This is a genomic window from Kitasatospora sp. NPDC051164 (assembly GCF_044455625.1).
Lineage (GTDB): Bacteria > Actinomycetota > Actinomycetes > Streptomycetales > Streptomycetaceae > Kitasatospora.
In genome coordinates, this window is record NZ_JBITFB010000043.1 from 1 (window position 1) to 57,671 (window position 57,671).

Consider the following 57,671-nt stretch of genomic DNA (forward strand, 5'->3'; position numbering starts at 1 on the left):
GCGTTGACTTTTGGCACGCTGTTGAGTTCTCAAGGAACGGACGCTTCCTTCGGACCGCCTTCCAGCGGACCCTCCGGGCTTCGTTCTTTCGTGTTTCAAGCTTATCAGATGTTTTCCGCTCCGTTTTTCGGAGTTTCTTTCATCCAATCGGCTTTTTGCCTTTCGGCGCTCCCGAACTCTACCAGAGTTTCTCGGGCCGTTTTCCCCGGTTGTTCTCGAATTCAGATTCGAGCCAGTTTCCGAGGGGCCGTCCCGTGGGGCAACCCGGAGAACACTACGCACCGGGCCGCCCCACGTCAAACCGACCTCGGCCGGGGACGAACGAGCGTCAGGGCTCGACGAGCGAGCGTCAGACCTCGACCACGACCGGCAGGATCATCGGCCGGCGGCGGTAGTTGTCCGCGACCCACTTGCCGATGGTCCGGCGGACCAGCTGCTGCACCTGGCGGGGCTCCAGCACCCCGTCGCTCGCCGAGCGGTCCAGGGCTTCCTGAAGCTTTGCGACGACCGGGACGAATGCGTTGTCGTCGATGCCGGAGCCGCGGGCCTGGATGGTCGGGCCGCCGACCATCTTGCCGTTGGTCGAGTCGACCGCGACGAAGACCGAGATGAAGCCCTCCTCGCCGAGGATCTTGCGGTCCTTGAGCGAGGCCTCGCTGATGTCGCCGACCGAGGCACCGTCCACGTAGACGTACCCGGCCTGCACCTTGCCGACGATCCGGGCGACGCCGCCCTCCAGGTCGACGCAGACGCCGTCCTCGGCGATGACCACGCGGTTGCGCGGCACCCCGGTGGCGACGCCCAGCTCGGCGGCCGCGCGCAGGTGGCGCCACTCGCCGTGGACCGGCATCAGGTTGCGCGGCTTGCAGATGTTGAAGAAGTAGAGCAGCTCGCCGGCCGAGGCGTGGCCGGAGACGTGCACCTTGGCGTTGCCCTTGTGCACGACCTTGGCGCCCCAGCGGGTCAGGCCGTTGATCACCCGGTAGACGGCGTTCTCGTTGCCCGGGATCAGGGAGGACGCCAGGACGACGGTGTCGCCCTCGACGATGCGGATCTGGTGGTCGCGGTTGGCCATCCGGGACAGCGCGGCCATCGGCTCGCCCTGCGAACCGGTACAGATCAGCACGACCTCCTTGTCCGGCAGGTCGTCCAGCTGCTTGACGTCCACGACCATGTTGCCGGGGACCTTCAGGTAGCCGAGGTCGCGGGCGATGCCCATGTTGCGGACCATCGAGCGGCCGACGAAGGCGACCTTGCGCTTGTACTCGTGCGCGGCGTCCAGGACCTGCTGGATGCGGTGCACGTGGCTGGCGAAGGAGGCGACGATGATCCGCTTGTCGGCGTTCGCGAAAACGTTTCGCAGCGCCGCCGAGATGTCGCGCTCGTGCGGGATGAAGCCGGGGACCTCGGCGTTGGTGGAGTCCACCAGCAGCAGGTCCATGCCCTCCTCCGCCAGCTTGGCGAAGGTCGGCAGGTCGGTGAGGCGGCCGTCGAGCGGCAGCTGGTCCATCTTGAAGTCACCGGTGGCCACGACCATGCCGGCGGGGGTGCGGACGGCCACGGCGAGGGCGTCCGGGATGGAGTGGTTGACCGCGATGAACTCGCAGTCGAAGGGGCCGATGCGCTCGCGCTCGCCCTCCTTGACCTCCAGCACGTACGGGCGGATCCGGTGCTCGGCGAGCTTGGCCTCGATCAGGGCCAGGGTCAGCTTGGAGCCGATCAGCGGGATGTCCGGGTTCTCCCGCAGGAGGAACGGGACGGCGCCGATGTGGTCCTCGTGGCCGTGGGTGAGGACGATGCCGTCGACCTTGTCGAGGCGGTCCCGGATGTAGCTGAAGTCCGGGAGGATCAGGTCCACGCCGGGCTGCTCGTCCTCGGGGAAGAGGACGCCGCAGTCGATGATCAGGATGCGGTCCCCGTACTCGAGGACCGTCATGTTGCGGCCGATCTCGCCGAGGCCGCCGAGCGGAGTGATACGGAGGGCGCCCTCCTTCAGGGCCGGGGGCGCGCCGAGCTCGGGATGCGGGTGGCTCAAAAGACTCTCCTCACGACGCACGCCATATGCCCGGGGTCCTCCCCTGGAGACATATGGCGTGCGTACTCAGTGTCGTTTCCTACTGGGTCCGGGTGTGTGCACTCGCGCCTTCGGTCCGGTCCAGCGACGGACCCGGGGAGGTCCGGCGAGCCGGGGCGCGCACGTCTGTGTCTGCTACAGGTGTACCCCGCCGGCGGCGAGATCCTGCTTCAATTTCGCGATCTCCTCGGGCGTCGCGCCGATCAGCGGCAGCCGCAGCGGGCCGGCCGGCAGGCCTTGGAGCTCCAGGGCGGCCTTGGTCAGGATCACGCCCTGGGTGCGGAACATACCGCTGAACACCGGCAGCAGGCGCTGGTGGACGCTGGTGGCCTTGACCACATCGCCCGCCAGGTAGGCGTCGACCATCGCGCGCAGCTCGCCGGCCACGACGTGCCCGACGACGCTGACCACGCCGGCGGCGCCGACGGACAGCAGCGGCAGGTTCAGGATGTCGTCGCCGGAGTACCAGGCCAGGTCGGAGCGGGCGATCGCCCAGGACGCGGCGCCGAGGTCGCCCTTGGCGTCCTTGTTGGCGACGATCCGGGGGTGCTCGCCGAGGCGGACCAGCGTCTCGTGGCTCAGCGCCACCGCGCTGCGGCCCGGGATGTCGTACAGCATGACCGGCAGCTCGGTGGCGTCGGCGAGGGCGACGGTGTGCCGGTACAGGCCCTCCTGTGGGGGCTTGCTGTAGTACGGCGTGACGGCCAGCAGGCCGTGCGCGCCGGCGGCCTGCGCCTGCCGGGCCAGCTCGATGCTGTGGTGGGTGTCGTTGGTGCCGACGCCGGCCACCACGTGGGCGCGATCCCCGACCGCCTCCACCACGGCGCGGACCAGCCGGGCCTTCTCGGCATCGCTGGTGGTCGGGGACTCACCGGTGGTGCCGTTGACGACGAGGCCGTCGTTCCCGGAGTCGACGAGGTGCGTGGCGAGGCGCTGGGCGCCGTCGAGGTCGAGTCCGCCGTCGGCGGTGAACGGGGTGACCATCGCGGTCAGGACCCGGCCGAACGGCGTCTGGGGGGTGGAGGTCGGAGCCATGTGTCCAAAACTACTCGTAGGCGGTGGGGCGGTATCCACACCGGTCCAGGGTTCGGACAGGGGGCAGCGGCGATGAGCGGTGGAAACAGGCGGTGAAGTGGGATTCCGGTGCTGCCCGCTCGGGGGTTCGGCCAGCACCGGAATCCGTGCTCACGAATGTAGGGAGCGGCTAGAAAAGCCGCAATCCAGACATGCCAGACACTCAGCCCATATGCCTGTCGTCCCAGGTCAGGGGGCGACTCGGCCGTGCTTCTCGAAGGCCGCATGGGTGAGCGGCATGAGCCGCGCCCACTGCTCCTCCATCTGCTCGGCGACCATCTCGATCTCGCGCTGCGGGAACGACGGCACCGCCGAGTTCTCCCGCCTGGTCCGCAGCGACAGGAAGTGCATCAGCGAACGCGAGTTGCAGGTCGCGTACATCGAGGAGAACAGGCCGACCGGCAGCACCGCGCGGGCCACCTCGCGGGCCACCCCGGCCGCCAGCATCTCCTGGTAGCGGGCGTAGGACTCGCGGTACGCGGCCTCCATCGCCTCGGTGGTGGTCTTGTGCTGCTCGGGCGTGCCCTCGGTGAACTCGTACTTGCCCGGGCGGCCTTCCTGGACCAGCTTGCGCTCCTCGGCCGGGACGTAGAAGACCGGCTGCAGCTCGCGGTAGCGGCCGGACTCCTCGTTGTACGACCAGCCGCTGCGGTGCCGGTGGAACTCCCGGAACACGAAGATGGGCGCGCTGATGAAGAAGGTCATCGAGTTGTGCTCGAAGGGCGTGCCGTGCCGGTCGCGCATCAGGAAGTTGATCAGACCCTTGGACTTCTCCGGGTCCTGCGAGAGCGCCTCCAGGGACTGCTCCCCCGCGGTCGAGACACGGGCCGCCCAGATGACGTCCGAGTCGGCGGCGGCGCTGCGGACCAGCTCCACCGTCACGTCGCTGCGGAAGCTGGGGGCCGTCGGTTCGTCGCTCACGCGTTGCTCCTTGCGGGTTCGGTGCTGTGCAGCTTGATGGCGTGCTGCATGGTCTTGCGGGCGCGTGGGGTGTCACCGGCGTCGGCGTAGGCCACCGCGAGGCGGAACCAGACCCGCCAGTCGCCCGGCGCGACCTCCGCCTCCTCCTGGCGGCGGGCGAAGACCGCGTCGGCCGAGGCCCGGTCGATCCGCCCGCCCGTGCTGCGCTTCAGCTCGTCCACCGGCAGGCCGCCCTCGGCCTCCAGCTCGCGGGCGAGCCGCTCGCTGTCCCGCCCGAAGCGGACGGTCTGGCGCAGGAACCAGACGCCGATCACCGGGATGACGAAGGCGCAGACGCCGATGCCGATGCCGAGCGGCTTGCCGGTGGCGATCAGCTGGACGCCCTCCCCCACGCAGAGCAGGGCGACCAGCAGCAGCACGCCGGACAGGGCGAAGAAGCCGGTACGGGAGGTCATGACATGCTCCTGGAAGTCACCACGGTCACAGATCCAGGAAGTGCTCGAGGCCGAAGGTCAGCCCCGGCGTCTCGACGACCTTGCGCACGCCCAACAGGATCCCCGGCATGAAGCTGCTGTGGTGCAGCGAGTCGTGCCGGATGGTGAGCGTCTCGCCGGTGTCGCCGAACATCACCTGCTGGTGGGCCAGCAGGCCGCGCAGCCGGACGGCGTGCACCGGCACCCCGTCCACGTCGGCGCCGCGCGCGCCGGGCAGGCTGTGGGTGGTCGGGTCCTGCTGCGGCGGGCGGCCGGCCTCGGCCCGGGCGGCCGCGATCAGCTGCGCCGTCCGGGTGGCGGTGCCGCTGGGGGCGTCGGCCTTGCGGTCGTGGTGCAGCTCGACCACCTCGACCGACTCGAAGTACCGGGCGGCGATTTGGGAGAACTTCATGCCGAGGATCGCGCCGATGGAGAAGTTCGGCGCGATCAGCAGGCCGAGCTCCGGGGCCTGGTCCAGCCGGCCGCGGACGGTGGCGAGCCGCTCGTCCGTCCAGCCGGTGGTGCCGGTGACCACGTGGATGCCGTGCCGCAGGCAGTAGTCGAGGTTGCCCATCACCGAGTCCGGGTGGGTCAGCTCGACGACGACCTGCGCCCCGGCCTCGGTCAGCTCCTCCAGCTTCGACCCGCGGCCGAGGGTGGCCACCAGGTCCAGGTCCGGAGCGGCCTCGACGGCCTTGACCGCCTCGGAGCCGATCCGGCCCTTGGCGCCGATCACGGCGACACGCAGCGTCATGGGGAAACGTCCTCTCACACCAGCAGATCGGCGAGCTTGGCGGCCCGCTTGTCGTTGACCGGGCCGATCAGCGCCAGCGACGGCCGGTACGCGCCCAGCACATCACGGGCGACCTCGTGGACGTCCTCCAGGGTCACCTCCGCGATCCGCTCCAGCATCTCGTCCACCGACAGGTGGTGCCCGTAACTGAGCTCGGCCTTGCCGATCCGGTTCATCAGCGAACCGGTGTCCTCCATGCCGAGCACGGTGGAGCCGGAGATCTGCCCGATCGCGCGCTGCAGCTCCTCCTCGGTGATGCCCTCGGCGACCACCTTGGCCAGCTCGGTGCGGCAGATCCGCAGCACCTCCTCGACCCGCTTGGGCTGGCAGCCGGCGTAGATGCCGAACAGGCCGCTGTCCGCGTACGACGAGGAGTACGAGTAGACCGAGTACGCCAGGCCGCGCTTCTCGCGGACCTCCTGGAACAGCCGGGAGCTCATCCCGCCGCCCAGGGCCGCGTTGAGCACGCCCATCGCCCAGCGGCGCTCGTCGTGCCGCGGCACGCCGGGCACGCCCAGCACCAGGTGGGCCTGCTCGGTGGAGCGGTTGAGCACCTCGACCTTGCCCGCCGTCCGCAGCGCCTTGACGCCGCGACGGGCCTCGGCGGGGGCCGCGGTGGAGCGGGCCAGCACCGGGGCGAAGGCCTGCTCGACCTGCTTGACCACCTTGCGGTGGTCGAGGTTGCCGGCCGCCGAGACGACCAGGTGCTCGGGGCGGTAGCGGCGGTGGTAGAACCCGGCGATCTGGTCCCGGGTGAGCGTCTTGATGGTCTCCTGGGTGCCGAGGATCGGGCGGCCGAGCGGGCCGCTGCCGAAGATCACCTTGGCGAACAGGTCGTGCACCACGTCGCCCGGGTCGTCCTCGGCCATCGCCATCTCCTCGAGGATGACGCCGCGCTCGGCCTCCACGTCCTCGGTGCGGATCAGCGAGCCGGTGAGCATGTCGCAGACCACGTCGATGGCCAGCGGCAGGTCGGTGTCCAGGACCCGGGCGTAGTAGCAGGTGTTCTCCTTCGCGGTGAAGGCGTTCATCTCGCCGCCGACCGCGTCCAGGGCCGCCGAGATGTCCAGCGCGCTGCGCCGCTCGGTGCCCTTGAAGAGCAGGTGCTCCAGGTAGTGGGTAGCGCCGTTGAGCTGCGGGGTCTCGTCCCGCGAGCCGACGCCGACCCAGATGCCGAAGGTCGCGGAGCGCACCGTCGGCAGGGTCTCGGTGACGACCCGCAGGCCGCCGGGGAGGACGGTGCGGCGCACCGTGCCGGCGCCGTCGACGCCCTTGAGCAGGGTCCGGGTGGTGCCGGGACGCTGCTTTACCGCCGGGGCCTGCGCCACGGGGGGTACCTCCAGAGGAAACGCACGTGGCGAAGGCACGTACGGACGAAAGCGTGGACAACGGGGTGCGGCCCGCACGCCGCGAGGCGTACGGGCCGCAGGGGTCAGCTAGCGGCGCTTCACTCGGAAGCGGCCTCGCCGCCCTCTTCGCCCTCGACGACCGGGATCAGCGAGAGCTTGCCGCGCGGGTCGATCTCGGCGATCTCGACCTGCACCTTGGCGCCGACGCCGAGAACGTCCTCGACGTTCTCCACGCGCTTGCCGCCGGCCAGCTTGCGGATCTGCGAGATGTGCAGCAGGCCGTCCTTGCCCGGCATCAGCGACACGAACGCGCCGAAGGTCGTGGTCTTGACCACGGTGCCCAGGTAGCGCTCGCCGACCTCCGGCATGGTCGGGTTGGCGATCTGGTTGATCGTGGTGCGGGCGGCCTCGGCGGCCGGGCCGTCGGCGGCACCGATGTAGATGGTGCCGTCGTCCTCGATCGTGATCTCGGCGCCGGTGTCCTCCTGGATCTGGTTGATCATCTTGCCCTTGGGGCCGATGACCTCACCGATCTTGTCCACCGGGATCTTGATGGTGATGATGCGCGGCGCGTTCGGGGACATCTCGTCCGGGGAGTCGATGGCCTCGTTCATCACGTCGAGGATGTGCAGGCGGGCATCCTTGGCCTGCTTCAGCGCGGCGGCGAGCACCGACGCCGGGATGCCGTTCAGCTTGGTGTCCAGCTGGAGGGCGGTGATGAAGTTGCGGGTACCGGCGACCTTGAAGTCCATGTCGCCGTACGCGTCCTCGGCACCGAGGATGTCGGTCAGCGTGACGTAGTGGGTCTCACCGTCGATCTCCTGGGAGATCAGGCCCATGGCGATGCCGGCGACGGCGGCCTTCAGCGGCACACCGGCGTTCAGCAGCGACATGGTCGAGGCGCAGACCGAGCCCATCGAGGTGGAGCCGTTGGAGCTGAGCGCCTCGGACACCTGACGGATGGCGTACGGGAAGTCCTCGCGGGAGGGCAGCACGGGCAGGATGGCCCGCTCGGCCAGCGCGCCGTGGCCGATCTCGCGGCGCTTGGGGGCGCCCACGCGGCCGGTCTCGCCGACGGAGTACGGCGGGAAGTTGTAGTTGTGCATGTAGCGGCGGCGCGTCTCCGGGGAGAGCGTGTCCAGCTGCTGCTCCATGCGCAGCATGTTCAGCGTGGTGACACCCAGGATCTGGGTCTCGCCGCGCTCGAACAGGGCCGAGCCGTGCACCCGCGGGATGGCCTCGACCTCGGCGGCCAGGGTGCGGATGTCGGTGACGCCACGGCCGTCGATGCGGACCTTGTCCGTGATGACGCGCTCGCGGACGATCTTCTTGGTCAGCGCGTTGTAGGCGGCGCTGATCTCCTTCTCGCGGCCCTCGAACTCGGGGAGCAGCTTCTCGGCGGCCAGCGCCTTGACGCGGTCCAGCTCGTTGTTGCGCTCCTGCTTGCCCGGGATGGTGAGGGCCTGGGCGAGCTCGTCCTTGACGGCGGCGGTCAGCGCGGCGAGGACGTCGTCCTGGTAGTCCAGGAAGACCGGGAACTCGCCGGTCGGCTTGGCGGCCTGGGCGGCCAGCTGGGCCTGCGCGGCGCAGAGGACCTTGATGAACGGCTTCGCGGCGTCCAGACCGGCCGCGACGACCTCCTCGGTCGGCGCCTCGGCGCCGCCCTCGACCAGCTTGATGGTCTTGTCGGTGGCCTCGGCCTCGACCATCATGATCGCGACGTCGCCGTCCGGCAGGGCGCGACCGGCGACGACCATGTCGAAGACGGCCGACTCAAGCTCGCTGTGGGTCGGGAAGGCCACCCACTGGCCGTTGATCAGCGCGACGCGCACGCCACCGATCGGGCCGGAGAACGGCAGGCCCGCCAGCTGGGTGGAGGCGGAGGCGGCGTTGATCGCGACCACGTCGTACAGGTGGTCGGGGTTGAGCGCCATCACGGTGCAGACGACCTGGACCTCGTTGCGCAGGCCCTTGACGAAGGACGGGCGCAGCGGGCGGTCGATCAGGCGGCAGGTGAGGATCGCGTCCTCGGAGGGCCGGCCCTCGCGACGGAAGAACGAGCCGGGGATGCGGCCCGCGGCGTACATCCGCTCCTCGACGTCCACGGTCAGCGGGAAGAAGTCGAAGTGCTCCTTCGGCTGCTTGGAAGCGCTGGTGGCCGACAGCACCATGGTGTCGTCGTCCAGGTAGGCCACGACGGAGCCGGCGGCCTGACGGGCCAGGCGGCCCGTCTCGAAGCGGATGGTACGGGTGCCGAAGGAACCGTTGTCGATCACGGCCTCGGCGTAGAACACGTTCTCTTCCACCTGGAAGATCTCCTCTTTCGTACGTTTCCGGGAGAGCGTCCCCGCGCACTGCCTCGGGGTCGGCCCGGGCCCTCGTCAGGGAGGGCGGCAGTCGGGCCGGTCTTCGATCGAAGCCTCCGGAGTGCCCCGCTCGGTCTGCGGGGGTTCCGACGGCCACTACCGAGGACCGGCGCCTCACGGCTGCCGGGCCGGGGCGGGCGGTTCGCGTCTGGACGCTCTCTCGGATGCGGGCGGCTTCCGTTTGAAGCCTTCGGCCCGCGGGGGGTTCGGGTTCGTCTGCCCGGGTGGCGCGCTGGTGCGCCATCACCCGGCATGCCCACAACCCTACGGTGCAATCCTCGGGCACCCGGGGAGGTGCGCGCGAGTTGTTATGGCCGGGCGCCGCGGCCGAAGAGCCGCGGCATACGCGCGAGGGGCGGCTCCCCGGTGTGGGGAGCCGCCCCGCGCGGCGGTCTTAGCGGGCGCCGCCGGCGGCACCGCGGCGGATGCCCAGGCGGTCGACGAGCGTACGGAAGCGCTCGATGTCCTTCTTGGCCAGGTACTGCAGCAGGCGGCGGCGCTGGCCGACCAGGATCAGCAGGCCACGACGCGAGTGGTGGTCGTGCTTGTGCGCCTTCAGGTGCTCGGTCAGGTCCGAGATGCGACGGGAGAGCATGGCCACCTGAACCTCGGGGGAACCGGTGTCCCCCTCCTTCTGGCCGAACTCGGCGATGATCTGCTTCTTGACGTCAGAGGCGAGAGCCACTGCAACTCCTTTGGGTGTACCGAGCGGTCCTGGTCGACAACACAGGAACTCTGCGAGAACTCGGTGCCGTGAGCGCGGCCGCCGCTCTACAGCCCACGACGGGGCGGCGGACACACGGCTGCGCTCGAAGGCCAAGCGTACCAGTGCCGCCCATCCGGTCGGTGCGCGGGTCCGGTGGGCGGCACGGGGCGGGCCGGGCGGGTCAGCCGGTGGCGCCGCGGACCAGCCGGTAGATGTCCAGGACGGCCAGCGCCAGCGGGACGAGCGAGATCAGGGTGAGACTGTCCACCAGGTCCAGGATGCGCCCCCAGAACGGGGAGACGCCGAGCCGGGGCACCACCAGCGAGATCGCGACGAGCAGCGCGGCCCCGAAGGCGATGGAAATCGCCAGCCAGATGGTGCGCAGGTCGAGCTGGGTGGTGGAGCCGGCCACCCGCAGGAAGAACTGCGGGGTGTGCAGGGACAGCCCGACGATCAGCAGACACAGACCGAGCAGACCGGCCACGGTGAGGCTGAGGACCTGCGCGGTGTAGCGGAACAGCCGGGCGCGCAGCATGGTGGCCAGGCCCAGGGCGAGCGCGAGCAGCTCGGGGAAGGTCTCGTCGGTGAAGCCGAGGACGGCGCAGGCGCCGACCACGACCGCGGCGCAGCCGCCGACCAGGCCGACCAGCACCTCGTGGCCGCGGCGGGCCTGGTGGGCGATCTTCTCGTACTGGACGGCCTCGGCGCGCTCGGCCTCCTCGTCGTAGTCGCGGCTGCGGGTGCGGGTCTGGCCGGGGGCGCTGAAGCCGACCGGCAGCCGGGCGAAGCGGGCGGAGAGGCCGGGCAGGAAGCCGACCACGGCGACGGCGGCGACACCGGTGACGGCGGCGAGGTGTCCGGCCGGGGTCCCGGGCATCAGGACGGCGGCGAAGGTCGCGAGCGCACCGGCGGCGGCGACCAGGGCGGCGGCGACGAACACCGCGTCCTTCTCCGGCAGCAGGCCGACCAGCAGCACGGCGACCACCAGGACGGCGACGCAGCCCGCCAGGAACTGGATCCGGCCGGGGCCGTCCCACGGGTGGGCGACGGCGATGAGGCCGCTGCCGCCGATCATGGCGTGCGGCAGCGCGCCGAGGCCGAGGGCGAGGGCGGCGTGGGCGTCCTGGTAGACCCGGGCTCGCACGCCGGCCAGCGCGGTGAGCACGACGGCGGTGACGCCGGCCAGGACGCCGGGCAGGCCGTGCATGTCGTGGCGCAGGTCGGAGAACCAGAGTGCGAAGCCGAGCAGGGTGAGCAGCACCCCGGCGCCGATCAGGCCGAAGCCGCGCATCAGCTCGGCGGTCCAGAACCGGCGGTCGGCCTCGACGGCGCTGGCGATGGCGTCGGCGACGTCGTCGTAGACGGCCGGCGGGAGGGACTCGGCGAAGGGGCGCAGCGCGAGCAGGTCGCCGTCGCGGACCTGCTGGGCGGCCAGCGGCAGTCCGCTGTCGAGGACGGTGCCGTCGCGGCGGACCAGGTGGAAGCCGGTGGGGGTGCCGTCGGGCTGGCTCTGGTTGGCCAGGCGCAGCACCTCGGGGTAGACGTCCGCGAGCGGGATGTCCTCGGGCAGGGCGACGTCGATCCGGCGGTCCGGGGCGACGACCGTCACCCGGCAGTAGCCGGTCGCGGCAGCGTTGCTCATGCTCCCGCCTCGATCCTTCGACGCACTTGGCGCTCCCCCTTGTTGACGGTGCCGAGGCACGGCGGCGCTCGGTGTGGCTGTGGAACCGGCCCGGCCGGGCCGCGAGTTGGCGCGGCGTTACCCTACCCGTTCGACAGGTGACCGGGGCCTGGCGGGCGGTGCGGGGGCGACCGTTAGGATCGGCGCCTGCGCGAAGGTACGGGGGCTGCGCTGTGTGGGGCGTCCTCAGCCGCCGGATTCCCGTACGGACCGTACGCAGTCGCGTGAGGGCTGATGCCGAAGTGATCGATCGACGCCGCGGGGTGGATGACACATGGGTGTGATCACGGTCAAGCGACCGGCAAGGGCGTATCCGCCCACCGTGCCGGACGAGCCGGTGGAGCTGGTGAGCCCACCCGAACTGCCCCGGCAGGGCGGCGAGGACTGGCTGATGAGCATCCTGCCGATGCTCGGCATGGGCGGGTCGGCGGTGTTCTTCTTCTCGCCCGGCGCGGCCGCCCCGATGAAGATCATGGGCGGTCTGATGATCGTCTCGACGGTCGGCATGGCGCTGGCCCAGATCGTGCGGGCCCGCAAGGGCGGCTCGACCGCGATGGCGGACGAGCGGCGCGACTACCTCAAGTACCTGCAGCAGACGCGCCGCCAGGTGCGTCGCACGGCGGAGCGCCAGCGCGGTGCGCTGCTGTTCCTGAACCCGGCGCCGGACCAGCTGTGGTCGATCGTCGAGGACGGGCGGCGGCTGTGGGAGCGGCGCACCGGGGACGGCGACTTCGCGCAGATCCGGGTCGGCCTCGGGCCGGTGCAGCTGTCCACGCCGCTGGTGGCGCCGCAGACCGCGCCGATGGACGAGCTGGAGCCGCTGTCGGCGGCCGCCATGCACTCCTTCCTGAAGGCGCACGGCACCCTGCAGGACCTGCCGCTGGCGGTGTCGCTGCGGGCGTTCTACCACATCACGGTGTGCGGAGACCCGGACTCGGTGTACGGCAACGTGCGCGCGATGCTCTCCCAGTTGACCACCCTGCACTCGCCGGACGACCTGATGGTGGCCGTCGCGGCGGCGCCCGGCGCGGCCGAGGAGTGGGAGTGGACCAAGTGGCTCCCGCACAACCAGCACCGCAAGGAGGCCGACGGCGCGGGCTCGCGCCGGCTGTTCGCCACCGACCTGGGTGACCTGGAGGTCCTGCTGCAGGACGAGCTGGCCGGGCGCCAGCGCTTCGTCCGGGACGCGGCGCCCGCGGCGGACCAGCCGCACCTGGTGGTCGTCATGGACGGCGCCGGGGTGCCGCACGACTCGCTGCTGGCGAGCCCGGAGGGCGTCCAGGGCGTAACGGTCATCGAGGTGGTCCCGGGCGAGGTCGACGAGCCCAGCGGGCACCTGATGGTGACGGTCAACTCCGAGGAGCTGGTGCTGCGTTCGGCCTCCGGCGCGACGTACACCGGCAAGCCGGACCTGCTCTCGGCGTGGCAGTCCGAGGCGCTGGCGCGGCAGTTGGCGCCGTACCGGATCTCGGCCGGCGGGGACGACGAGCCGCTGCTGTCCAACCTGGACTTCACCGACATGATGAGCTCGGGCGACCCGGGCTCCTTCGACGTGAACCGCAGCTGGCGCCAGCGCGCCCAGCACGAGCGGATGCGGGTGCCGATCGGCGTCGGCGCCAACGGCGAGCACGTCTACCTGGACATCAAGGAAGCCGCGCTGGAGGGCATGGGCCCGCACGGCCTGTGCGTGGGCGCGACCGGTTCCGGCAAGTCGGAGCTGCTGCGCACCCTGGTGCTCGCGCTCGCGATGACGCACTCTTCGGAGATCCTGAACTTCGTCCTCGCCGACTTCAAGGGCGGTGCGACCTTCTCCGGCATGGCGGACATGCCGCACACCTCCGCGGTGATCACCAACCTGGAGGGCGAGCTCACCCTGGTCGACCGCATGCGCGACGCGATCGAGGGCGAGCTGCACCGCCGCCAGGAACTGCTGCGCTCGGCCGGCAACTACGCCAACATCCACGAGTACGAGCGGGCCCGGGCGGCCGGTGCGGCGCTGGACCCGCTGCCCTCGCTGGTGCTGATCATCGACGAGTTCTCCGAGCTCCTCAGCGCCAAGCCGGACTTCATCGAGATGTTCATCCAGATCGGCCGGATCGGCCGGTCGCTTGGCGTGCACCTGCTGCTGGCCTCGCAGCGCCTCGAGGAGGGCAAGCTGCGCGGCCTGGACACCTACCTCTCGTACCGGATCGGTCTGCGCACCTTCTCGGCGGCCGAGTCGCGGGCGGCGATCGGCGTGCCGGACGCCTACCACCTGCCGCCGGTGCCGGGCGTCGGCTACCTCAAGTTCGGCGAGGACGTGATGGACCGGTTCAAGGCCGCCTACGTCTCGGGGCCGTACCGGGCGCCGGGGCAGCAGCGGTCGACCGGCGGGCGGCGGGTCGCCGCCCACCCGGTGGAGTTCACCGCGGCCTTCGTGGAGCTGCCGGACCCGGTGGAGGAGGAGGCGCCGCAGGTACCCGAGCAGGACGACGCGCTGGTGGACACCGTGCTGGACGTGTTCGTCCAGCGGATGGCCGGCCAGGGCCCGGCCGCGCACCAGGTGTGGCTGCCGCCGCTGGAGGAGGCGCCGAGCATGGACCACCTGCTGCCGCCGCTGCAGGTCGCGCCGGAGCGCGGGCTGACCGCCCCCGGCTACCCGGTGGGCCGGCTGCGGGCGCCGATCGGCATCGTGGACAAGCCGCGCGAGCAGAAGACGGACATCCTGGAGGTCGACTACGCCGGGGCGGCCGGCCACGGCCTGATCGTGGGCGGCCCGCGTTCGGGCAAGTCGACCGTGGTGCGCACGGCGGTGACCTCGTTCGCCCTCACCCACACCCCGCTCGAGGTGCAGTTCTACCTGCTGGACTTCGGCGCGGGCAGCTTCCAGTCACTGGCCGGGCTGCCGCACGTCGGCGGCGTGGCCGGGCGCCTGGACGTGGACAAGGTGCGCCGGATGGTCTCCGAGGTGCACGGGGTGATGAACCGCCGCGAGGAGCTGTTCCGGGTCGCCGGGATCGACACCATCGGCACGTACCGGGCCCGCCGGGCGGCCGGGCAGCTGCCGGACGAGGCCTTCGGCGACGTGTTCCTGGTGATCGACGGCTGGAACACCTTCAAGCAGGAGTTCGAGGGCCTGGAGCCGGTGATCGGCGACATCGCCCAGCGCGGCCTCGGCTACGGCGTCCACCTGATCATCACCGCGGCCCGGTACGCGGAGGTCCGCCCGGCGCTGAAGGACCTGCTGCAGAACCGCACCGAGCTGAAGCTCGGTGACGCGATGGAGTCCGAGGTGGACCGCCGGGTGGCGCAGAACGTCCCGCCGCAGGCCGGTCGCGGCGTGACCCCGGAGCGGCTGCACTTCCTGTCCGGCCTGCCGCGCCTGGACGGCTCCTCCAGCGTCGACGACCTGCAGGACGGCGTGGCCGGGCTGGTCGGCGCGATCGACGGGGCCTGGTCCGGGCCGCGCGCCCCGCAGGTGCGGATGCTGCCGGCCGTCCTGGACGGGAACTCACTGCCGAAGGGCTTCGAGCACCCGGAGCGCGGCGTGGCCTTCGCCGTGGACGAGGCGGAGCTGGCGCCGACCTTCGTCAACTTCGAGACCGACCCGCTGTTCATCGTGTTCGGCGACACCGAATCCGGGAAGTCGGCGGTGCTGCGGATGCTGATCAAGCAGATCACCGAGCGCTACTCGCCGGACCAGGCGGGCATCGTGGTCGGCGACTACCGGCGCGCGTTGCTGGGCACGGTGCCGCCGGAGTACCTGGTCGAGTACGCGGCCGCGCAGCCGGCCATGACGGCCATCGTGGACATGCTCCGCGGGGCCTGTTCCCGCCGGCTGCCCGGCCCGGACGTGACCGCCGAGCAGCTGCGCAACCGCAGCTGGTACAGCGGCAAGGACATGTTCGTGATCGTTGACGACTACGAGCTGGTCGCCACCAGCTCGGGCAACCCGCTGGCGCCGCTGGCCGAGTTCCTGCCGTTCGCCCGGGACATCGGCCTGCGGGTGATCGTGGCCCGCAGCGCGGGCGGCGCGGGGCGCTCGCTGTACGAGCCGGTGATGCAGCGGATGCGCGAGCTGGGCGGCCAGGGCGTGATCCTCTCCGGGAACCGGGACGAGGGCGCGCTGCTGGGGACGGTCAAGCCGCAGGCACTGCCGCCGGGCCGCGGGGTGTACGTGTCACGCCGCGCGACCGCCGGGCAGATGGTCCAGACGGGCTGGCTGCCGGTGGTGTAGCACGACGGCCGTCACGGACGGTGATCGAAGGGGTCGGACTCACAGGAGTCCGACCCCTTCGGCGTCCCAGGTGCTGAAACGTTACCTAGATCTTTCCGGGCAGGTGCTGCGGTTCCCGCACCCGGCCGGGGAGTTGCCGCGCCTTTGAGAGGCGCCTGAGCGTATTGCCGTTCACCCGGATCCAGGCCTTTGAATCTCAGCCCTCAATGCTTTGTTTACCTTCGATTCAATCGCGATGGGGCCAAGGTAACAAGTCGGACATAGCGCACAATGACTGAACGTGATCATCGGATCGCATGTTTATGCCCTCCGCCGCAACGGATTCCGAAGCAGTTCCGACGTTGACGCGATCAATACGCCCAAGGTTCCATTGCGGCCCGGGAGCGACTGGACCAGGACCCGAGCAACCAGCCAGCGGAGGCGATACCGCTCCCACCCCCAAGACCGCACAGAGCCGATCGGAAGCCACATGACCGACACGCTTCGCCCGCCACAGACCGTAGCCGCATCGGCGGCCGGGGCAGCCGCGCCCCAGCAGCTCAAGCGCTCGATCGGCGTCGTGGGCGGAACACTGCTCACGCTGTCGTGCGTCACCCCGGCGTCGACGCTCTTCGTGATCGTGCCGGAACTGTTCTCCAGCATCGGCAGCGCCACCGCCCTGGCCATCGCCATCGGCACCGTGCTCTGCGTCGCCGTCGCGTTCTGCTACTCCGAGCTCGGCACCCTGATCCCCAGCGCCGGCGGCGAGTACGCAATGGTCGGCACCCTGGCGGGACGGCTGGCGGGCTGGCTGGTCTTCGTGCTCTCCCTGATCGTGGTGATGATCGTCCCCTCGGTCATCGCACTCGGCACCGCCGACTACCTCGCCCCCGTCCTGCACGTGGACAAGGCCATAGCCGGCGCCGCCGTGATGCTGGCCGCCACCCTGGCCGGCCTGCTCGACCTGCGCGCCAACGCCTGGATCACCGGCATCTTCCTGGTCCTCGAGGTCATCGCGGCCGGCGTGGTCTCGGTGCTCGGCTTCGCCCACACCAACAGCCACGCCCCCAGCCTGCTTCACGGCGTGGTCGCCGGGGACAACGGCGCCACCACCACGGTGAGCGTGGGCGCCATCGTCGGCGCGCTCGGCATCGCCCTCTTCATCACCCAGGGCTTCTCCACCGCCGTCTACCTGTCCGAGGAGCTGGAGAACCCCCGCCGCAACGTCTCGCGCACCGTGCTGTGGACGCTCGGCATCTCCTCCGCCGTCATCCTGATCCCGGTCGTTGCCATCACCATGGGCGCCCCCGACCTGCAGACCCTGACCTCCGGCGACATCTCCGGCATGGTCACCGCCTGGAGCAACTCCGCGGTCGGCACCTTCATCAGCCTCTGCGTCGCGCTGGCCATCATCAACGCCGGCATCGTCATGGTCATCCAGAACTCCCGGGTGCTGTTCGCCTCCGCCCGCGACAAGGCCTGGCCGGAGCCGATCAACAAGGCCTTCGGCACCCTCGGCCGCTTCGGCTCCCCCTGGGTCGCCACCCTGGCCGTCGGCCTGCCCGGCGCCGCCCTCTGCTTCGTCAAGGGCGAGCTGCTGAGCAACATCACCGGCGTCGCCGTCACCGGGATGTACCTGCTGGTCGCGATCGCCGCGCTGCTCTCCCGCCGCGGCCACCACAAGCACGCCGCCGCCTGGCGGATGCCGCTGTGGCCGGCCGTCCCGGTCGTCCTGGTCGCCGTCCTGGTCTACGTGATGACCCAGCTGGACACCGAGCCCCTGCTGTGGACCGGCGGCATCACCGCCGCCGCCACCCTCTACTGGCTGTTCTACCTGCGCCCCCGGCAGGACACCCGCTGGGTGATCAGCCTCCCCGAGGACCAGCAGGACTGACCCCCACCCCTCCCCCACACAGCGGTGCCCCGGGCCTCCCCCAGCCCGGGGCACTGCCGCGTTCAGGCCGCCACCTCCCGGCCACCTACTTCTTGACCACCTACTTCTGAGCCACCGCTACGTCCGGGCCAGTGCTACTTCTTGGCCTTCCACACGGCGCCGGTGGCGATCGCCTTCAGCTGCTCCAGGGTGAGCAGCGGCTTCCCGGTCGGGCCCTGGGCGACCATGACCTCGGTGCCGTCCGGGTGCAGGACGTTCACCGTCAGCGGCATCTTCTCCTTGGTGTCCGGGCCGCCCCTGGTGAGCACCTTGTTGCCGTCGGGCAGGGTGAGCGCGTCCTTGAACGCCTGCTGCCCCGGGTTGTCCACGGACTTCGCCCAGTTCTCCACCCGCAGCACCACCGAGCCGGTGGCCTGGCCCTGCGCGAGCTGGAAGGTGGCCACCAGCGGGCTGCCGGTGCGGCCGGTCACGGTCACCCCGGCGGGCAGCAGCCCGGCCAGGGCGGCCTCCCGGTCCGCGAGCGACAGGCCCGGGTCGACCGCCGCCACGTCGATGCCGTCGAACTTGACCGCCGCCACGACCCGGTCCCAGGACTTGTCGACGACAATCGCCTTCAGCTGGTCGAGGGTGAGCGGCGGGGTCGGGCGGCTGTCCGGCGCGCCCTTCTCCTGAGGCGCGTTCCACTCGCTCACGTTGATCTCCCGGCCGTCCGGACCGACCAGCGAGGCGCTCCACTCCTTGGTGTCGGCCCGGTTGTCCGAGTACTCGTACCCCTGCTCGAGCATCAGCCGGGAGCCGTCCGCCAGGGTGGTGACGGCGCAGGAGTCGACCCGGGCGAGCTTGAAGTCCGTCGGGCAGCTGCGCGGCTGCCCCTGACCGGGCCGGTGCTTCTGGATGCCGATCTCGACCAGCGACTTGCCCTGGCCGTCGTCGAAGACCACGTCCGCCCCGACGAAGGTGCCGTTCGCCTTGTCGTCGTCGGTGCCGCGGCCCTTCGCGTCGGTGGTCTCGCCCTTGGGCAGCAGGGCCCGGAAGGTCGCCAGCACCTCGTCGCCGCTGATCACGGTCGGGGCCGAGGACCCCGCCGTCGTCGGCGTGGCCGCGGGACTTCCGCTGCCACCGCCGGCGGCGGCCGTCGGGGCGGAGGCCGCGGCCACGGTGCCCGCGCCCTTCGCCCCCGGAGCACCGGCCAGGTACACCGCGCCGGTGCCCACCAGGGCCAGCGCGGCCGCGCCGCCCACCACGGCGGCGGTCGAGCGGCGGCGCCAGCGGCGGCGCCCGCGCTGGTAGCCGCCCGCGACCAGCTCGGCCTGCTCGGTGCGGAAGCCTTCACCCGTACGGGTGAGGGCGTAGAGAAGATCGTCCTCGAACTTGTCCGGCTCGGGCATGGGTGTTCACCGTCTCCTTGCGTCACGGGCAGTATTTGAAAGGGAGGGCCACCGGCCGCCGCGTCGCCCCGGGAGGGCCACCGACCGCCGCGCCCTCAGCGGGTGGCGAGCTCGCCCAGTGAGTCGCCGAGCAGGGTGCGCAGCCGGGCGAGTGCCCGGGTGGTGCGGGTCCGGACGGCGCCGGAGGACACCCGCATCACGTCGGCGGTCTCCTCGACGCTGCGGTCCTCCCAGTAGCGCAGCACCAGGACGGCGCGGTCCTTGGGCGGCATCCGGCCGAGTGCGTCGAGGAGGGTCAGTCGCAGGCTGCTGTCGGTGTCCTGCCCCGCCGCCTCCGGAAGGGCGTCGGTGGGGCGCTCGCCGCTGGAGCGTCGGCGCTGCTGGGCGAGGAACGTGCGCACCATGACGGTGTGGGTGTAGGCCGCCGGGTTGGCGATCCGGTCCCGGCCGCCGGTGAAGGCGCTGCGCCGCCAGAGCACGTACATCCGCCCGAGGGCCTCCTGGACGAGGTCCTCGGCGTAGTGGGTGTCACCGCTGGTGAGCAGGCAGGCCGAGCGGTACAGGTGGCCGGTGCGGCCTGCGACGAGTTCCAGGAACTCGGCGTCCTTGGCCTCCCGGCCCGCCCCGATCCACCCCATGTGCGCTGCCCCCCGTGGTCCGCCCTCCCTGACACTTCATCGATGCGGTGGGCGGGCGGCGGTGTTACAGCCGTTCCGGAGGAACTTTCGAGACGTCCCGATCGCTGGGGCCCCGATCGGCCGCGGCACGATCGGCCGCGCCCGGGTCAGTCGCGGCCGGGTCAGCCGCGTCCGGGTCAGCCGCGTCCGGCTCGGTCGGCAGACTTGCGCCGGTGGTCGCGCAGCACCACGCCGCCGCCGATCAGCAGGGCGACCAGCAGCGCGCCGACGCCGAGGACGTACGTCGCGGTGCGGCCATCGCGGTCGGCCTGGGTCTCGCCGAGGCCGACCGGCCGCGGCACGATCGGCGCGGAGGCGAGCTGCACCGGGGCGTCCGGGGTGGGGGCGGACGGCGCATCGTCGGGGGCCGTGGTGACGGCCTTGACCGGGTCCACCACGCCCCAGCCGACGAACTGGTCCGGGTCGCGCTGGGTGCGCTGGGCGGTCTGCTCGATCCAGGCCCGCACCTGGGCCGGCGACCAGCCCGGGTGCGCGCCGAACAGCAGCGCGGCCAGCCCGGAGACGTACGGGGCGGCGAAGCTGGTGCCGTTGTCCACGCACTGCCCGCTCCCGGGCACGGTGGAGAGCATGTCGACGCCGGGCGCGGCGACCTTCACGAAGGAGCCGTACTGGGAGAACGGGGCGCGCTCGTTGTTGCGGTCGGAGGCACCGACGGCCAGCACGGTCGGGAAGGCGCCCGGGTAGGTGTCGCCTTCCTTGCCGTCGTTCCCGGTGGAGGCGACCACCACGGTGCCGGCTTGCTCGGCGGTCTGGATCGCGGCCTTCAGCTCCTGGAAGCCGCCGAAGTGGGCGTCGCCCGCGCCGCGCACGTCCTGGGAGATGTTGATGACCTTGGCCTTGGCCGCGACCGCCTCCTGGATGGCCTTCACGAGCGTGGAGACGTCGCCGTTGCCCTCGCTGTCGTTCTGCCGGATCGAGTAGATCTGCGCGTCGGGGGCCAGACCGACGAACCCGGTCTTGTCGTTGCGGCCGGCCGCGATGATGCCCGCCACCTTGGTGCCGTGGCCGACCGGATCGTCCTTGGCGGTGCCTCCGACCGGCTGCTTGGTCTCCTTGTCGACCAGCAGGTTGGAGCCCTGCACGACCTTTCCGGCCAGCTGCGGGTTCCGGTCGTCCACACCGGTGTCGATGACCGCGACCAGCACGCCCTTGCCGGTGGTCCGCCCGCCCTGCCACAGCTCGTCCAGCAGCAGGCGCTGCAGCGACCACGGCACGGTCTGCACGTCGGGCGCGTTCTTGGGGCAGTCGCCCGCGGCGGCCAGCCCGGTTCCGCTGTCGGCGTACGCCGGGGCGGCGAGCGGGCCGCCCAGCACCGCGAGCGCGGCCAGTGCCGCAGCCGTCTTCCGGTACCCGCGTCCGGACACCCTGCCACCCCTCATGTCGTCCACCCGTGCCGCGCCGCGCGCCGAAGGGCGGGTGCCCGAAGTCCGGGTACCCGCCCCCTGTCGTTCCCGCTGGGGGAACGCCTGGTCAGTGCCAGAGCTTGGCGTTGCTGTCCTCGGTGGTCCGGTAGCTCTGCGCGGCGTTCTCCAGCGAGGTCGCGATCTGCGTGCAGGCCGAGTGCAGGTCGTTGGCCGCCGAGTCCCACTTGGCCTGCTGGACGTTGTAGCCCTCCTGGGCCTTGCCCTGCCAGCTCTGGGCGATGCGGGTGACGTCCTTCTTCAGGTCGCTCAGCAGCTGCTCGATGCGGGCCGCCGAGGCCTTGACCTCTTCGGCGGCGTGGTGAACGGTCTCGAAGTTGACGAGAATGTGGTCGGACACGTTGTCTCCCTTGACGAGGGTGCGGAGCGTCCCGCGGTCAGTGGCGGACACCCCGCCGAGCGGTGGTTCGGAACAGACCGGTGATCAGCGCGCTTGCGGCGATCAGCCCTGGGAGTCGGCGAACATCGCCTTCTGCTCTTCCTCGGTGCTCGCGTAGTGCTTGGTGGTCTGCTCGATCGCGTGCTTGATCGCGGACAGCGACTCCTTGAGCTTCGCGATGTCCCCGTTGACCCGGTTCTGCAGGTTCGTGTAGGCGGTCGCCGCCTGACCCTGCCAGCCGCTGGTGATGCCCGTGACCGTGCTGTTCAGCTTGTTCTTCTCAGCCTCGATCTTGCCGATCGCCTGCTCGATCTGATTGGCGAAAGCCAGCATCTCCTGAGCAGTCATCGTGAACTGACCCTGAGCCATGCTCCACCGTCCCCCATGAGACAACATTGCGTACACGGAGAGCCCCGAAGGGCCCCACCGCCGCATCACCTGTGTGATGCCCAGCAGCACTGTAGTCGGCACACGCAGCTCGCCCAACACCGAGCACTGAGTAGTTACCAGACCATGACACTGCGGCCAATTCCTTTGCCGCGCTTGGCCGGTCAGGCGTTTTGCGGCTGGACGGCGCTCTTCGCGGTCAGCGGCGGGCCGGCCGGCACCAGGTCCGACCACTCGTGCGGCACCGGCAGCGGCTGGATCCCCTGGTAGCCCAACCGGGCCTGGTTGCCGCCGGTTTCGTCCTGCTGCTGCCCCGGCTGCTGGCCGGACTGCTGGTCCGGCGACGCCGGGGTCGGGGCGCCCGGCTGCGGGGCCGGCGGCTTCGGGGCGCCGCTCTGGCCGGGCTGCGCACCCGGCGCGGGGGTGGCGCCGCGGCCGCCGTCACCGTTGGCCGGAACGGCGTACCGCAGCCCCGTCTCGGTGATCAGGAAGTCGGTGCCGGAGCCGCCGGTGGTGTTGTTCAGCGCGCGGTAGAACAGGCCGTGACCGGGCGTCACGTACGCGGCGCCGGCACCGTTGTTGTACTGCGCGGGGTACGAGGTCCCGGCCCAGACGCTGCGCTTGGGCGTCTTGCCGTCCTCGGCGACGCCGTCGAAGGTGCTGCACACGACCAGCCGGGCGCCCTGGCGGTCCTGCCAGTTGTTCACCGGCGCACCGGACTTCATCGGCCAGTCGGCCACGGTGCCCGGCAGCGGCGTCTCGCTGCCGACCTGGGACTGGTCGGCCGGGGTCATCTCGTCGCTGCGCGGCTTCTTGTCCTGGTCGTACTTGTAGAGCATCTGGAACGCCGGGTTCTGCCGGATCAGCTCCGCCTGGAACGGGGTGACCAGGAAGAGCCGGTCCTTGCCGACCACGTACTGGCGGTCCTGGTAGTGCACCAGCCGGCCGATCCGGCGGTCGGCGGCGTTCCCCAGCTGCACGGTGGAGTTGGGGTTCGGGCTGTCGGCCATCTCCGCGATCTGCGGGAAGGTGATCGGGGTGCCGTTGACCAGGGTGTCCAGCCAGTCCCGCTTGACCCGCTGCGGCACCGCGTTGGGCCCGAAGACCGCGGTGATCAGCGACTTGCGCTCCTTGTCGTCCGACTGCGGGGAGCCGATCTCGTGCTTGCGGCCCTGCGCGTCGACCAGGTAGACCTTCGCCCCCGAGGCGGCCTGCTGACCCGGCGCCGGCGCGGCCGAGACCTGCTGCTCGTCCGCCTGCTGCACCAGCATCAGCTGGTCCGGGCCGAGCATCCGGTCCTTGGCCGCCAGCGTCGCCGCGTCCGGGCCGGCCGTCACGAACACCGCCTGGTTGACGGTCTCCTGCTTCTCGTCCGAGCCCGGGCGGTCACAGACCGCCCATTTCATCGACTGGCTCGCGTTGTCCTTGGTCGGCAACTTGTCCGGCGCATACGGGATACCGATGGTCGGACCGTGGTTGGGGTACCGGTCGAGCACCCCGTCGTCGACCACCACGACCTTGGCGTCGACGGGCAGCACCAGCCGCGCCGAGGACATGTTGAGCACCTGGTGCAGCCGCTTGGTCGTGCCGTCCGGGTCGGTCAGCACCACGTACCGGGTGGTCGACTGCTTGCCCTGGATGATGTTCTTGCCGTCGTCCCACTTCAGCGGGGCACTGGGCTTGAACACCCCCCAGACCCCGAACCCGGCCACGACCACGGCGCCGGCCAGGATGCTCGGGAGCACCGCCTTCACCGGACGCGGCGCGTCCTCGTCACTCCCGCCGCCGGCGGGCAGCAGAAAGGCGCCCACCGTTCGCTTGCGGGCGAAGGTGTACGCGTTGAGCTCGTCCCGGCGCGATGCCATCCTCGTCGTCCCCCTAGTCAGACGTTGTCGGACGTTGTCAGACCGACCTGCCCCGTGGTCCACCCGCCGGGCGCGAACCGGTGCGAACCCTCTACGATGCGGCAGCAGACGGTGAGTACGGTACGGGTACGGTCCGCGAACCAGCCAGCCGGGCCGCGACAAAGGATCAGAGAGGGCCACCGGGGGATGCCAAGCCAGACCGCTCCAGGACGCCGGCGCAGCGCGGGCGGCGGGAGGTCGCGCCGGTCCGGCCGACCGCAGCGCGGCGGCCGAGCCGCCGAGGCGGGGCCCGTCCAGTCACCGCAGAACACGGGTGGCGGCGCCGTCCAGGTCCGCGTCAATCCCCGACCCGGGCTGCTCGGCGGCCGGTTGAAGCTCCAGCAGCTCGTCCTGGTCGAGGTCGCGGTGGCACTGGTCGCGGTCGGCTGGACCATCAGCCGCCCGGTCGCGGCCGGCTTCGGCGCGGTCGCGCTGGTGCTGCTCGTCCTCGCCGCCATCCCGGTGCGCGGCCGTACCATCCCCGAGCTGCTCCGGGTGCGCTCCGCCCTCAAGTCCCGCCGCAAGCAGGCCCGTACGCTGCTGCCGCCGGCCGGCACCGACCCGGCACTGGCGCCGGCGCTGGAGCTCGAACCGGGGCTGCGCACCTGCACCCACGCCACCGAGGCCGAGTTCGGCGGCCGCCCGGTGCGCCGCGAGACCGGCATGGTCGGCGACGGCACCTTCCTCAGCTCGCTCCTGCTCGTCCAGGCCAAGGACCAGCCGCTGCGCCCGGTGCGCACCGCGCTGCCGCTGCCGCTGGACGTGATCTGCTCGGCCCTCACGGTGGACGACATCACCCTGGAGTCGGTGCAGCTGGTCCAGCACACCCAGCCCGCCCCGGCCCCGCACCTGCCCGAGCAGTCCCTGGCCGCCCGCGCCTACCGCGAGCTGCCGGACGGCACCTCCACCCCCGGGCTGCGGCTGACCTGGATCGCCCTCAAGCTCGACCCGGAACGCGCGGCGACCGCCGTCCGGGCCCGCGGCGGCGGCGAGGAGGGCGCCCGCAAGGCGCTGCAGCGGGTGACCGACCAGCTGGCCGGCCGGCTCAACAGCGCCGGCTTCAACGCGACCGTGCTGGACGAGCGCGAGCTGATCGCCGCCCTGTCCATCTCCGCCTGCGCCAACCCGATCGCGGTAGCCGGCCGCCAGGGCACCGGAAGCGGCGGCGGCACCACCCGCCGCACCCAGGAGGGCAACCGGTTCTGGCGGATCGACGACCGCTGGCACACCACCTACTGGATCTCCCGCTGGCCGCAGCTCAGCCGCCCCGGCGGCGCCCCCGGCCGGATCGCCGCACCGGACCTGGTCAACCTGATGACCGGATCCCCGGCCCTGGCCAGCACCTTCAGCCTGACCGCCGGACACGGCACCGGCGACTCGGTGACCGTCAGCGGGCACCTGCGGGTGACCGGGCGCAGCGAGAGCGAGGTCGGCCAGGTCGGCCGCCAGGTGGAGACCCGGGCGCAGAGCGCCGGCCTCGGCCTCGTCCGGCTCGACCTGGAGCAGGCCCCCGGCATGCTCGCCACCCTGCCGCTGGGAGGAGCGTCCTGATGGCGTACCAGAGCTATCCCGCCGTCGGCCCGCAGCCCGGCGCCGAGCAGCGCCGGACCCGGCCGCGGATCCTGCCCGGCTTCGGGCTGCGCGGCCCGCGCCGGGAGAAGCACGTGCTCGAACCCGCCGACCTCGCCGCGCTGGCCTTCCCGGTCGGCGACGACGGCGTGGTCATCGGCGTCGACCCGCAGGGACTGCCCGCGGTGCTCGGCCTCTTCCGCCCCAGCGCGTACGACCTGGTGCTGGTCGGTGGCATGTGGACGGCGCAGGTCATCGCGCTGCGGGCGGCCGCGATCGGCGCCCGGGTCGCGGTGGAGACCGCCCGCGGGCAGCTGTGGGGCCCGATGGCGCAGGCCGCCGGCGGCGGGCAGCCGTGCGTGACGATCCACCAGGTCGGCAGGCTCGGCCCGCAGGGCGCCTCGGTGGCCTCGCCGGTGCTGGTGGTGCGCGACCTCGGCGCCCGTCCGCCGCGCAGCCGGCTCTCCGCCGCGCCCTGGCAGACCACCCTGACGCTGCTGCCGTACCTGGGCCCGAACGCCGCCCGGGTGCTCAACGCGGCCGACCTGGTCGGCGTGCAGCGGATCTCCCCGCAGGAGGCGGAACTGACCGGCCGGGTGCTGTCGCTCCCGCCGGAGGACGTGGCCACGCTGCCCACCCTCGGCGACGACCTCACCCTGTGGGCGACCCGGATGCGGCGCCAGTACGTACGGGCCGTGGCCGGACAGGCCGAGCAGCAGGTGCTCGGCGGCCCGCGCCGGATGGACTGACCGGATGGACTGAGCCGCGGCTCGCCGCACCCGGCGGGCCGCCGCGGAACCGAAGCCGCCTTCAACGGGGGTTGCCGTACGGCCTAGTCTTTGATGCGGCAACGGCACCGCTGAACAAGCGGCGGCGAACACGAGGGAGCCAGAGTGAGTAGCGATCGGGACGGCGTCTACGTCGGCGACAACGCGGCAGAGGACGACGACGACTGGTCGGACGCGCCTGACTACACTCCCCCGTCCTGGTACGTGCAGACGGAGGCCCCGGCGGCTCCGACGGCTCCCATGGCCGCGGCGGCCCCAACGGCCTCGGCGGCGGCACCGGTGAGCCCGGCCACCGGTCCGGCCGACGCGCTCAAGTCCATGCCCGCGCCCGCTGCGGAGACGGCGTACCCGACCGCCCCGGCTCCGGTGGCGGCGCAGGTCCAGGCTCCGGCCCCGTACCAGGCCCAGGATCCGACGGCCGCCCCGGTCCCGACTCCGACGGCCGAGGCCGCGCCGATCGCCGCGCCTGCCGCCGCCCCGGCGCCCGTGCAGGCCGAGGCCCAGCACGTCCCGTTCCCGACGGCCTCCCCCGCGCCTGTTCCCGCCCCCGAGCAGCCGCAGCCCGCCGCCCCGGCCTGGCCGACGGCGGAGGCCCTGGCGCAGCCGCCCGCGCCCCAGCCGTACCCGGCAGCCCCGATGCCCTCCGCGACCGCGCAGCCGGGGCAGCCCGTCCCGCCGCAGTCGTACGCGCAGCCGGTCCCGCCGCAGAACCCCCAGAGCCCGCAGAGCCCGCAGAACCCGCAGGACCAGCAGGCCGCTTGGGATCCGCAGGCCGCGTGGGCGGCCCAGCAGGCGGCGGCCCAGGCCCAGCCTGCCCCCGCCGCCCAGCAGCAGCCCGTCCCGGCCCCGCAGCCTGTTCCGGCCCCGCAGCCCGGCCCGGTGGACCCGCGCCAGGGTGGGTGGCCGCAGCCCGCCGCGTACCAGCAGCCGGGCCAGCCGCAGCCCGCGCAGCCCCAGCCCGGCCAGCCGCTCCCGGGCCAGCCCGTCCAGCCGCAGCAGGCTCAGCAGGCTCAGCCGCCGGGCCCCGCGCAGCCGTGGCAGCAGCAGCCGCCGGCGTCGCAGCCCGCCGCGTTCCAGCAGTCCGCCGCCCCGCAGCAGACCGCGCACGGCGCGCCGCTCGGCTACACCGCCGCCGTCGAGCTGTCCTCGGACCGGCTGCTGCGCAGCCAGCCCAAGCAGCAGCGCCAGCAGCCGCGGTTCCAGTTCGGCGGCAAGGCCGCGGCGGCCGAGAAGGCCCGCCGGCTGGAGATCATCCGAACCCCGGTGATGAGCTGCTACCGGATCGCCGTGATCAGCCTCAAGGGCGGGGTCGGCAAGACGACGACCACCACCGCGCTCGGCGCGACCCTGGCCAGCGAGCGCCAGGACAAGGTGATCGCGATCGACGCCAACCCGGACGCCGGCACCCTGGGCCGCCGGGTCAAGCGCCAGACCGGCGCGACCATCCGCGACCTGGTGACGGCCATCCCGCACCTGCGCAGCTACATGGACATCCGTCAGTTCACCTCGCAGGACCTGAACTCGGGCCTGGAGATCCTGGCGAACGACGTCGACCCGGCGGTCTCCACCACCTTCAACGACTCGGACTACCGCCAGGTCATCGACGTGCTGGGCCGCCAGTACCCGATCATCCTGACCGACTCCGGCACCGGCCTGCTGTACAGCGCGATGCGCGGGGTGCTGGACCTGGCCGACCAGCTGATCATCGTCTCCACCCCCAGCGTGGACGGCGCCTCCAGCGCCTCGACCACCCTGGACTGGCTCTCCGCGCACGGCTACGCGGATCTGGTGCAGCGCAGCATCACGGTGGTCTCCGGGGTTCGCGAGACCAGCAAGATGATCAAGGTCGAGGACATCGTCGCGCACTTCCAGACCCGCTGCCGCGGCGTGGTCGTGGTGCCGTTCGACGAGAGTCTGGCGGCCGGCGCCGAGGTCAACCTCGACATGATGCGGCCCAAGGTCCGCGAGGCGTACTTCGAGCTGGCCACGCTGGTCGGCGAGGACATCATCCGGGCCCAGCAGGCCGCCGCCCAGCAGTCCACCTGGCAGCAGCCGCAGGCCCCGCAGCCGCAGCCCTACCAGGGCCAGGCCGCGCAGGCCCCGCCGCCCGCCCCCGGTGCGCCGTGGGCGCCGCAGCCCGGCCAGGCCCCGCCGCCCCCGCCCGGGTATGGCTACCCCCAGCAGCAGCAGCCCTGGCCGCCGCAGCAGGGCGCTCCACAGCCCACCCCGGGCTACGGCTACCCGTCCGCCCAGGGGCAGCCGCCGGTGCCCGCCCCGCCCGCCGAGCCGGACGGGTACCGGCCCCCGCCGCCGGGCTACGGCTACCCGCCGCAGGCACCCCAGCAGTGACGACACGGAAGGGCCCGCCGACACCAGTCGGCGGGCCCTTCCGGCGTCACCGGGGCTCAGGCGCCCCTGCCGAAGCTTCGCTCCGCTCGGTCAGATCCCGTCGGTCAGCTCGCGGGCGCGCTTGACGTCGTCGGCCATCCGGTCCAGCAGCGCCTCGATGGAGTCGAACTTCTCCATCCCGCGCAGGTAGGCCAGGAAGTCCACCGCGACGTGCAGCCCGTACAGGTCCAGGCCGACCCGGTCGATGGCGTACGCCTCGACGGTGCGGGCGGTGCCGTCGAAGGTCGGGTTGGTGCCGACCGAGATCGCGGCCGGCATCCGCTCGCCGTCCGCGGTCAGCCAGCCCGCGTACACGCCGTCGGCCGGGACCGCGCTGTGCGGGACGGTCTCGACGTTGGCGGTGGGGAAGCCCAGCTCGCGGCCGCGCTGCGCGCCGCGCACCACCTCGCCCTCGACCCGGTGCGGGCGGCCCAGCACCTCGTTGGCGCCCGCCATGTCCCCGGCCTCGACCAGCCGGCGGGTCAGGCTGGAGGAGAACGGCTGGCCGTCCCCGGCCGTGCCGCACACCTGCAGGTCGATCAGCTCGACCTCGTAGTCGTCCGCCCGGCCCAGCTCGGCGAGCAGCGCGACGTCCCCCGCGGCCTTGTGCCCGAAGCGGAAGTTGGGGCCCTCGATGACGACCCGCGCGTGCAGCGCGTCCACCAGGACCTGCCGGACGAAGGTCTCCGGGGACTCCTTCGAGAACTCGGTGGTGAACGGCAGCACCAGCACCGCGTCCACCCCGAGCTCGGCGATCAGCTCGGCCCGGCGCGGGTGCGGCGCGAGCAGCGGCGGGTGGCTGCCCGGGCGGATGACCTCACGTGGGTGCGGGTCGAAGGTCACCACGACCGAGGGCAGGCCGAGTTCGCGGGCGCGCTCGACCGCCCGTCCGATGATCAGCTGATGCCCGCGGTGCACCCCGTCGAACGAGCCGATGGTGACGACGCTGCGTCCCCAGTCACCGGGGATCTCCTCCAGGCCACGCCAGCGCTGCACCTGACCGCTCCTTGTTCCGTACGGCGCGTACCCTCTGTACGCTCAAACGCTCAAAACCCGAACCCCTATAGCGTGCCATGCGCCTGCCCCGGCTCAGGCACCGGAATACGGGTTGAGCGCACCGGCGGCCGTACGACCCGCTCCGGCGAGGTCCGCTCGGCGTCCGCGGCGGCGTACTGCGGGTCCCGTCCGGCCGCCGTCAGGGCCCGCATCCGGGCCAGCCGGGGGCCGTCCGGCGCGGTCGGGGCGGCGTCGCGCGGCCACCGGGCGAGCAGCCGGGCGAAGGCCGCGGAGCGTCCGGCGCAGCGCACCAGCAACTCGTCGGCACCCGGCAGCGCGGCGGCCGTCCGGGCCAGCACCGCGCGGGCCCGGGCCGGATTCTCGGCCGCGCAGTGCTCGGCCAGCCGCTCCACGACGGCGGCCAGCACCACCGGGTCGGCCTCGGTGGCGAGCAGGATGTCCAGCAGCTCACAGCGCAGCGCGTCCGCCGCCGGGTCGGCCACCGGGACGGACAGCGCCTCGGCGAACGGCCGCCGCACCGCCGCCGTCCGGGCGGCCAGCGCGGTGCCGAGCAGCACCCGCAGCTCCAGCCGGTCGGCCGGGCCGACGGCCGCGGTGCGCGCCAGCCGGCGGCCGAGGTAGTCGACGGCGACCGGGCCGGCCAGCCCCGGGTGCGCGCGCAGCAGCCGGGCGGCCAGTTCGGCGCCCCGCCGGACGGCCACCGGGGCGGCGGCGTCGGCCAGCACCCGCAGCGTCTCGGCGGTGGCCGTGCCGGGCGCCGCCAGCCGGTCGGCGAGCGCGGCCAGGACGGGCTCCGGGTCGCTCTCCAGGGCCGGGGCGAGCGCCCTCGGGGTGAGGAAGGCGTCACCGCCCGCCCGGTGCAGGGCGAGCGCGGCCGGGAGGTGCTCGGCCCGGGTCGCCGGGTCGCCGACCAGCAGGGCCAGCGCCGCGCCGTGCAGGCCGGGCTCGTCCTCGCGGGCGAGCAGGGTCCGCGCGGTGAACCTCAGCAGTTCGGCCGCGGCCCCGGTCGCGTACGGGGCGGTCCGCAGCGCGTGCACGGCGGCCGCGACATGCCGCTCGGGCCGCCGGTCGTGGCTCCAGCGGTCCACCGCGCGGCAGAGCGCGGACGGCTCCTCGGCGGCGAGCACGGTGAGCAGCGCGTCGGCCCTCGGGTGCGCGGCGTCGGCCAGCGCGTCGGCCAACTCGTCCAGGGCGAGCCGGCGGTGGGCGTGCAGCAGGTCGTGCGCGAGGTCGGCGACGGTGCAGCCGGGGCGGCCCGGCAGGCCGCGCGGGTCGTCGAACCAGGCGCACAGCAGCGGGAACACCGCGACCGGATCGTTCCGCAGCCGCTCCGCCACCGCGCCGAGGAACCGCTGCCCGGGGCCGTCGGCCGCCACCAGCGTTCGCAGCAGGGCGAGTTCGGCCTCGAGCGGCAGGCCGAGGCCGGTCCAGAACGCCGGGCCGAAGCGGCCGAGCCCGGCGGCCGGGAGCGCCGCCGCCCCGACCGCCGCCCCACCCGGAGCCCCACCCGTCGCAGCGGCCCGTTCGGCGATCCGGTCGGCCAACTGGTCGAGCAGCGCCCGGTGTTCGGCCCGGTCCGGGCTGGCGGCCAGGCCGGCGGTGAGCAGCCGCCCTGCCCACCAGGCGGGTTCACTGCCGGGCGGGCGCAGGTCCAGCGCGCGCCAGATCCGGTGCAGCCACGGGTCCAGGGCGGGCGCGCCCCAGGTCTCGGCCACCCGGCGCAGTGCGGCGGCGACCGGGCCGATCCGGTGCCGGGGGACGGTGTTCGCCCCCGCGGCCCGGCCGGGCCCCACCGTTGCGTCGGCGGGCGTGGGGGGCGAGGCGGGCGTGGGGGGCGAGGCGGGCGTGGGGGGCGAGGCGGGCGTGGGGGGCGTGTCCTCGGCCTCGCCGAGCAGCAGCCGCAGCGCCGCGTCCAGGTCCAGGTGCAGGCCCTGCAGCCAGTCGGCGAACTCCCCGTGCGCGAACCGGTATCCGGGCCCGGCGGGCACGAACAGGCCCTCGGCGAGCACCGCCGTGGCCCAGCCGCCGTCGACCGGGAACAGTTCCTCGAAGGCGGCCCGGCCGAGCCCGCCCGGCTCGCTGCCGAGCATCCGGCGGGCCGCCTCGTGGACCCGGCCCGCCACCGCCGCGGCGAGCCGGCGTACCCGCCCGTGGCGCGGTCCCACCGGTCGGGCAGCGCCCCGGCGGTGCGCGCCCGGGCGGCGCGGGCGGCCGTCCTCGGCCAGCCGTTGGGCCACCCGCAGGCAGCGCAGGTCCAGGAAGGCGCCGAACAGTTCGCCCCGGCGCACCGGCCCGTCATGCAGCCCCTCGGCCCACAGCTCCCCGGCCAGCCGGACGGCCAGCGGGTGCCGGGCGTCCTCGGCGGCGGCCGGGCGGCCGGGCGGCAGCCCGTAGCGGCGGCGCACCCGCTCGGCGGCCTCGACCGGCAGCGGGCCGAGCCGGTGCCCGGCCAGGCTCGGCCCGCCCGGGCCGCCGCTGTCCATCCGCACGGTGGGGGCGCTGCTCAGGTCGCCGTCCGGGTGCGCCTCCTCCGCGCGGCCCGCGCCGAACGTGCCGCTCCCCCAGGCCTCGGCGGCCAGCCGCTCCCAGAGTTCCTCGCCGCAGGCGGTCAGCAGCCGCGCCCCGCAGCCGGTCAGCCACTGCCCGGCGCCGCGCAGCCAGCGCGCGTCCAGCCGCGCCGGGGCCTCCTCCGGGCCGTCCAGGACGACCAGCAGCGCCCGCCCGGCCGCCGCGCACAGCGCCGCCACCGGCTCGGGCGCGGGCGCCGGGGTGCCCAGTTCGGCCGCCGCCGCGGCCAGCGCCCGCTCCACCGGTTCGGCGAGCGAACGGTCCTCGGCACGCAGGTCGGCGCCGCGCAGCCAGAGGGTGGGCAGCGGGTGGGCGCCGCCGGAGCGGCGGGCAGCCAGCGCGGCCAGTTCGGTGGAGCGCCCGCTGCCGGGGGCACCGACCAGCGCGGTGACGGTCGCGGCCGGCTCGTCCCCGGCCAGGCCGTCCGGCCGGTCCACCCGGTCCGCGGCCAGCCCGGCCACCCGCCCCGGTCCGGCGCCGGCGGCCGCGAGCTGGGCCGCGGTCAGCCGCAGCACCCCGGCCAGGTTGAGCGCCGGCCCGTACGCGGGCACGGCCGCCGCGTTGCGGGCCAGCAGCCCGGCCAGCGCCTCGGCGACCTCCACCCCGCCGCCGGCAGCCACCGCCGGCAGCGCCCCGCCGTGCTGCGGGCCCCGGAGGGCGGGCGCGGCCAGCGCGACCACCGCCCCGCTGCGGGCGTCCAGCACCGGCGAGCCGGCCGGCACCACGACGCCGCCGACCACCGGCACGTCCAGCAGCAGCACCCCGCCCAGCCGGTGCCCGCCGTACCCGGCGCCGGTGACCCCGAGCAGCCCGCAGCGCAGTGCGACCGCCCGGCCGTCCTCGCCCGCCAGCGCGGGCAGCAGCACCTCGTGCCCGCCCCCGAGGGCGGCCACCGGCAGCGGCGGCACCGGCAGCCCGCCGACCGCGTCGGTGCGCAGCAGCGCGAGCCCGTGCTCGGGCAGCAACAGGACGGCGTCCGGGCCGAGCACCCTGGTCTGTCCGCCGGGGGTGTGCAGGACGACCCGGTCCAGCCCGGCCACGCTCTCGTGCGCGGTGAGCACCCCGCCCTGCGGGTCGGCGACGAACCCTAAGCCGTGCAGCCGCCCGTTGAGGTCGCGGATCCGCAGCAGATACCGCCCCGGATCGCCCTCCAGAAACCCCGGCATGAGTGCCCCTTCGCCCGTCGCTCGCCCACCGCCGGGAGCCTGCCCGCCGGGGCGGCGCCCCGACCGCGCCCACGCCGCTCACCACGGGCGTTCACCTCGCGCGCTCCCTCGTGCGGGTGACCTTTCCCGGTCGGGTGATGGGGCCCCCGGAAAGCGGAGATCCCCCGTCGGGAGGACTCCCGACGGGGGATCTCGAGCGGCACTGCGGGCCGTCAGCCGACGGCGGTGCCAAGGGCGGTCAGCCGACGAACACCGCGACCGGCTTCGCCTGCCCGCCCTTCTCCTCGACCAGGGCGAGGAAGCGCCCGTCCGGCCCGAACACCGCGATCGGCCCGTCCACACCCAGCCCGGGCGCCTTGAGGCGGGAACCGTGCGACAGCTTCTGCGCCGAGGCCTCGTCCAGGTCCCAGCGCGGGAAGGCGGCCGCCGCGGCCTCCGCGATCGGCAGCACCTCCAGCCCCGTGGCGGAGTCGCCGGTGACGGTGGCCTCGAGCTGCTCCAGGGTGCGCGCCGACTCCACCCCGTACGGCCCGACCTTGGTGCGCCGCAGCGCGGTCAGGTGCCCGCCGACGCCCAGCCCGGCGCCCAGGTCCCGGGCCAGCGCCCGGATGTAGGTGCCGGAGGAGCACTCGACGGTCACGTCCAGGTCGATCACCGGTGTGCCGTCCTCGGCGACCGCCGGGCGCTGCTCGTGCACGGTAAAGGAGTGGATCGTGGTCGGCCGGGCCGCGAGTTCGAAGTCCTCGCCCTCGCGCACCCGGGCGTACGAGCGCTTGCCGTCGATCTTGATCGCGCTGACCTTGGACGGCACCTGCATGATCTCGCCGGTGAGTGCCGCGATCCCCGCGTCGATCGCCTCCCGGGTGACGGCGTCGGCCGGGGTCGAGGCGGTGACCTCGCCCTCCCGGTCGTCGGTGACGGTGGTCTGGCCGAGCCGGACGGTCGCCTCGTACGTCTTGGCGGTGAGCATCAGGTGGCCGAGCAGCCGGGTGGCCCGCTCGACACCGATCACCAGTACGCCGGTGGCCATCGGGTCCAGCGTGCCGGCGTGCCCGACCTTCCGGGTCCCGGCCAGCCACCGCATCTTGGCGACGACCCCGTGGGAGGTGATGCCCTCGGGCTTGTCGACGATCACCAGGCCGTCCGGGCCGGTGCCTTTGCGCTTCATCGGGTTCTTTCTCTAAAAGCGTCGGACCTGAAAGCGTCGGAAAACGTCAGGAGAAGATCAACGTACCGGCCGCAGCGCGTCCCGGAACCGCTCGACCACGGCGGCCACGTCCTCCCGGACGCTGAATCCGGCCGCGTAGACGTGCCCCCCGCCGCCCAGTTCGGCGCAGGCCGCGGCGACGTCCACCGCCCCCTTGGAGCGCGAGGAGCCGCGCAGCGTGCCGTCGGGGTCCTGCTTGAGCACCAGCGCCACCTCGGCCTCGGCCGGGCGGCGCAGGATGTCGATCAGCCCCTCGATCTCCTCGACCGTGACGCTGAACAGCGCCAGGTCCTGGTACGGCACCCAGGTCCACACCAGGCCGAGGCCGCCGGCCGCCTCCGGCTCGTAGACGGCCCGGTCGAGCGCGCCCGCGAGCACCTTGAGGTAGCCGAAGGAGGAGGTGTCCCACAACTGCCGGGAGATCAGGTCGTGCCGGATGCCGGTGGCCAGCAGCCGGCCGGCGAATTCGTGGGTGGCGGGCGTGGTGGCCCGGTACCTGAACGAGCCGGTGTCGGTGGCGACGCCGGTGTAGAGGCAGGTGGCCAGGTCCCGGTCGAGTTCGACGCCGAGCCGGCGCAGCAGTTCGTCGACCAGCACGGCGGTGGCCGGCGCGGACGGGTCGATCAGCTGGTGGGTGCCGAAGCCCGGGTTGGAGGCGTGGTGGTCGAACACCACCAGGACGGGCGCGGCGAAGGCCTTGTCGTGCAGCAGGCCGAGCCGGCTCTCCGCGGCCACGTCGAAGCAGAGCACCAGCTCGGGCACGTCCGGCACCTCGGCGGCCGGCACGATCAGCTCCTGGCCGGGCAGGAAGGACAGCGACTCGGGCACGATCTGCGGGTCGTCACCGAAGGAGACCCGCACCTGCTTGCCGAGCGCGCGCAGCGCCAGCGCGGCCGCCAGCGAGGAACCCAGCGCGTCGCCGTCCGGGCAGATGTGGCAGATCAGGTCGATCGAACGGGCTCGCCCGATCTCCGCCACCACCTGCTGCCAGACCAGCTCGAACCCGCTCTCCTCGGCGCGCGGCCCCGGAAGCGCCGCGAGGGCACCCTCCACCGTGCTGGTGGAAGACGCCCCCGTGGTCGTTCCGGCTCGCGAGGCGGCCTGCGCCGGCTCACCCGCCATGACTACTCGTCCTCGTCGTCACGCTCGGACGCCGGAACCCGGTACGGGTCCGCGTCGCCGGCGAAGCTCGCCCCGGCGGCCTGCGTGCGCACCGCGGCGTCGGAGCTCCGGGCCCGGTCGAGCAGGTCGTCGATGTTCCGGGCGTTCTCCGGCAGCGCGTCCGCGACGAAGGTCAGCGACGGGGTGAAACGCACCCCGGTCTGCTTGCCGACCTCGGAGCGGAGCACGCCCTTGGCGCTCTCCAGCGCGGCCGCGCTGGCCTGGCGCTCGGTCTCGTCACCGTAGACGGTGTAGAAGACGGTGGCCTCGCGCAGGTCGCCGGTCACCCGGGTGTCGGTGATGGTCACGAACCCCAGTCGGGGGTCCTTGATCCGCCGTTCCAGGGTCTGGGCGACGACCACCTGGATGCGGTCGGCGAGCTTGCGCGCCCTTGCGGTGTCGGTCACGTTGCCTCCTCGTGCAGTGGGCCCGGTACCCGGGCGAGCTGCGCACCCGTCGGGGCCCACGCCCCAAAGTACCGGCCCGCGCCCGGCCTTGCGGGCGCTCTCGGTCCTGATCTGTGTGAGAACGGCGACTTCCGCCGACCGGCTCCACAGCTCTCATTCATCGTCGTCGTTGTGGTACCTCCTCCTCGCGGAGAGGAGTTGTACCTCGGGGCGGCCGGCGACCAACCGCTCACAGCTGTCCAGGATCTCGGTGATGTACCCGGCATCGCCGGACACCACCGCGAGGCCGATCTCGGCCCGGCGGTGCAGGTCCTGGTTCCCGGTCTCGGCAGCGCACACGCTGTACTTGCGCTGCAGTTCGGCCACGATGGGCCGCACGATCGAACGCTTCTCCTTGAGCGAGTGGACGTCGCCCAGCAGCAGGTCGAAGGTGAGTGTTCCCACGAACATGTATGACAGGTCTCGCCGACCTGGAAGGCCTCGGGGACAGCCCTGAACCGGGCTGGTACTGCTACATCTGACTTACCCCGGGACCCTACACAGCGAGACCGGGGCCGGTCGACGGAAATACCACCCGTCGACCGGCCCCGGCAGCCACCCGCTTACGCGCGCGGCTTCTCGCGCATCTCGTAGGTCTCGATGACGTCCTCGGTCTTGATGTCGTTGAACGACCCGAGGGTCACACCGGCCTCGAAGCCCTCGCGGACCTCGGTCGCGTCGTCCTTGAAACGACGCAGGCCCTCGATGGTGAGGCTCTCCGCCACGACCTTGCCGTCGCGGATGAGGCGTGCCTTGGCGTTGCGGCGCAGCAGGCCCTCGCGGACGATGACACCCGCGATGTTGCCGAACTTGGAGGAACGGAACACCTCGCGGATCTCCGCGGAACCGAGGCGCACCTCCTCGTACTCCGGCTTGAGCATGCCCTTGAGGGCGTTCTCGATCTCCTCGATCGCCTGGTAGATGACCGAGTAGTACCGGACGTCCACGCCTTCCTTGTCGGCCGCGGTACGGGCACGGCCTTCGGCGCGCACGTTGAAGCCGATGATGATGGCGTCGGAGCCCATCGCCAGGTTGACGTCGGACTCGGTGATCGCACCCACACCGCGGTGCAGGATGCGGAGCTCGACCTCCTCGCCCACGTCCAGCTTGACGAGGGCGTCCTCCAGGGCCTCCACGGAACCGGAGACGTCACCCTTGATGATGAGGTTGAGCTGCTCGATCTCGCCGGCCGCGATGGCCTTGTCGAGGTCCTCCAGGGACACCCGGACCCGGCGCTGCGCGAAGGCGGCGTTGCGGTCGCGGGCCGAGCGCTTCTCGGCGATCTGACGCGCGGTGCGGTCCTCGTCGACGACGATGAAGCTGTCGCCGGCGCGGGGCACCGAGGTCAGACCGAGCAGCAGCACCGGACGGGACGGGCCGGCCTCGGTGAGGTGGTTGCCGTTCTCGTCGAGCATCGCGCGGACGCGGCCGTAGGCGTCGCCCACGACGATCGAGTCGCCGACGCGGAGCGTACCGCGCTGCACGAGCACGGTCGCCATGGCGCCGCGGCCCTTGTCGAGGTGCGCCTCGATGGCGATACCCTGCGCGTCCTGCTCGGGGTTGGCCCGCAGGTCGAGCGAGGCGTCCGCGGTCAGGACCACGGCCTCCAGCAGCTGGTCGATGTTCAGACCCTGGCGCGCGGAGATGTCGACGAACATGGTGTCGCCGCCGTACTCCTCGGCCACCAGACCGAACTCGGTCAGCTGACCGCGGACCTTGGTCGGGTCGGCGCCCTCGACGTCGATCTTGTTGACCGCGACCACGATCGGCACACCGGCGGCCTTGGCGTGGTTCAGCGCCTCGACCGTCTGCGGCATGACACCGTCGTTGGCCGCGACCACCAGGATCGCGATGTCGGTGGACTTGGCACCACGGGCACGCATGGCGGAGAACGCCTCGTGACCCGGGGTGTCGAGGAAGGTGATCGGGCGCTCTTCGCCGTTCACCACGGTGGCGACCTGGTAAGCACCGATGTGCTGGGTGATGCCACCGGCCTCGCCGGCCACCACGTTGGACTTGCGGATCGCGTCCAGCAGGCGGGTCTTACCGTGGTCGACGTGACCCATGACGGTGACGACCGGCGGGCGCGGGGCCAGCTGGTCCTCGTCGCCCTCGTTGGCACCGAAGTCGATGTCGAACGACTCCAGCAGCTCGCGGTCCTCGTCGTCCCGGCTGACGATCTCCAGGATGAAGCCCATCTCGCCGGCCAGCAGCTCGAGGGTCGCGTCGGAGACCGACTGGGTCGCGGTGACCATCTCACCGAGGTTGAACATGACGGAGACGAGCGCGGCCGGGTTGGCGTTGATCTTCTCCGCGAAGTCCATCAGCGAGGCGCCGCTCGACAGGCGAACGGTCTGGCCGTTGCCGCGAGGCAGCATCACACCGCCGACGGACGGGGCCTGCATGGCCTCGTACTCCTGGCGCTTCGCCCGCTTCGACTTGCGACCGCGCGCCGGGCGACCGCCCGGGCCACGACCGAAGGCGCCCTGCGTGCCACCACGGGCACCCGGGCCGCCGGGACGACCGCTGAAGCCACCGGGACGCGGGCCGAAGCCGCCGCCACCACCGGGGGCACCGCCACCGGGACGCGGGCCGCCGAAGCCGCCGCCACCGGCCGGACGCGAGCCCGGACCGGCCGGACGACCCTGGAAGCCGGGACGGGCACCGCCGGCACCCGGACCACCCGGACGACCGCCGGGGCCACCGGGACCACGGCCACCCGGGCCCGGACGCGGGCCCGGAGCCGGGCGCTGCGGCATCATGCCCGGGTTCGGGCGCGGCATGCCGGACGGGGTCGGGCCGCCGGGACGCGGCGCGGCAGGACGCGGCATGCCGTCGGGACGCGGACGGTCGCCACCCGGACGGGGAGCACCGGCACCCGGACCACCCGGACGCGGACGGTCGCCACCGGGACGCGGCGCACCGGCACCCGGGGCACCGGCGGGACGCGGACGGTCGCCGCCGGGACGCGGCGCACCGGCACCCGGGGCACCGGCGGGACGCGGACGGTCGCCACCCGGACGGGGACGGTCGCCACCCTGGGCGCCCGCACCGGCCGGACGCGCACCCGGCGCACCCTGACGGCGCTCGCCGGGGCGACCCATGCCGGTCGCGCTGCCCGAGGTGAACGGGTTGTTGCCCGGACGCGGGCCGGCCGGACGCGGGCCCGGACGGGCGCCGCCGGAGGCCTGGCCGCCGCTCGGACGCGGGGCCTGGGCGGCCGGACGCGGGGCATCGGCGGCCGGACGCGGGGTGTCACCGGCCGGAGCCGGCGAGGAGAACTCGGCCGCGGGAGCGGCCGGGGCCGCCGGAGCAGCGGGACGCGCGGCCGGGCGGGGGCCCGGGGTCGGCGCGCCCGGCTTCGAGGCGGCCGCGGGGGCCGCCGCCGCAGCGGCGGGAGCGGCCGGAGCGGCGGGAGCCGCGGCGGCCGGGGTCGGACGGGGACCAGGGGTCGCGCTGGGGCGCGGACCCGGGGTCGGGCCACCCGGCTTCGGGGTACCCGAGCCGGCAGCGGGGGAGGGCGCCGCGGACTTCCGCGGACCCGGCTTGGCAGCGGAACCACCACCGGTGGGGGCCACACCAAGCGCGTCAGTCAACTTGCGCACGACCGGCGCCTCGATCGTCGAGGACGCCGAACGGACGAACTCGCCGAGCTCGGTGAGCTTGGCCATGACGGCCTTGCTCTCCAAGCCAAGCTCCTTGGCGAGTTCATAAACCCGGACCTTAGCCACTTCACTCCTGTCTATGAGTCCGGGGGTCTCGTCCGCCGGACTGTCGCTACTTCATGGGCGTACCCATCGCGTACTCATCGCGTACTCATCGAGTGCTCATCGCAATCTCGACCTACTTCCACATCGCGAGGTACCTGACTGGTGGCACGGCGCGCGGCTGCCCGCGCGCTGTGCTTGTTGCGGTGGTTCTCCGCCGCGTGGAGCGACGGCCGTCACGGGAGGTGGCCCGCCTAGGAGGCTCCGCCTGCCCGCTCCCCGATGAACTCGCGGAGCCGCTCCGTGTCGAGCGGGCCCTGGAGGCGGAAGGCCCGAGGGAACGCCCGACGGCGGACCGCGAGGTCGAGGCAGGCCGGATCGGGGTGCAGGTGAGCGCCCCGGCCCGGCAGTGCGCCACGGGGATCAGGGACGCACTCGCCCTCGACCGCCGTGACACGCAACAGCTGATGCTTGGCCGCCCGCTTGCGGCAGCCCACGCAGGTGCGTTCCGGGCGTGCTCGGACGTGCGTCCGGCCAGACGAAGGCAAGTCTACCCCTCCGAAGCGACATGGCGCCGCCCCGCAGATCCCAGGGGACCACGGGACGACCAGGAGAACACCGACCACCGGTCGGCCGCCACCCGATTTCTTTCCTACTGGGGACGGTCGCCGTCCTCCGACTGGCCCTCGGTGTCCGGCCGGATGTCGATCCGCCACCCGGTGAGACGGGCGGCCAGACGGGCGTTCTGCCCCTCCTTGCCGATCGCCAGCGACAGCTGGTAGTCCGGCACGATCACCCGCGCGGAACGCTGGACGGCGTCCACGATCTCCACGCTGGTCACCCGCGCGGGGGACAGTGCCGAGGCGACCATGTCCCGGGGGTCCTCCGACCAGTCGACGATGTCGATCTTCTCGCCGTGCAGTTCGCCCATCACCGCGCGCACCCGGGCGCCCATCGGACCGATGCAGGCGCCCTTGGCGTTCAGCCCGGCCCGGCGCGACCAGACCGCGATCTTGGTGCGGTGGCCGGCCTCGCGGGCGATGGCGGCGATCTCCACGCTGCCGTCCGCGATCTCCGGGACCTCCAGCGCGAACAGCTTCTTCACCAGGTTCGGGTGGGTGCGCGACAGCGTCACCGAGGCCCCGCGGACCCCGCGGCGGACCGCCACCACGTAGCACTTCAGGCGGGTGCCGTGCCGGTAGTCCTCGCCCGGGACCTGCTCCTGCGGCGGCAGGATGGCCTCCAGCTTGCCGATGTCGACCAGCACGTTCTTCGGGTCGTTGCCCTGCTGGACGACACCGGTGACGATGTCGCCCTCCTTGCCCGCGTACTCGCCGAAGGTCTGGTCGTCGGCGGCGTCACGCAGGCGCTGCATCATCACCTGGATACCGATGCTGGATGCGATCCGGCCGAAGCCGTTCGGGGTGTCGTCGAACTCCTTCGGCTCGACCCCCTCGTCCAGCTCCGTCGGGTCCTCCATCGCCCACACGGTGACGTGGCCGCTCTTGCGGTCCAGGTTCACCCGGGCCCGGCGGCGCGAGCCCTCGGTGCGGTGGTACGCGGTGAGGAGGGCGGACTCGATGGACTCGACCAGCAGGTCGAAAGGGATGTTCTTCTCGTTGACCAGCGTGCGCAGGGCACTCATGTCGATGTCCACGGCTACGCCTCCTCGTCTTTCGTCACGTTCGTCATGGTCGTACGGCACCCGGGATCACTCGGCGCCGTCGTCCCCCTCGTCGAAATCGGCGGCCTCGTCCAGGAGCTTCTCGTCGTCCTTGCGGTTGAACTCGACCTGGACCCGTGCCCGGGCCACCTCGCCGTACTCCAGGCGGCGCTCCTTCGGACGGCCGCGGCCCTTCACCGGCTGCACCTCGACCAGCGCGCCGTCCTCGTCGGCCTCCAGCACCCGGGCGACGATCTCCCCGCCGTCCACCAGGTGGATCTTGGCCAGCCGGCCCTCGGCCCGCTGCCAGTGCCGGGGCAGCACCAGCGGACGCTCCGCACCCGGCGAGCCGACCTCCAGCAGGTAGGCGTCGTCCCCCATCAGGTCCGACTCGTCCAGGGCCTCGCCGACCACCCGGCTGAACTCGGCGATGGCGTCCATGTCCACACCGCCGTCGGTGTCGACGTCGATCTGCACCTGCCGACGGCTGCCCGCCTTGGTGACCCTGACGTCCTCCAGGTCCAGTCCGGCCTGCACGGCCAGCGGCTCCAGCAACGCTCGCAGCCGGTCGGTGTGGGTGGTGCTCATCCGGGTGGACTCCTCGGCCGCGTCTGCTGTTGTCAGAAGGTCGCCCCGCGCCCCCGGCGCCACACCAGGTCACGGCAGCTCGGCCCAAAGCCTATCCGGTGAAGCCCCCAACCACCGATTCCGGACCACCCCCGGCCGCTCGCACACCACCCACTGCGAGCAAGCTCACACCTGCCCGCCCGGGACCCGGTGTGCCCGAACCAGGCCCGAGATCGTGGGGATTCTGTAATCATTCACGCCAACGAGGGCAGGCGGGGAGTCCGTCCTCCCGTACACGCCCCGGAGTGACCCCGATGCAGCCGCCCAGCCGACGGACCTTCCTGTCCCTCGGACTGCTCACCCTCACCGCCGCCTGCACCACCGACCACCCCGGCCCCACCCCCGGCACCACCGGCCCCCGCCCCGACCCGGACGCCCCGATCCGCCTCCGCGCGATCGCCGCCACCGACGTCCTCCTCGCCGGGTACGACGCCCAGCCCGCACCCCCCGGCGCCCGGAGCGCGGACCTGCGCGCCGAGAACGCCCGGCACCGCGCCGCCCTCGCCGAGGGCCTGCCCGCCTCGGCCCTTCCGTCACCGCCCGTGACCACCGGCCCCACCCCCACCCCCGGCACTCCCACGCCCGTCACTCCCGCGCCCGCCGCCGACGGCCTGGCCGCGCTGGAACTGCGGACCGCCGAGTCGCACCTCGCCGACCTCGACGCCGCCGGCCCGCCCCTCGCCCGCCTGCTCGCCTCCATCGCCGCCGCCCACACCCTCCACGCGACGGTCCTGGGCGCCCCCGCCCCACCGGTCACCGCCCGACCCGCCACCTCCCCCTCGGCGGCCCCCACCCCCGGCGCCGCCGCCCTCACCGCCGTCCAGAACGCGCTCGGCGCCGAGCACGCCGCCGTCTACGGCTACGGCGTCGTCGGCGCCCGCCTCCCCGAGGACCCCCAGCGCACCGACGCCCGCACCGCCTACGCCGCCCACCAGGCCCAACGCGACACCTGGCAACGCCTGCTCAACTCCCTCGGCACCGCCCCCACGCCCGCCGCCGGCGGCTACCGGCTCCCCTTCCCGGTCACCTCCTCCGCCGACGCCGGCAGACTCGCCGCCCACCTGGAAGCCCGCCTGACCAGCGTCTACGCCGACCTGGTCGCCGCCGTCCCCACCCCGCACCGCCTCACCGCCGCCCTCGCCCTGCGCGAGTGCGCCCTGCGCGCCCACCGCTGGGGCGCCCCCGACCAGCCTTTCCCGGGCATACCGGACCGGATCCCCACCCCCACGGCCACCACCGGCTGAGACCCCGCCCCCGACCCCCGACAATGGACCTATGTCGGGAGCCGCACCCACCATCACCGTCCCCACCTGGCTGACGCACACCGTCACCGCCACCCACGGCGACGCCGGCCGTCGATGGCTCGCCGCCCTCCCCACCAGGGCGGCCGCCCACCTCGCCGCCTGGGACCTCACCCTGGAACGCGTCCTCGACCCCGGCGGCAGTCTCAGCCTGATCGCGTACGTCCACCGCGACGACCTCTCGCCCGCCGTCCTCAAGACCGGCCTGCTCACCCCCGAGACCACCCACGAGCACGCCGCCCTCCGACACTGGGCCGGCCGGGGAGCCGTCCTCCTCCTCGACGCCGACCCCTCCGAGGGCGTCCTCCTACTGGAACGCCTCCACGGCGAGATCCCGCTGCGCTCCCTCGCCGAGCCCAAGGCCATGCTGGAGGCCACCAGCCTGCTGCACCGGCTCTGGGCGGAGCTCCCCGCGGAGCACCCCTTCCCCACCCTCGCGCAGCGGGTCGCCGCCACCGCCGAGCGGGTCGAGGAACACCGCTCCCACCCCGCCGCCACCGAGGCGCAGTCCCTGATCACCGAGGCCCTGGACACCGCCCAGGGCCTGACCGGCTCCACCGACGAGTCCTTCCTCCTGCACGGCGACTTCCACCACGGCAACGTCCTCGCCGCCGACCGCGCCCCGTGGCTGGCCATCGACCCGCGCCCCGTCGTCGGCGAGCGCGCCTACGACCTGGCCCGCCTCGCGCTGGACCGCGCCGACACCCTGCTCGGCTCCCCCGGCGTACCCGCCGCCGTCCGCCGCCGTCTCCACCAGCTCTCCGACGCGCTCGACGTGGACCGGGACCGCCTCCGCGGCTGGGCCCTGTTCCGCGCCGTCGACCTGGCCCTGCGCTCCCTCGCCGCGGACCGCCGCGAGGACGCCGAACTCCACCTCGAACTCGCCGGCTCGCTCTGATCCCCGACTCGCTCTGATCCCCGGCGCGCCGGGACTCGGCCCGCTCCGAGCCCCGGCCCGCGCGGCGGGACCAGGGCCCGACTTCAGACGCCCGACCCGCGCAGCGGCAACCGGGCCCCCATCACCGCGTACAGTCGGTCCGTCGCCGGGAACCGCACCGCCCGCGCCAGGTCCTGGTACCCCAACGCCCGGTACAACCGCCGCGCCGGCGTCTCCGCGTCGATCGCCGAGAGAATGCTCCGCTCCAGCCCGGACCGCTCGCACAGCGTCCGGATGAGCCGCGAACCGACGCCCTGCCCCTGGAACTCCGGCAGCACGTGCAGTTCGGTGACGGCGAAGACCCCGTCCAGCCAGCCCCCGTGCCCTCGGGCGGTCAGGTAGGGCTCGATCACCGTGCTCCACCAGTGCTCCCGCTGGTTGGGCATCCCGTACCCGAACCCGACCAGCCGCCCCCCGCTCATCGCCCCGAGCGCGATCACCCCCGACTGCTGGGCGTGCCGCCCGACGATGTGCAGCCGTACCGCGACCTCCTCGGGCGTGAGCCCGAACGCCACCGCCTGGACCTCCAGCGCCTGCGGCGCCCAGTCCGCAAGGTCGATGGCCTCGATCGTCACCCCGGTCAGCTGATCCATGCCCCGGACGTTACTACCAGCGGCCCCCGAACGCGGCCGAAGATCCCAACACAGCCGCCCCTCGGGAGCGACGCCCTCAGAACAACACGCTCATGAACGCCCCGACCTCCCGGAACCCCACCCGCCGATAGGCCGCCCGGGCCCGCAGGTTGAAGTCGTTGACGTAGAGCGACACCACCGGCGCCACCTCCCGCAGCGCGATCTCCAGGACCGCCGCCATCCCCGTCTCGGACAGCCCCTGCCCCCGGTGCTCGGGCGCGACCCAGACCCCCTGGATCTGGCAAGCGCCCTCCGTCACGGCCCCGACCTCCGCCTTGAAGACGACCTGCCCGTCCTCGCCGAACCGCGCGAACGACCGTCCGGTGGAAACGAGTTCGGCCACCCGAGCCTGGTACAGGAGCCCGCCGTCGCCCGCCAGCGGCGACACCCCGACCTCCTCGGTGAACATCGCCACGCACGCCGGCATCAGCGCCTCGACCTCGGTGTGCCGCACCCTCCGCACCAACGGATCCGGCGCGATCTCCACCGAGGGCACCGAGGTGGCCAACAGCGGCTGGTGGCCCCGGACTTCACGCGCAGGACCCCAACTCCGCTCCAGCAGCGCCCAGAACGCGGCGGTGGCCTCGGCCGGCCCGACGATCGAGGAGCAGCGCCGCCCCTGCCGGCGGGCCCGCTCGGCGAAGGCCGCGACCGCCTGCGGCCCGGCGTCGACCAGGACCAGATTCGCCCCGGCGTAGCAGAGCGCGCCCAGGACGCCGTCCCCGTCGTACCAGCCCCACAGCTCCCCGCCGAGCCGCCACGGGTCGAGCCCGACGGCCTCGACCCGGGTCGCGACGAAGGCGTTGGCGACCGGGTCGCGGTGGAGGATCTCCAGGGCGTCCGCGAGGTCGGGCGGCTCCAGCACGCGGGTGGTGGCCAGGGCCCGGGCGGCCTGGAAGGAGCTCGGGAGCATCACACCTCGATCGAGCATCGAGACAGCACCTCACTGAGACGACTCTGGCCGCACCCTACTCCGTGGCCCCACCCGGCTACGGCTGCGGGGCCGTCCGCGAACGGACGGCCCCGCTTCCGGAAAACATCACGCAGGCTTCCCCGCGCCGTCAGGACAGACTACGAAGGGTTCACTCCCCCGCGACGACGCTCGGCGCCCCAGCCTCGACGCCGGCCGCCTGCATCTGCTCGGCGAGCTTGAGCGCCTCCTCGATCAGGGTCTCGACGATCTTCGACTCGGGAACGGTCTTGATGACCTCGCCCTTGACGAAGATCTGGCCCTTGCCGTTGCCGGAGGCGACACCCAGGTCGGCCTCACGCGCCTCGCCCGGCCCGTTCACGACGCAGCCCATGACGGCCACCCGCAGCGGCACCTCCATGCCCTCCAGGCCGGCGGTGACCTCCTCGGCGAGCTTGTAGACGTCGACCTGGGCGCGGCCGCAGGACGGGCAGGAGACGATCTCCAGGCCGCGCTCGCGCAGCCCGAGCGACTCGAGGATCTGGTTGCCGACCTTGATCTCCTCGGCCGGCGGGGCGGAGAGCGAGACCCGGATGGTGTCGCCGATGCCCTCGGCCAGCAGCGCCCCGAAGGCGACCGCCGACTTGATGGTGCCCTGGAAGGCCGGCCCGGCCTCGGTCACGCCGAGGTGCAGCGGGTAGTCGCACGCGGCGGCGAGCTGGCGGTAGGCGTTGATCATCACGACCGGGTCGTTGTGCTTGACCGAGATCTTGATGTCGCGGAAGTCGTGCTCCTCGAACAGCGAGCACTCCCACAGCGCGGACTCGACCAGCGCCTCCGGGGTGGCCCGGCCGTACTTCTCCAGCAGGCGCTTGTCGAGCGAGCCGGCGTTGACGCCGATCCGGATCGGCACGCCCGCGTCCTTGGCGGCCTTGGCGATCTCGCCGACCTTGTCATCGAAGGCCTTGATGTTGCCCGGGTTGACGCGCACCGCGGCGCAGCCGGCGTCGATCGCGGCGAAGACGTACTTCGGCTGGAAGTGGATGTCCGCGATGACCGGGATCTTCGACTTCTTCGCGATGATCGGCAGCGCGTCGGCGTCGTCCTGCGACGGGCACGCGACCCGGACGATCTGGCAGCCGGACGCGGTCAGCTCCGCGATCTGCTGCAGCGTGGCGTTGATGTCCGCGGTCACCGTGGTGGTCATCGACTGCACCGAGACCGGGGCGTCGCCGCCGACCGGCACGTTGCCGACCATGATCTGCCGGGAGTAACGACGCTTGGCAAGCGGCTTGAGCGGCAGGGACGGAATACCGAGCGAGATCGCGGTCATGTGCGCAGGGTTCCCCGGGGTAGAGGTGTGGTCGACCGCCCGGCCGTTGGAACGGCCGAGGCCGGGCGCGCTGACGATCGCGCACCCGGCCTCCACGGTACGGCACCGCAACGGGCCCCAGCACACCCGCCGTACCCGAACGCCCTAGCTGATCTTCACCGGGTTCACCAGGTCGGCGACCATCACCAGCAGCGTGAAGCCGATGAAGATGCTGGCCACGACGTACGCCACCGGCATCAGCTTGGCAACGTCGAACGGGCCCGGATCGGGCCGCCGGAACAGCTGTGCGAAGCGGCGCCGGACCGCCTCCCAGACCGCGCCGGCGACGTGGCCGCCGTCCAGCGGGAGCAGCGGCAGCATGTTGAAGAGGAAGAGCGACAGGTTGATGCCGGCCAGCAGGTTCACGAAGAACGCGACCCGCTGGGTGGCCGTCTCGTCGGGGAGGGAGAAGACCTGACCGCTCACCCGGGCGGCGCCGACCATGCCGATCGGCGAGTCCGGCTCGCGCGGGGCGTCGCCGACGATGGCGTTCCACAGCCCGGGGATCTTGCCGGGCAGGGCGACCAGCGACTTCACCCCGTTCTCGGTCATGTCGTACATCCGGTCGAGAGACTGCCCGAAGTCCAGCCGGACCACGCCACTCGCAGGAGTGAACCCGAGGAACCCCGCCTTGACGGTCTGCCCCTTGAGCGGAACGTTGTTCCCATCGTACTTCTGGACGTCGTTGACCGCGATGGTCGGGTTGAGGGTGAGCCGCTGCCCGTCCCGCTCGACCTCCACCGGGACGGCCTTCCCGGCCGAGCGGCGGATGTCCGCCTGGAGCTGGTCGTAGGTGCGGATCCGGTCGCCGTCGAAGGAGAGGATCTTGTCCCCGGCCTTCAGTCCGGCCTGGGCGGCCGGCGTCTGCGGGGCGTCCGCCGGGCAGTTGTCGGTGGGCTGGCCCGCCTTGACCACGCACTGGGCGACGGTGCTGACCGTCGGCACGTTCATGGAGACGCCGAAGCCCATCATGACGGTCAGGAAGAGCCCGAACGCCAGGATCAGGTTCATGAACGGCCCGGCGAACATGACGATGACGCGCTTCCACGGCTTGCGGGTGTAGAAGAGCCGGTGCTCGTCACCCTCCTGGAGCTCCTCGTAGGAGGCCTCGCGGGCGTCCTCGATCATGGTCCGCCAGGGCGAGCTGCTGCGCTTGGTGATCCGGCCGTCCTCGCCCGGCGGGAACATCCCGATCATCCGGATGTACCCGCCGAACGGGATCGCCTTGATGCCGTACTCGGTCTCGCCCTTGCGGCGCGACCAGAGGGTCGGGCCGAAGCCGACCATGTACTGCGGCACCCGGATGCCGAACAGCTTGGCCGTGGAGAGGTGGCCGAGTTCGTGCCAGGCGATCGAAATGAGCAACCCGATGACGAAGACCAGGATGCCGACCACCGTCAAAACCGTTGCCACCGCTGGTCCTCCGTCATGCCGCTCCACTCATCGTCTCGTCCTACCGCAATCGAGGCCGTCAGCCCGCCGCCAGCTCGCGGGCCCGGGCGCGCGCCCAGTCCTCCGCGTGCAGGACGTCCTCCACCGTGAGGGAAGTTCCCGACGCGGCCGGCCCGCCGTCGTACTGTCCGTGCTCGGCCACGACCTTGGCAACAGTGTCCACGATTCCGGTGAAGGCGAGACCGCCCTTCAGGAACGCCTCCACACATTCCTCGTTCGCCGCGTTGAACACCGCCGGGGCGGTGCCGCCCAGGGTGCCCACCTCCCGGGCCAGCTCGACCGCCGGGAAGGCCTCGTTGTCCAGCGGGAAGAACTCCCAGGTGGCGGCCTTCGTCCAGTCGCAGGCGGGAGCGGAGTCCGGCACCCGGTCCGGCCAGCCCATCCCCAGCGCGATCGGCATCCGCATGTCCGGCGGACTGGCCTGCGCCAGCGTCGACCCGTCGGTGAACTCCACCATCGAGTGCACCACCGACTGCGGGTGGACCACGACCTCGATCCGCTCGAAGGGCACGTCGTACAGCAGGTGCGCCTCGATCACCTCCAGGCCCTTGTTGACCAGGGTGGCCGAGTTGATCGTGACGACCGGGCCCATCGCCCAGGTCGGGTGCGCCAGCGCGTCCTGCGGGGTCACCCCGGCCAGCTGCTCGCGGGTGCGGCTGCGGAACGGGCCGCCGCTGGCGGTGACCACCAGCTTGCGCACCTCGGCGCGGGTCCCGCCGGCCAGCGCCTGGAACAGCGCGGCGTGCTCGGAGTCCACCGGCACGATCTGGCCCGGCTTCGCCACCGCCTTCACCAGCGGACCGCCGACGATCAGCGACTCCTTGTTGGCCAGCACCAGCACCCGGCCCGCCGCCAGCGCGGCCAGCGTCGGCCGCAGCCCGATCGACCCGGTGATGCCGTTCAGCACCGAGTGGCACTCCACGGCGGCCAGCTCGGTCGCCGCGTCCGGGCCCGCCAGCACGGCCGGCAGCGGACGGCCCGCCGCCTTCGCGGCCAGCGCCTCCCGCAGCGTCGGCTCCGCCGCCGGGTCGGCCACCGCCACGGTGTGCACGCCCAGCCGCAGCGCCTGCTCGGCCAGCAGCTCCACCCGGCCCCCGGCCGCCGACAGGGCGACCACCCGGAAGCGGTCCGGATTGCGGAGCACCACGTCGATGGCCTGGGTGCCGATCGAACCGGTCGAGCCGAGGATCACCAGCTCCCGGGGGCCGGAGGGGTCCGCCACGGTGGGCGTGAAGCGCAGCTGCGGGTGGGCGAGCGAAGTCATGCGCCCATTGTGTCCTGTCCGCGACCGCGTCACTCCCAGGACTTCCCCAGGACGACCCGGCACCCCTCGGGCTACCGTCGGACCCATGCGTACCGTCATCGCCGGGGGCCACGGAAAGATCGCGCTGAAACTGGAACGGCTGCTCGCCGCACGCGGCGAGCGCCCCGCCGGGATCATCCGCCGCCCCGAACAGGCCCAGGACCTGACCGACGCCGGAGCCGAGCCGCTGCTGCTCGACCTGGAGGCCGCCACCGCCCCGCAGCTCGCCGAACTGCTCGCCGACGCCGACGCGGTGGTCTTCGCCGCCGGAGCCGGACCGGGCAGCGGCGCCGCCCGCAAAAACACCGTCGACCGCGACGCCGCCGTACTGCTCGCCGACGCCGCCGAACTCGCCGGCGTCCGCCGGTACCTCATCATCTCCTCGATGGGCGCCGACGCCGACGCCCACTACCCCGCCGACGAGACCTTCGAGACCTACCTGCGGGCCAAGGGCGCCGCCGACGACGCCGTACGGGCCCGGACCACGCTGGACTGGACGGTCCTGCGCCCCGGGCAGCTCACCGACGGCCCCGGCACCGGCCTGGTCCGCCTCGCCCCCTCGGTCGGGCGCGGCACGGTGGACCGGGCCGACGTGGCCGCCGTCCTGGCCGCCCTGCTGCACGAGCCCGGCACCGCCGGACTGACCCTGGAGCTGGTCGCCGGGAACGCCACCGTCGAGGAGGCCGTTGCCGCCGCGGCCGGGCACGACGGCTGAACGCGCGGAGGGCCCGGTTCGACGAACCGGGCCCTCCGTCAAGCGGTCGTTCGTCAAGCGGTCTTTCGTCAAGCGGTCTTCGTCACGCGGTCTTCGTCACGCGGTCTTTCGGGGGTCGTCCCTCAGAGGTCGAGGCCGGTCAGGACCAGCACCTTCTCGACCGTGTAGTCGTCCATCGCGTACTTGACGCCCTCACGGCCGACACCGGAGTCCTTCACACCGCCGTACGGCATCTGGTCGGCGCGGTAGGACGGCGCGTCGCCGATGATCACACCGCCGACCTCCAGCTCCCGGTGGGCCCGGAAGGCGGTCTGCACATCGTGCGTGAACACGCCCGCCTGCAGGCCGAACGCCGAGTCGTTGACGGCCGCGAAGGCCTCCTCCGTGCCGTCCACCCTCTGCAGCGACAGGACCGGGCCGAACACCTCGGCCTTGGCCAGGATCGCGTCCTCGGGCAGCTCGGCCAGCACGGTCGGAGCGTAGGTCGCGCCCTCGCGGGTGCCGCCGGTCAGCACCTTGGCGCCCTTGGCGACCGCGTCCTCCACCCAGGACTCCACCCGCTTCGCGGCGTTCTCGTCGACCAGCGGGCCGACGTCCGTCCCGGCGTCGTTCGGGTCACCGGTGACCTGGGCCCTGACCTTGGCCACGACCTTCTCCACCAGCGCGTCGTACACCGACGCGTCGGCGATCACCCGCTGCACCGAGATGCAGGACTGGCCGCCCTGGTAGTTGGCGAACATCGCGATCCGGGTGGCCGCCCAGTCCAGGTCGGCCTCCGAGGACCAGTCGGCGAGGACCACGGCCGCGGCGTTGCCGCCCAGCTCCAGGGTGCAGTGCTTGCGCGGCACCGAATCCATGATCTGGTAGCCGACCTTGTCCGAACCGGTGAACGAGATCACCGGCAGGCGGTCGTCCTGCACCAGCGCCGGCATCCGGTCGTTCGGCACGGTCAGGATCGACCAGGAGCCGGCCGGCAGGTCCGTCTCGGCCAGGATCTCGCCCAGCACCATCGCCGACAGCGGCGTCGCCGGAGCCGGCTTCAGGATGATCGGGGCACCGACCGCGATCGCCGGGGCGACCTTGTGCGCGACCAGGTTCAGCGGGAAGTTGAACGGGGCGATGCCCAGCACCACACCGCGCGGGAAGCGGCGCACCACCGCGAAACGGCCCACGCCGCCCGGGTCGGTGTCCAGCCGCATGGTCTCGCCGTTGGTGCGGCGCGCCTCCTCGGCGGCCCAGCGGAACACCGACACCGCACGGCCGACCTCGCCGCGGGCCCACTTGATCGGCTTGCCGTTCTCGGCGGTGATCAGCTGGGCGAGCTCCTCGGTGCGCTCGGCCAGCCGCTTGGCCACGTGGTCCAAGGCGGCGGCACGCTGGTGCGCCGGGGTCGCGGCGAACACCGGCAGGGCGGCGACGGCGGCGTCCAGCGCCTCCTCGACCTGGGCCTCGGTCGGGATGCTCACCTTGCCGACCAGACGGCCGTCCCAGCTGTTGTGCACCTCGAAGTCGGCGTCACCGCTCGCCCGGCGGCCGGCGAGCCAGAAATCGTACGTGGTGGTCACCGTGGTACCGGCCCTCTCCTCGTCGTCGTACGGCCCGCACGGACGTGGGACCAGAACCCGAGAGTAGGTGCGTCGGCACGCCGACCGGATTGGCCGACTAGGAGCGTTCAGCCCCGAGGCCACTCCACCGCGTCCAGCCGACCGATCCGTTCCTGGCTCTTCCTGGCTGTTTGGCGCCTGTTCCGGGTCGGTTCCGCGCGGTTCCGGCTCGGTTCCGCGCGGTTCCGGGTCGGTTCCGGGTCGGCTCCGCGCTGTTCCGGATCGGCTCCGCGCCTATTCCTCGCCCGAACGAAGCGCCAGCCACAACTCCATGCGCACATCCGTGTCATCCAACGAACGGCCCAGCAACTCCTCGACCCGCCGCATCCGGTAGCGCAACGTGTGCCGGTGCACACCCAGGTCCGCCGCCGCCGCGTCCCACTGACCGTGCCGGGACAACCACGCCCGCAGCGAAGCCACCAGGTCACCACGCGCCGTCCGGTCGTGATCGCGCAGCGGCCGCAGCAACCCCTCCGCGAACGCCGTCACCGCGTCCTCCCCGAGCAGCGGCAACAACGAACCCGCGCCGACCTCCTCGTGGTCCACCGACCGGCGACCACCCCGCAAAGCCACCGCCAGCGCCCGCTCGGCCTGCGCGTACGCCGTCCCGGCATCCTCCAACGCGGCCGGCGCCGACACGCCCAACGACAGGCCCTCGTGCTCCTCCACCGCACCCAGACACGCCCGGTGCACCGCGCCGTTGTCCAGCGCCAACACCATCAGCCGCAGCCCGTGCGCGCCGTCCTCCCGCGCCACCAGCAGCTTCTCGCCCACCCGGGAACCCGCCTGCTCCGCCCGGTCGCCCAACTCCCCGAGCGCCTCCGCGGCATCCGCGTTCGCCGCCCCCGCGCCCGCGCCCGCGCCCGCCACCAGAACCCGTATCGTCCCCTCCGGCATGCCGCCGAACAGCCCCACCGCGACCTGCCGGGCCGTTGCCACCTCACCGGCCAGCACCATCCGCAGCAGCGCCGCACCCATCCGCTCCTCCGCCTGCCGCAACTCGCGCGAGCGCTCCAGCGTCAGAGTCAGCAGCGCCACCGCCGCGTTCAGCACATACCGCTCGGTCGGCGTGATCCGGTCCTCGGTCCCGACCGCCAGAAAACCCCGCGCCCGCCGGTCCGCCCCCAGCGACTGGACCACCACGTAGTCCTCGTCCGCCGTGTCTATCCCCGGCGCACGCCCCTGCAACGCGGCACTCGACGGCGCCGGCCGCCGACGCAGCCGATCCACCTCCGCCGCCAACCGCCCCGCCCGACGCGCCGCCCAGTCCGGCGCCACCACGGACAACGCACCCGAGCCGTCGTACAGCGCCGCCCAGCCCCCCAGGCGCGCCGCCAGCCGACGCACCACGGCCGTCGTCCCGTCCTTGCCCAGCGCAGCCCTGGTCAGCTCCTCCTGCGCCTCGAAGCTCGTCGTCACCGCCTCGTACTGCTCCGCGGCCAACGCCGCCGACACCACCTTGCTGATCGCGATGAACGGCGTCGGCTCCGGCACCCGCAGCAACGGCAACCCACGCTGCGCCGCCGCCTCCACCAACGGCTGCGGCACCTCCGTGTGCGACAGCCCCACCCCCAGCCCCAGCCCCACCACCCCGGCATCGGCCAGCCGGTGCACATACGCCTGCAACTGCGCCGCCGTACGGCCCAGCTTGATACCGGTGGTGAGCAGCAGCTCACCACCCTCCAGGAACGGCGTCGGGTCGTCCAGCTCACTGGTGTGCACCCAGCGGACCGGCCGCTCCAGATGGTCCGCACCGGCGAGAACCGTCAGATGAAGCGAGCTGTTGCGGACAACGGAGGCGAGTGTGGGGGGCATGGCACCTTCGAGGGATCGACCTGACCGCGCCATTGCGGCCGGGCGAGGAGAGGGACGTGGGAGTGGTGAGGGTCTCTCCCCTTCATTATGGACGCACCGGACAACCGGCACTGCCGAATCCACCTCGAAGGCGACTTCCGGCCCGGCCCCGGTCTCACCCCCGCAGGTCCACCAACAACGGCGGCACCTGCTCCCCCGACACCGCCGTCAGCGACACCACCGCATGCCCCGCCGGCAACGCGTGCGCCAGATCCGACGGCGACCACCGCAACCGCTCCACATCCCGCGTCGTCACCGACTCCGTCTGCGCCGTCGTCCCCGACAACGCCTTCCGCCCGACCCGACCGGCGCGCCGTATCACCCCCCCGGAGGTGTCGGGGGTGTGGGTGACCGCCGTCTCCTGCACCAGATGCGTCCCCCAGGCCTCCGAGAACAGCCGCCCGTCCCACGGCGCGATCCCCGGGAACGCCATCCGGCAGCCGACCGCGCCGAACAGCGGTGCCCGCAGCGCCTCCGGCAGGTCCACCAGAGTCCGCAGCAGCAGCACCGTGCCCGCGTTCGCGCCCCGCATCCGCTGCAGCCCGCGCACCGCGGTGGCGTCCAGCGCCGCCGAGGCGTCGTCCACCACCAGGCCCGCGAACAGCGAGCGGTCCTCGCGGGCCCCGGCCGCCTGCACGAACTGCCCCACCACCAGCCGCGACAGCATCCGGGCCGCCTCGGGGTGACTGCGCTCGGGCAGCTTCACCCGCACCCGCAACGGATGGTCCAGCACCCGCATCGCGAACGGGGGACGGCCCGTGCCGTCGGTCGCGAAAGCGCCCTCGAACGCGGGCCGCTCCAGCAGCGCCAACCGGTCCGCCAGCAGCGACCCCGGATCGTCCGCCCGGTCGCGCTGGCGCTCGCGGTACTCCAGGTCCCGCTCGTGGAGAGCCAGCCGGCCCGCCGTACCGAGCGCCTTCACCAAGGCCGCCAGCGCGTCCTGATCACCGCCCAGCAGCGCCCGCAGCTCACGCACCCCCGGGTAACGGCCGTACGCGGCGTGGAACGGACCCACCACCTGCTGCAGCGCGGTGCGGGCGTTCTCCGTACGGGCGGTCAGCTCGTCCGGCAGCAGCGCCTCGGCCAGCCGGGCAGCCGCCTCGTCGGGGTCCTGCGCGGCGCCGTAGAGGTCCAGCCCGTACACCGAGGACGGGTCGCCGGGCGCGATCACCACGTCGTACCAGGCGTCCGGGCCGAGATCCGCGTCGGCCGCCCCGATCACCACCACACAGGCGGTACCGGCCAGCGCCTGCAGGCACAGCGCCTCCGCGACCGGCCGGGCCAGCCGTGCGGTCTTCCCCGTCCCGGCCGGGCCCACCGCCAGCACCGAAGTGCCCAACAGCGCCGGGTCCAGCGCGAAACCGGCCGCCCGGTGGCTCACCGGATTCTTCGGCACGTCCTGCGCGGTACCGAGCCGGAGCTGGCCGAGCAGCAGATCGTGCTCCTCCGCCCGACCGGACAACTCGCGCGTCTCGGAGGGATGAGCGAAAGCCGCCCCGCCACGGGCGGCCACCTGCTCGATGAACGCCGGCACGAACACCGGATCCGCCTGCGCGGACTCCCAGGCGCGCTGGATCCGCACGTAGTCGACATCCCCCACGGCCTCCCCGTCGAGCCGCGCCGCCGCCTCCGCCGCCCCACCCCGCCGCAGCCCGTCCCACGGGTCCTGCCGCCGCGCCGCCTCGGCCGCCGCCGGGGCGTCCTCCTCGGCGCGCTGCTCCTCCGTCACCGTCCGCGACAACAGCGGCGACACGTACCGGCGCCACACCTCGGGCCAACGGCCCATTCGGCCGAAGACTTTGATGACGATGCCGAGAACCAGGACGTTCAGTGTCAGGACCACCGACGTGGCAACGAAGGCCGACTGCGACGGAAGGACACCGATCATCGTCGTTCCGGCCGTGGCGAACTCCACCCCGTAGACAAAGGCCAGCCAAGCCACCACCGCGTTGAGCCCCGCCCGCAGCAGCAGCGGCCAGGTCGCGACCTTGGCTGCCTCCGCCCGCTCCGGGTCGAGTCGGCGGTAGCCGAGCCGGTAGACGCCCGGTTCGGCTTCGGGGCGCGGGGCGCAGGCCCAGCCGGGGAGGTCAAAGCAAGAAGGGGAGGTACCGGGCCGCTGGTGGGGCAGGGGGGTCGGGGGTCTGGTGGTGGTGCGCTCGCCGTGGTGGTGTGACCCGTCGTGTGCCATGTACGGCCCCGCTCCCTCGCCCGCCCGGCCCGACCGCCGTCGGTGCCGCCATACCCATGTCGCCGTACCGGCGACACGCCCGCGCTCAGGGTAGTGGAGCGGGGCCTGCGGGTAGTCGCGTCGGCTGGGCTGGCCGTGCCGGACAAGTCGGACGGCGCACTGCTACCGAGTGGCGCATGCCTGGGTGGGGAGGGCGGCCGTAGCCTGCGAAGCACCGAGCCGAGAAGTCTGGAGAAACCCCATGAGCGCCGCAACGCCGCTCCCGCAGGAGCGCCGCCTGGTCACCGCGATCCCCGGTCCGAAGTCGCAGGAGCTGCAGGCCCGCAAGCTGGGTGCGGTGGCGGCCGGCGTCGGCACCACCCTGCCGGTGTACGTGTCCCGTGCCAATGGCGGTGTGCTGGAGGACGTGGACGGCAACTCGCTGATCGACTTCGGCTCCGGCATCGCCGTGACCAATGTCGGCAACAGCGCCGAGGCCGTGGTGGCCAAGGCGAGCGAGCAGCTGGCCGCCTTCACCCACACGTGTTTCATGGTGACCCCGTACGAGGGTTACGTGGCCGTTGCCGAGCAGCTGAACGAGCTGACTCCGGGTGACCACGAGAAGCGCACCGCGCTGTTCAACTCGGGCGCCGAGGCGGTCGAGAACGCGGTGAAGATCGCCCGCGCCTACACCAAGCGCACCGCCGTCGTGGTGTTCGATCACGGCTACCACGGCCGCACGAACCTCACCATGGGCCTGACGGCGAAGAACATGCCGTACAAGCAGGGCTTCGGCCCGTTCGCCCCGGAGATCTACCGGGTGCCGGTGGCTTACCCCTACCGTTGGCTGACCGGCGCGGAGAACTGCGCCGCCGAGGCCGCCGCGCAGGCGATCGACATGATCAACAAGCAGATCGGTGCCGAGAACGTCGCGGCGATCATCATCGAGCCGATTCAGGGCGAGGGCGGCTTCATCGAGCCGGCCAAGGGTTTCCTGCCGGCGATCGTGGAGTACGCGAAGGCGAACGGCATCGTGTTCGTCGCGGACGAGATCCAGACCGGTTTCTGCCGTACCGGCCAGTGGTTCGCGTGTGACGACGAGGGCATCGTCCCGGATCTGATCACCACGGCCAAGGGCATCGCCGGTGGTCTGCCGCTGGCCGCGGTGACCGGCCGGGCCGAGATCATGGACGCCGCGCACGCGGGTGGCCTGGGCGGCACCTACGGTGGCAACCCGGTGGCGTGCGCCGCCGCGCTGGGCTCCATCGAGACCATGAAGGAGCAGGACCTCAACGGCAAGGCGCAGCGGATCGGCGAGGTCATGCTGGGCCGCCTGCGGGCGATGCAGGAGAAGTTCGACGTGATCGGCGAGGTCCGCGGCCGCGGCGCGATGATCGCGATCGAGCTGGTGAAG

At 72.8% G+C, this 57,671-nt stretch carries 42 protein-coding genes (1 of these 42 running past the window's edge); 9 read left to right on the forward strand and 33 right to left on the reverse strand.

Going from position 1 to position 57,671, the window contains the following annotated elements; translation table 11 throughout:
• Positions 1–349: 349 nt before the first annotated feature.
• The 9 genes from ACIBEC_RS41110 to eccD all read right to left on the reverse strand — a co-directional run bounded on the left by ACIBEC_RS41110 (position 350) and on the right by eccD (position 11,398).
• Entirely contained in the window at positions 350–2,035 is a 1,686-nt protein-coding gene (locus ACIBEC_RS41110; RefSeq protein WP_360505248.1) for a ribonuclease J, read from the reverse strand.
• 174 nt (positions 2,036–2,209) lie between these two features.
• The gene (dapA, locus tag ACIBEC_RS41115) at positions 2,210–3,109 is read right to left on the reverse strand and encodes a 4-hydroxy-tetrahydrodipicolinate synthase (RefSeq protein WP_360505250.1); all 900 of its coding nucleotides are present in this window, start codon (positions 3,107–3,109) and stop codon (positions 2,210–2,212) included.
• A 228-nt stretch (positions 3,110–3,337) separates the two neighbouring features.
• Positions 3,338–4,069, reverse strand: coding sequence for an FAD-dependent thymidylate synthase (gene thyX, locus ACIBEC_RS41120; protein WP_360505252.1), 732 nt, complete (start codon positions 4,067–4,069; stop codon positions 3,338–3,340).
• Complete coding sequence (locus tag ACIBEC_RS41125) at positions 4,066–4,524, reverse strand: tetratricopeptide repeat protein (protein ID WP_360505254.1); 459 nt, start codon at positions 4,522–4,524, stop codon at positions 4,066–4,068. Before ACIBEC_RS41125 ends, thyX begins: the two co-directional genes overlap by 4 nt.
• A gap of 25 nt (positions 4,525–4,549) precedes the next feature.
• The gene (gene dapB, locus ACIBEC_RS41130) at positions 4,550–5,296 is read right to left on the reverse strand and encodes a 4-hydroxy-tetrahydrodipicolinate reductase (protein WP_360505256.1); all 747 of its coding nucleotides are present in this window, start codon (positions 5,294–5,296) and stop codon (positions 4,550–4,552) included.
• Between the two features lie 14 nt (positions 5,297–5,310).
• The gene (locus ACIBEC_RS41135; protein ID WP_360505258.1) at positions 5,311–6,663 is read right to left on the reverse strand and encodes a pitrilysin family protein; all 1,353 of its coding nucleotides are present in this window, start codon (positions 6,661–6,663) and stop codon (positions 5,311–5,313) included.
• A 119-nt stretch (positions 6,664–6,782) separates the two neighbouring features.
• Positions 6,783–8,990, reverse strand: a complete 2,208-nt coding sequence (locus tag ACIBEC_RS41140) for a polyribonucleotide nucleotidyltransferase (RefSeq protein ID WP_360505260.1) — start codon at positions 8,988–8,990, stop codon at positions 6,783–6,785.
• 454 nt (positions 8,991–9,444) lie between these two features.
• Positions 9,445–9,735, reverse strand: a complete 291-nt coding sequence (gene rpsO / locus ACIBEC_RS41145; RefSeq protein ID WP_148645116.1) for a 30S ribosomal protein S15 — start codon at positions 9,733–9,735, stop codon at positions 9,445–9,447.
• Between the two features lie 202 nt (positions 9,736–9,937).
• Positions 9,938–11,398 (reverse strand): type VII secretion integral membrane protein EccD, encoded by a 1,461-nt coding sequence (eccD, locus tag ACIBEC_RS41150; protein WP_360505263.1) that lies wholly within the window; start codon positions 11,396–11,398, stop codon positions 9,938–9,940.
• A 313-nt stretch (positions 11,399–11,711) separates the two neighbouring features.
• On the opposite strand from eccD, the gene eccCa reads away from it, so the two are divergent.
• Positions 11,712–15,653 carry a type VII secretion protein EccCa gene (eccCa, locus tag ACIBEC_RS41155; protein WP_360505265.1) on the forward strand — a complete coding sequence of 1,314 codons (3,942 nt, stop codon included), beginning with the start codon at positions 11,712–11,714 and terminating at the stop codon, positions 15,651–15,653.
• A gap of 469 nt (positions 15,654–16,122) precedes the next feature.
• A complete protein-coding gene (locus tag ACIBEC_RS41160; RefSeq protein WP_360505266.1) occupies positions 16,123–17,526 on the forward strand; it encodes an APC family permease in 1,404 nt (467 codons plus the stop codon).
• A gap of 134 nt (positions 17,527–17,660) precedes the next feature.
• Here the strand turns inward: ACIBEC_RS41160 and ACIBEC_RS41165 are convergent, their stop codons facing one another.
• The 6 genes from ACIBEC_RS41165 to ACIBEC_RS41190 all read right to left on the reverse strand — a co-directional run bounded on the left by ACIBEC_RS41165 (position 17,661) and on the right by ACIBEC_RS41190 (position 23,664).
• The gene (locus ACIBEC_RS41165) at positions 17,661–18,914 is read right to left on the reverse strand and encodes a hypothetical protein (protein ID WP_360505268.1); all 1,254 of its coding nucleotides are present in this window, start codon (positions 18,912–18,914) and stop codon (positions 17,661–17,663) included.
• 95 nt (positions 18,915–19,009) lie between these two features.
• The gene (locus ACIBEC_RS41170) at positions 19,010–19,552 is read right to left on the reverse strand and encodes a SigE family RNA polymerase sigma factor (protein ID WP_360505270.1); all 543 of its coding nucleotides are present in this window, start codon (positions 19,550–19,552) and stop codon (positions 19,010–19,012) included.
• Between the two features lie 176 nt (positions 19,553–19,728).
• Positions 19,729–20,991 (reverse strand): type VII secretion-associated serine protease mycosin, encoded by a 1,263-nt coding sequence (gene mycP / locus ACIBEC_RS41175; RefSeq protein ID WP_396290246.1) that lies wholly within the window; start codon positions 20,989–20,991, stop codon positions 19,729–19,731.
• Between the two features lie 91 nt (positions 20,992–21,082).
• Positions 21,083–21,373, reverse strand: a complete 291-nt coding sequence (locus ACIBEC_RS41180; protein ID WP_360505274.1) for a WXG100 family type VII secretion target — start codon at positions 21,371–21,373, stop codon at positions 21,083–21,085.
• Positions 21,374–21,475: 102 nt separating this feature from the next.
• The gene (locus tag ACIBEC_RS41185; protein WP_360505276.1) at positions 21,476–21,760 is read right to left on the reverse strand and encodes a WXG100 family type VII secretion target; all 285 of its coding nucleotides are present in this window, start codon (positions 21,758–21,760) and stop codon (positions 21,476–21,478) included.
• 203 nt (positions 21,761–21,963) lie between these two features.
• Positions 21,964–23,664 carry a type VII secretion protein EccB gene (locus tag ACIBEC_RS41190; RefSeq protein ID WP_360505278.1) on the reverse strand — a complete coding sequence of 567 codons (1,701 nt, stop codon included), beginning with the start codon at positions 23,662–23,664 and terminating at the stop codon, positions 21,964–21,966.
• A gap of 186 nt (positions 23,665–23,850) precedes the next feature.
• Between ACIBEC_RS41190 and eccE the strand changes: the two genes are divergently transcribed.
• The 3 genes from eccE (at position 23,851) to ACIBEC_RS41205 (ending at position 28,409) form a co-directional block, all read left to right on the forward strand.
• Positions 23,851–25,254, forward strand: coding sequence for a type VII secretion protein EccE (eccE, locus tag ACIBEC_RS41195; protein WP_360505280.1), 1,404 nt, complete (start codon positions 23,851–23,853; stop codon positions 25,252–25,254).
• Positions 25,254–26,021, forward strand: coding sequence for a hypothetical protein (locus tag ACIBEC_RS41200; RefSeq protein WP_360505282.1), 768 nt, complete (start codon positions 25,254–25,256; stop codon positions 26,019–26,021). The genes eccE and ACIBEC_RS41200 overlap by 1 nt, the downstream gene beginning before the upstream one ends.
• A 144-nt stretch (positions 26,022–26,165) precedes the next feature.
• Positions 26,166–28,409, forward strand: a complete 2,244-nt coding sequence (locus ACIBEC_RS41205; protein WP_360505284.1) for an AAA family ATPase — start codon at positions 26,166–26,168, stop codon at positions 28,407–28,409.
• 90 nt (positions 28,410–28,499) lie between these two features.
• Here the strand turns inward: ACIBEC_RS41205 and ACIBEC_RS41210 are convergent, their stop codons facing one another.
• The 10 genes from ACIBEC_RS41210 to rimP all read right to left on the reverse strand — a co-directional run bounded on the left by ACIBEC_RS41210 (position 28,500) and on the right by rimP (position 41,971).
• Positions 28,500–29,444: a bifunctional riboflavin kinase/FAD synthetase gene (locus ACIBEC_RS41210; RefSeq protein WP_360505286.1), complete on the reverse strand. Its 945-nt coding sequence runs from the start codon at positions 29,442–29,444 to the stop codon at positions 28,500–28,502.
• Positions 29,445–29,509: 65 nt separating this feature from the next.
• Complete coding sequence (locus ACIBEC_RS41215; protein WP_360505288.1) at positions 29,510–33,199, reverse strand: serine protease; 3,690 nt, start codon at positions 33,197–33,199, stop codon at positions 29,510–29,512.
• A 238-nt stretch (positions 33,200–33,437) separates the two neighbouring features.
• A complete protein-coding gene (truB, locus tag ACIBEC_RS41220; RefSeq protein ID WP_360505290.1) occupies positions 33,438–34,367 on the reverse strand; it encodes a tRNA pseudouridine(55) synthase TruB in 930 nt (309 codons plus the stop codon).
• A gap of 57 nt (positions 34,368–34,424) precedes the next feature.
• Complete coding sequence (locus tag ACIBEC_RS41225; RefSeq protein ID WP_360505292.1) at positions 34,425–35,528, reverse strand: bifunctional oligoribonuclease/PAP phosphatase NrnA; 1,104 nt, start codon at positions 35,526–35,528, stop codon at positions 34,425–34,427.
• A 2-nt stretch (positions 35,529–35,530) separates the two neighbouring features.
• Positions 35,531–35,974 carry a 30S ribosome-binding factor RbfA gene (rbfA, locus tag ACIBEC_RS41230; protein ID WP_360505294.1) on the reverse strand — a complete coding sequence of 148 codons (444 nt, stop codon included), beginning with the start codon at positions 35,972–35,974 and terminating at the stop codon, positions 35,531–35,533.
• Positions 35,975–36,127: 153 nt separating this feature from the next.
• The gene (locus ACIBEC_RS41235; protein WP_360505296.1) at positions 36,128–36,424 is read right to left on the reverse strand and encodes a DUF503 domain-containing protein; all 297 of its coding nucleotides are present in this window, start codon (positions 36,422–36,424) and stop codon (positions 36,128–36,130) included.
• A 152-nt stretch (positions 36,425–36,576) separates the two neighbouring features.
• A complete protein-coding gene (infB, locus tag ACIBEC_RS41240) occupies positions 36,577–39,744 on the reverse strand; it encodes a translation initiation factor IF-2 (protein ID WP_360505298.1) in 3,168 nt (1,055 codons plus the stop codon).
• A gap of 230 nt (positions 39,745–39,974) precedes the next feature.
• Entirely contained in the window at positions 39,975–40,268 is a 294-nt protein-coding gene (locus tag ACIBEC_RS41245; RefSeq protein ID WP_360505300.1) for a YlxR family protein, read from the reverse strand.
• Positions 40,269–40,372: 104 nt separating this feature from the next.
• Positions 40,373–41,377, reverse strand: a complete 1,005-nt coding sequence (gene nusA / locus ACIBEC_RS41250) for a transcription termination factor NusA (RefSeq protein ID WP_360505302.1) — start codon at positions 41,375–41,377, stop codon at positions 40,373–40,375.
• A gap of 54 nt (positions 41,378–41,431) precedes the next feature.
• Positions 41,432–41,971 carry a ribosome maturation factor RimP gene (gene rimP, locus ACIBEC_RS41255; RefSeq protein WP_360505304.1) on the reverse strand — a complete coding sequence of 180 codons (540 nt, stop codon included), beginning with the start codon at positions 41,969–41,971 and terminating at the stop codon, positions 41,432–41,434.
• A 293-nt stretch (positions 41,972–42,264) separates the two neighbouring features.
• On the opposite strand from rimP, the gene ACIBEC_RS41260 reads away from it, so the two are divergent.
• Positions 42,265–43,254, forward strand: coding sequence for a ferritin-like domain-containing protein (locus tag ACIBEC_RS41260; protein WP_360505349.1), 990 nt, complete (start codon positions 42,265–42,267; stop codon positions 43,252–43,254).
• 31 nt (positions 43,255–43,285) lie between these two features.
• On the forward strand, positions 43,286–44,209 hold the full coding sequence (locus ACIBEC_RS41265) for an aminoglycoside phosphotransferase family protein (RefSeq protein WP_360505306.1): 924 nt from the start codon (positions 43,286–43,288) through the stop codon (positions 44,207–44,209).
• Positions 44,210–44,292: 83 nt separating this feature from the next.
• Here the strand turns inward: ACIBEC_RS41265 and ACIBEC_RS41270 are convergent, their stop codons facing one another.
• The 5 genes from ACIBEC_RS41270 to dxr form a co-directional block, all read right to left on the reverse strand.
• Positions 44,293–44,841, reverse strand: coding sequence for a GNAT family N-acetyltransferase (locus ACIBEC_RS41270; RefSeq protein WP_360505308.1), 549 nt, complete (start codon positions 44,839–44,841; stop codon positions 44,293–44,295).
• 76 nt (positions 44,842–44,917) lie between these two features.
• Positions 44,918–45,793 (reverse strand): GNAT family N-acetyltransferase, encoded by an 876-nt coding sequence (locus ACIBEC_RS41275; RefSeq protein WP_360505351.1) that lies wholly within the window; start codon positions 45,791–45,793, stop codon positions 44,918–44,920.
• A 169-nt stretch (positions 45,794–45,962) separates the two neighbouring features.
• Positions 45,963–47,123 carry a flavodoxin-dependent (E)-4-hydroxy-3-methylbut-2-enyl-diphosphate synthase gene (gene ispG / locus ACIBEC_RS41280; protein ID WP_360505310.1) on the reverse strand — a complete coding sequence of 387 codons (1,161 nt, stop codon included), beginning with the start codon at positions 47,121–47,123 and terminating at the stop codon, positions 45,963–45,965.
• 144 nt (positions 47,124–47,267) lie between these two features.
• On the reverse strand, positions 47,268–48,575 hold the full coding sequence (locus ACIBEC_RS41285) for a M50 family metallopeptidase (RefSeq protein WP_360505312.1): 1,308 nt from the start codon (positions 48,573–48,575) through the stop codon (positions 47,268–47,270).
• A 58-nt stretch (positions 48,576–48,633) separates the two neighbouring features.
• Positions 48,634–49,878: a 1-deoxy-D-xylulose-5-phosphate reductoisomerase gene (gene dxr / locus ACIBEC_RS41290; RefSeq protein ID WP_360505314.1), complete on the reverse strand. Its 1,245-nt coding sequence runs from the start codon at positions 49,876–49,878 to the stop codon at positions 48,634–48,636.
• Between the two features lie 85 nt (positions 49,879–49,963).
• Between dxr and ACIBEC_RS41295 the strand changes: the two genes are divergently transcribed.
• Entirely contained in the window at positions 49,964–50,632 is a 669-nt protein-coding gene (locus ACIBEC_RS41295; RefSeq protein ID WP_360505316.1) for an NAD(P)-binding oxidoreductase, read from the forward strand.
• 122 nt (positions 50,633–50,754) lie between these two features.
• Here the strand turns inward: ACIBEC_RS41295 and ACIBEC_RS41300 are convergent, their stop codons facing one another.
• The 3 genes from ACIBEC_RS41300 to ACIBEC_RS41310 all read right to left on the reverse strand — a co-directional run bounded on the left by ACIBEC_RS41300 (position 50,755) and on the right by ACIBEC_RS41310 (position 56,278).
• The gene (locus ACIBEC_RS41300; protein WP_360505318.1) at positions 50,755–52,197 is read right to left on the reverse strand and encodes an aldehyde dehydrogenase family protein; all 1,443 of its coding nucleotides are present in this window, start codon (positions 52,195–52,197) and stop codon (positions 50,755–50,757) included.
• Positions 52,198–52,470: 273 nt separating this feature from the next.
• Complete coding sequence (locus ACIBEC_RS41305; RefSeq protein WP_360505320.1) at positions 52,471–54,051, reverse strand: PucR family transcriptional regulator; 1,581 nt, start codon at positions 54,049–54,051, stop codon at positions 52,471–52,473.
• 154 nt (positions 54,052–54,205) lie between these two features.
• Entirely contained in the window at positions 54,206–56,278 is a 2,073-nt protein-coding gene (locus ACIBEC_RS41310) for an ATP-binding protein (protein WP_360505322.1), read from the reverse strand.
• A gap of 241 nt (positions 56,279–56,519) precedes the next feature.
• Here ACIBEC_RS41310 and gabT point away from each other — a divergent pair, with 241 nt between their 5' ends.
• Positions 56,520–57,671, forward strand: the 5' portion of a protein-coding gene (gabT, locus tag ACIBEC_RS41315) for a 4-aminobutyrate--2-oxoglutarate transaminase (protein ID WP_360505324.1). Its footprint extends 204 nt past the window's final position; only the first 1,152 of its 1,356 coding nucleotides appear in the window; the start codon lies at positions 56,520–56,522; its stop codon lies beyond the right edge, outside the window.

What these genes read in the sequence shown, in the direction of transcription:
- ACIBEC_RS41215 (WP_360505288.1), bottom strand. Translation starts at nt 33,199, where the DNA reads ATGCCGGGGTTTCTGGAGGGCGATCCGGGGCGGTATCTGCTGCGGATC.
- rimP (WP_360505304.1), bottom strand. Translation starts at nt 41,971, where the DNA reads ATGAGCACCACCCACACCGACCGGCTGCGAGCGTTGCTGGAGCCGCTG.
- ACIBEC_RS41225 (WP_360505292.1), bottom strand. Translation starts at nt 35,528, where the DNA reads ATGGCGGGTGAGCCGGCGCAGGCCGCCTCGCGAGCCGGAACGACCACG.
- ACIBEC_RS41185 (WP_360505276.1), bottom strand. Translation starts at nt 21,760, where the DNA reads ATGACTGCTCAGGAGATGCTGGCTTTCGCCAATCAGATCGAGCAGGCG.
- ACIBEC_RS41160 (WP_360505266.1), top strand. Translation starts at nt 16,123, where the DNA reads ATGACCGACACGCTTCGCCCGCCACAGACCGTAGCCGCATCGGCGGCC.
- ACIBEC_RS41190 (WP_360505278.1), bottom strand. Translation starts at nt 23,664, where the DNA reads ATGGCATCGCGCCGGGACGAGCTCAACGCGTACACCTTCGCCCGCAAG.
- ACIBEC_RS41305 (WP_360505320.1), bottom strand. Translation starts at nt 54,051, where the DNA reads ATGCCCCCCACACTCGCCTCCGTTGTCCGCAACAGCTCGCTTCATCTG.
- ACIBEC_RS41165 (WP_360505268.1), bottom strand. Translation starts at nt 18,914, where the DNA reads ATGCCCGAGCCGGACAAGTTCGAGGACGATCTTCTCTACGCCCTCACC.
- ACIBEC_RS41170 (WP_360505270.1), bottom strand. Translation starts at nt 19,552, where the DNA reads ATGGGGTGGATCGGGGCGGGCCGGGAGGCCAAGGACGCCGAGTTCCTG.
- eccD (WP_360505263.1), bottom strand. Translation starts at nt 11,398, where the DNA reads ATGAGCAACGCTGCCGCGACCGGCTACTGCCGGGTGACGGTCGTCGCC.
- dapA (WP_360505250.1), bottom strand. Translation starts at nt 3,109, where the DNA reads ATGGCTCCGACCTCCACCCCCCAGACGCCGTTCGGCCGGGTCCTGACC.
- ispG (WP_360505310.1), bottom strand. Translation starts at nt 47,123, where the DNA reads ATGACCGCGATCTCGCTCGGTATTCCGTCCCTGCCGCTCAAGCCGCTT.
- ACIBEC_RS41275 (WP_360505351.1), bottom strand. Translation starts at nt 45,793, where the DNA reads ATGCTCCCGAGCTCCTTCCAGGCCGCCCGGGCCCTGGCCACCACCCGC.
- ACIBEC_RS41125 (WP_360505254.1), bottom strand. Translation starts at nt 4,524, where the DNA reads ATGACCTCCCGTACCGGCTTCTTCGCCCTGTCCGGCGTGCTGCTGCTG.
- ACIBEC_RS41270 (WP_360505308.1), bottom strand. Translation starts at nt 44,841, where the DNA reads ATGGATCAGCTGACCGGGGTGACGATCGAGGCCATCGACCTTGCGGAC.
- truB (WP_360505290.1), bottom strand. Translation starts at nt 34,367, where the DNA reads ATGAAGCGCAAAGGCACCGGCCCGGACGGCCTGGTGATCGTCGACAAG.
- ACIBEC_RS41295 (WP_360505316.1), top strand. Translation starts at nt 49,964, where the DNA reads ATGCGTACCGTCATCGCCGGGGGCCACGGAAAGATCGCGCTGAAACTG.
- eccE (WP_360505280.1), top strand. Translation starts at nt 23,851, where the DNA reads ATGCCAAGCCAGACCGCTCCAGGACGCCGGCGCAGCGCGGGCGGCGGG.
- ACIBEC_RS41200 (WP_360505282.1), top strand. Translation starts at nt 25,254, where the DNA reads ATGGCGTACCAGAGCTATCCCGCCGTCGGCCCGCAGCCCGGCGCCGAG.
- ACIBEC_RS41260 (WP_360505349.1), top strand. Translation starts at nt 42,265, where the DNA reads ATGCAGCCGCCCAGCCGACGGACCTTCCTGTCCCTCGGACTGCTCACC.
- mycP (WP_396290246.1), bottom strand. Translation starts at nt 20,991, where the DNA reads ATGAGGGGTGGCAGGGTGTCCGGACGCGGGTACCGGAAGACGGCTGCG.
- dxr (WP_360505314.1), bottom strand. Translation starts at nt 49,878, where the DNA reads ATGACTTCGCTCGCCCACCCGCAGCTGCGCTTCACGCCCACCGTGGCG.
- ACIBEC_RS41310 (WP_360505322.1), bottom strand. Translation starts at nt 56,278, where the DNA reads ATGGCACACGACGGGTCACACCACCACGGCGAGCGCACCACCACCAGA.
- ACIBEC_RS41265 (WP_360505306.1), top strand. Translation starts at nt 43,286, where the DNA reads ATGTCGGGAGCCGCACCCACCATCACCGTCCCCACCTGGCTGACGCAC.
- dapB (WP_360505256.1), bottom strand. Translation starts at nt 5,296, where the DNA reads ATGACGCTGCGTGTCGCCGTGATCGGCGCCAAGGGCCGGATCGGCTCC.
- ACIBEC_RS41235 (WP_360505296.1), bottom strand. Translation starts at nt 36,424, where the DNA reads ATGTTCGTGGGAACACTCACCTTCGACCTGCTGCTGGGCGACGTCCAC.
- eccCa (WP_360505265.1), top strand. Translation starts at nt 11,712, where the DNA reads ATGGGTGTGATCACGGTCAAGCGACCGGCAAGGGCGTATCCGCCCACC.